At 71.6% G+C, this 56,097-nt stretch carries 47 protein-coding genes and 1 pseudogene (1 of these 48 only partly in view); 25 read left to right on the top strand and 23 right to left on the bottom strand.

Annotated features, from left to right (window positions below; all coding sequences use genetic code 11):
- Positions 1-1,148, top strand: partial view of a 3-hydroxyacyl-CoA dehydrogenase gene (locus ACZ7HQ_RS24480; protein WP_470993730.1) — the 3' portion only. The gene continues 370 nt to the left of window position 1, outside the view; 1,148 of the gene's 1,518 nt are visible here — the last part of the coding sequence; the start codon falls outside the window, past its left edge; it ends in the stop codon at positions 1,146-1,148.
- Entirely contained in the window at positions 1,145-1,732 is a 588-nt protein-coding gene (locus tag ACZ7HQ_RS24475) for a TetR/AcrR family transcriptional regulator (protein WP_470993728.1), read from the top strand. Before ACZ7HQ_RS24480 ends, ACZ7HQ_RS24475 begins: the two co-directional genes overlap by 4 nt.
- A 90-nt stretch (positions 1,733-1,822) precedes the next feature.
- On the opposite strand, the gene ACZ7HQ_RS24470 is transcribed toward ACZ7HQ_RS24475, so the two are convergent.
- Positions 1,823-2,365: an Lrp/AsnC family transcriptional regulator gene (locus tag ACZ7HQ_RS24470; protein ID WP_470993725.1), complete on the bottom strand. Its 543-nt coding sequence runs from the start codon at positions 2,363-2,365 to the stop codon at positions 1,823-1,825.
- Between the two features lie 175 nt (positions 2,366-2,540).
- On the opposite strand from ACZ7HQ_RS24470, the gene pdhA (ACZ7HQ_RS24465) reads away from it, so the two are divergent.
- The 6 genes from pdhA (ACZ7HQ_RS24465) (at position 2,541) to ACZ7HQ_RS24440 (ending at position 9,616) form a co-directional block, all read left to right on the top strand.
- The gene (gene pdhA / locus ACZ7HQ_RS24465; protein WP_470993721.1) at positions 2,541-3,695 is read left to right on the top strand and encodes a pyruvate dehydrogenase (acetyl-transferring) E1 component subunit alpha; all 1,155 of its coding nucleotides are present in this window, start codon (positions 2,541-2,543) and stop codon (positions 3,693-3,695) included.
- Complete coding sequence (locus tag ACZ7HQ_RS24460) at positions 3,692-4,696, top strand: alpha-ketoacid dehydrogenase subunit beta (RefSeq protein ID WP_470993717.1); 1,005 nt, start codon at positions 3,692-3,694, stop codon at positions 4,694-4,696. The genes pdhA (ACZ7HQ_RS24465) and ACZ7HQ_RS24460 overlap by 4 nt, the downstream gene beginning before the upstream one ends.
- On the top strand, positions 4,696-6,162 hold the full coding sequence (locus ACZ7HQ_RS24455) for a dihydrolipoamide acetyltransferase family protein (protein WP_470993714.1): 1,467 nt from the start codon (positions 4,696-4,698) through the stop codon (positions 6,160-6,162). The genes ACZ7HQ_RS24460 and ACZ7HQ_RS24455 overlap by 1 nt, the downstream gene beginning before the upstream one ends.
- Before the next feature lie 83 nt (positions 6,163-6,245).
- Positions 6,246-7,148 (top strand): NTP transferase domain-containing protein, encoded by a 903-nt coding sequence (locus ACZ7HQ_RS24450; protein ID WP_470993712.1) that lies wholly within the window; start codon positions 6,246-6,248, stop codon positions 7,146-7,148.
- Positions 7,145-8,500 carry a molybdopterin molybdotransferase MoeA gene (locus ACZ7HQ_RS24445; protein ID WP_470993709.1) on the top strand — a complete coding sequence of 452 codons (1,356 nt, stop codon included), beginning with the start codon at positions 7,145-7,147 and terminating at the stop codon, positions 8,498-8,500. The genes ACZ7HQ_RS24450 and ACZ7HQ_RS24445 overlap by 4 nt, the downstream gene beginning before the upstream one ends.
- Positions 8,501-8,635: 135 nt before the next feature.
- Entirely contained in the window at positions 8,636-9,616 is a 981-nt protein-coding gene (locus ACZ7HQ_RS24440; RefSeq protein ID WP_470993705.1) for an NAD(P)H-quinone oxidoreductase, read from the top strand.
- Positions 9,617-9,675: 59 nt separating this feature from the next.
- On the opposite strand, the gene ACZ7HQ_RS24435 is transcribed toward ACZ7HQ_RS24440, so the two are convergent.
- The gene (locus ACZ7HQ_RS24435; RefSeq protein ID WP_470993702.1) at positions 9,676-10,404 is read right to left on the bottom strand and encodes a hypothetical protein; all 729 of its coding nucleotides are present in this window, start codon (positions 10,402-10,404) and stop codon (positions 9,676-9,678) included.
- Positions 10,405-10,578: 174 nt separating this feature from the next.
- On the opposite strand from ACZ7HQ_RS24435, the gene ACZ7HQ_RS24430 reads away from it, so the two are divergent.
- Positions 10,579-11,124 (top strand): bacterial proteasome activator family protein, encoded by a 546-nt coding sequence (locus ACZ7HQ_RS24430; protein ID WP_470993698.1) that lies wholly within the window; start codon positions 10,579-10,581, stop codon positions 11,122-11,124.
- A 73-nt stretch (positions 11,125-11,197) separates the two neighbouring features.
- On the opposite strand, the gene ACZ7HQ_RS24425 is transcribed toward ACZ7HQ_RS24430, so the two are convergent.
- Positions 11,198-12,832: a Stk1 family PASTA domain-containing Ser/Thr kinase gene (locus tag ACZ7HQ_RS24425; RefSeq protein ID WP_470993695.1), complete on the bottom strand. Its 1,635-nt coding sequence runs from the start codon at positions 12,830-12,832 to the stop codon at positions 11,198-11,200.
- 343 nt (positions 12,833-13,175) lie between these two features.
- On the opposite strand from ACZ7HQ_RS24425, the gene ACZ7HQ_RS24420 reads away from it, so the two are divergent.
- Positions 13,176-14,825 (top strand): protein kinase domain-containing protein, encoded by a 1,650-nt coding sequence (locus tag ACZ7HQ_RS24420; RefSeq protein ID WP_470993692.1) that lies wholly within the window; start codon positions 13,176-13,178, stop codon positions 14,823-14,825.
- Between the two features lie 64 nt (positions 14,826-14,889).
- Here ACZ7HQ_RS24420 and ACZ7HQ_RS24415 read toward each other — a convergent pair whose 3' ends face one another.
- Positions 14,890-15,933 (bottom strand): phosphotransferase, encoded by a 1,044-nt coding sequence (locus ACZ7HQ_RS24415; RefSeq protein WP_470993690.1) that lies wholly within the window; start codon positions 15,931-15,933, stop codon positions 14,890-14,892.
- Between the two features lie 92 nt (positions 15,934-16,025).
- Positions 16,026-16,703, bottom strand: a complete 678-nt coding sequence (locus ACZ7HQ_RS24410) for a response regulator (RefSeq protein WP_470993687.1) — start codon at positions 16,701-16,703, stop codon at positions 16,026-16,028.
- Positions 16,704-17,026: 323 nt separating this feature from the next.
- Between ACZ7HQ_RS24410 and pdhA (ACZ7HQ_RS24405) the strand changes: the two genes are divergently transcribed.
- Genes pdhA (ACZ7HQ_RS24405) through ACZ7HQ_RS24395 form a run of 3 tightly spaced genes read left to right on the top strand, consistent with a single transcriptional unit; the run spans position 17,027 to position 20,643 of the window.
- Positions 17,027-18,271: a pyruvate dehydrogenase (acetyl-transferring) E1 component subunit alpha gene (gene pdhA / locus ACZ7HQ_RS24405; protein WP_470993685.1), complete on the top strand. Its 1,245-nt coding sequence runs from the start codon at positions 17,027-17,029 to the stop codon at positions 18,269-18,271.
- A gap of 1 nt (position 18,272) precedes the next feature.
- Positions 18,273-19,250: an alpha-ketoacid dehydrogenase subunit beta gene (locus ACZ7HQ_RS24400; RefSeq protein ID WP_470993683.1), complete on the top strand. Its 978-nt coding sequence runs from the start codon at positions 18,273-18,275 to the stop codon at positions 19,248-19,250.
- A 10-nt stretch (positions 19,251-19,260) separates the two neighbouring features.
- The gene (locus tag ACZ7HQ_RS24395) at positions 19,261-20,643 is read left to right on the top strand and encodes a dihydrolipoamide acetyltransferase family protein (RefSeq protein ID WP_470993679.1); all 1,383 of its coding nucleotides are present in this window, start codon (positions 19,261-19,263) and stop codon (positions 20,641-20,643) included.
- A gap of 82 nt (positions 20,644-20,725) precedes the next feature.
- On the opposite strand, the gene ACZ7HQ_RS24390 is transcribed toward ACZ7HQ_RS24395, so the two are convergent.
- Positions 20,726-21,724 carry a BRO-N domain-containing protein gene (locus tag ACZ7HQ_RS24390; protein WP_470994390.1) on the bottom strand — a complete coding sequence of 333 codons (999 nt, stop codon included), beginning with the start codon at positions 21,722-21,724 and terminating at the stop codon, positions 20,726-20,728.
- Between the two features lie 253 nt (positions 21,725-21,977).
- Here ACZ7HQ_RS24390 and murJ point away from each other — a divergent pair, with 253 nt between their 5' ends.
- Positions 21,978-23,546, top strand: coding sequence for a murein biosynthesis integral membrane protein MurJ (murJ, locus tag ACZ7HQ_RS24385; protein ID WP_470993676.1), 1,569 nt, complete (start codon positions 21,978-21,980; stop codon positions 23,544-23,546).
- Between the two features lie 113 nt (positions 23,547-23,659).
- Positions 23,660-24,445 (top strand): hypothetical protein, encoded by a 786-nt coding sequence (locus ACZ7HQ_RS24380; protein WP_470993673.1) that lies wholly within the window; start codon positions 23,660-23,662, stop codon positions 24,443-24,445.
- Positions 24,446-24,553: 108 nt separating this feature from the next.
- On the opposite strand, the gene ACZ7HQ_RS24375 is transcribed toward ACZ7HQ_RS24380, so the two are convergent.
- The 3 genes from ACZ7HQ_RS24375 to ACZ7HQ_RS24365 form a co-directional block, all read right to left on the bottom strand.
- A complete protein-coding gene (locus tag ACZ7HQ_RS24375; RefSeq protein WP_470993671.1) occupies positions 24,554-25,681 on the bottom strand; it encodes a DUF1648 domain-containing protein in 1,128 nt (375 codons plus the stop codon).
- Complete coding sequence (locus ACZ7HQ_RS24370) at positions 25,678-26,028, bottom strand: GntR family transcriptional regulator (RefSeq protein WP_470993668.1); 351 nt, start codon at positions 26,026-26,028, stop codon at positions 25,678-25,680. Before ACZ7HQ_RS24370 ends, ACZ7HQ_RS24375 begins: the two co-directional genes overlap by 4 nt.
- 116 nt (positions 26,029-26,144) lie before the next feature.
- Entirely contained in the window at positions 26,145-27,056 is a 912-nt protein-coding gene (locus ACZ7HQ_RS24365) for a D-alanyl-D-alanine carboxypeptidase family protein (protein ID WP_470993666.1), read from the bottom strand.
- Positions 27,057-27,243: 187 nt separating this feature from the next.
- Between ACZ7HQ_RS24365 and ACZ7HQ_RS24360 the strand changes: the two genes are divergently transcribed.
- Both ACZ7HQ_RS24360 and ACZ7HQ_RS24355 read left to right on the top strand, forming a co-directional pair.
- Positions 27,244-27,918 (top strand): GntR family transcriptional regulator, encoded by a 675-nt coding sequence (locus tag ACZ7HQ_RS24360; protein WP_470993663.1) that lies wholly within the window; start codon positions 27,244-27,246, stop codon positions 27,916-27,918.
- A complete protein-coding gene (locus ACZ7HQ_RS24355) occupies positions 27,915-29,222 on the top strand; it encodes an MFS transporter (protein ID WP_470993661.1) in 1,308 nt (435 codons plus the stop codon). The genes ACZ7HQ_RS24360 and ACZ7HQ_RS24355 overlap by 4 nt, the downstream gene beginning before the upstream one ends.
- A 44-nt stretch (positions 29,223-29,266) precedes the next feature.
- On the opposite strand, the gene ACZ7HQ_RS24350 is transcribed toward ACZ7HQ_RS24355, so the two are convergent.
- Positions 29,267-30,091, bottom strand: a complete 825-nt coding sequence (locus ACZ7HQ_RS24350) for a maleylpyruvate isomerase family mycothiol-dependent enzyme (protein WP_470993658.1) — start codon at positions 30,089-30,091, stop codon at positions 29,267-29,269.
- Positions 30,092-30,273: 182 nt separating this feature from the next.
- Between ACZ7HQ_RS24350 and ACZ7HQ_RS24345 the strand changes: the two genes are divergently transcribed.
- On the top strand, positions 30,274-31,068 hold the full coding sequence (locus ACZ7HQ_RS24345; protein ID WP_470993655.1) for a carbon-nitrogen family hydrolase: 795 nt from the start codon (positions 30,274-30,276) through the stop codon (positions 31,066-31,068).
- 13 nt (positions 31,069-31,081) lie between these two features.
- Here ACZ7HQ_RS24345 and ACZ7HQ_RS24340 read toward each other — a convergent pair whose 3' ends face one another.
- Both ACZ7HQ_RS24340 and ACZ7HQ_RS24335 read right to left on the bottom strand, forming a co-directional pair.
- Positions 31,082-31,576 carry an LURP-one-related/scramblase family protein gene (locus tag ACZ7HQ_RS24340; protein ID WP_470993652.1) on the bottom strand — a complete coding sequence of 165 codons (495 nt, stop codon included), beginning with the start codon at positions 31,574-31,576 and terminating at the stop codon, positions 31,082-31,084.
- 150 nt (positions 31,577-31,726) lie between these two features.
- Positions 31,727-32,716 (bottom strand): GlxA family transcriptional regulator, encoded by a 990-nt coding sequence (locus tag ACZ7HQ_RS24335; protein WP_470993649.1) that lies wholly within the window; start codon positions 32,714-32,716, stop codon positions 31,727-31,729.
- 52 nt (positions 32,717-32,768) lie between these two features.
- Here ACZ7HQ_RS24335 and ACZ7HQ_RS24330 point away from each other — a divergent pair, with 52 nt between their 5' ends.
- Together ACZ7HQ_RS24330 and ACZ7HQ_RS24325 are read left to right on the top strand one after the other, a co-directional pair.
- On the top strand, positions 32,769-33,155 hold the full coding sequence (locus tag ACZ7HQ_RS24330; protein ID WP_470993646.1) for a cupin domain-containing protein: 387 nt from the start codon (positions 32,769-32,771) through the stop codon (positions 33,153-33,155).
- Positions 33,156-33,236: 81 nt separating this feature from the next.
- Entirely contained in the window at positions 33,237-35,057 is a 1,821-nt protein-coding gene (locus ACZ7HQ_RS24325) for a thioredoxin-like domain-containing protein (RefSeq protein WP_470993643.1), read from the top strand.
- Between the two features lie 12 nt (positions 35,058-35,069).
- Here the strand turns inward: ACZ7HQ_RS24325 and ACZ7HQ_RS24320 are convergent, their stop codons facing one another.
- From ACZ7HQ_RS24320 to ACZ7HQ_RS24305, 4 genes are all read right to left on the bottom strand, one after another.
- The gene (locus tag ACZ7HQ_RS24320; protein ID WP_470993641.1) at positions 35,070-35,327 is read right to left on the bottom strand and encodes a DUF6458 family protein; all 258 of its coding nucleotides are present in this window, start codon (positions 35,325-35,327) and stop codon (positions 35,070-35,072) included.
- 66 nt (positions 35,328-35,393) lie between these two features.
- On the bottom strand, positions 35,394-36,692 hold the full coding sequence (locus ACZ7HQ_RS24315; protein WP_470993638.1) for a M18 family aminopeptidase: 1,299 nt from the start codon (positions 36,690-36,692) through the stop codon (positions 35,394-35,396).
- A 137-nt stretch (positions 36,693-36,829) separates the two neighbouring features.
- Positions 36,830-38,656, bottom strand: coding sequence for an acyl-CoA dehydrogenase (locus ACZ7HQ_RS24310; protein WP_470994387.1), 1,827 nt, complete (start codon positions 38,654-38,656; stop codon positions 36,830-36,832).
- Between the two features lie 131 nt (positions 38,657-38,787).
- A complete protein-coding gene (locus tag ACZ7HQ_RS24305) occupies positions 38,788-39,546 on the bottom strand; it encodes an alpha/beta fold hydrolase (RefSeq protein ID WP_470993636.1) in 759 nt (252 codons plus the stop codon).
- Positions 39,547-39,670: 124 nt separating this feature from the next.
- Between ACZ7HQ_RS24305 and ACZ7HQ_RS24300 the strand changes: the two genes are divergently transcribed.
- The 4 genes from ACZ7HQ_RS24300 to ACZ7HQ_RS24285 all read left to right on the top strand — a co-directional run bounded on the left by ACZ7HQ_RS24300 (position 39,671) and on the right by ACZ7HQ_RS24285 (position 43,322).
- Positions 39,671-40,135 carry an SseB family protein gene (locus tag ACZ7HQ_RS24300; protein ID WP_031172737.1) on the top strand — a complete coding sequence of 155 codons (465 nt, stop codon included), beginning with the start codon at positions 39,671-39,673 and terminating at the stop codon, positions 40,133-40,135.
- Positions 40,136-40,437: 302 nt separating this feature from the next.
- Positions 40,438-41,409, top strand: coding sequence for a pirin family protein (locus tag ACZ7HQ_RS24295; protein ID WP_470993634.1), 972 nt, complete (start codon positions 40,438-40,440; stop codon positions 41,407-41,409).
- Between the two features lie 265 nt (positions 41,410-41,674).
- Positions 41,675-41,977 carry a hypothetical protein gene (locus tag ACZ7HQ_RS24290; RefSeq protein ID WP_470993631.1) on the top strand — a complete coding sequence of 101 codons (303 nt, stop codon included), beginning with the start codon at positions 41,675-41,677 and terminating at the stop codon, positions 41,975-41,977.
- Positions 41,978-42,173: 196 nt separating this feature from the next.
- On the top strand, positions 42,174-43,322 hold the full coding sequence (locus tag ACZ7HQ_RS24285; protein WP_470993629.1) for an AI-2E family transporter: 1,149 nt from the start codon (positions 42,174-42,176) through the stop codon (positions 43,320-43,322).
- Here the strand turns inward: ACZ7HQ_RS24285 and ACZ7HQ_RS24280 are convergent.
- Positions 43,283-45,415 (bottom strand): annotated as a pseudogene (locus ACZ7HQ_RS24280) (SpoIIE family protein phosphatase); the annotation flags it as partial. The gene ACZ7HQ_RS24285 and the pseudogene ACZ7HQ_RS24280 overlap by 40 nt on opposite strands.
- 235 nt (positions 45,416-45,650) lie before the next feature.
- Between ACZ7HQ_RS24280 and aspS the strand changes: the two are divergent.
- Positions 45,651-47,414 (top strand): aspartate--tRNA ligase, encoded by a 1,764-nt coding sequence (aspS, locus tag ACZ7HQ_RS24275; protein WP_470993626.1) that lies wholly within the window; start codon positions 45,651-45,653, stop codon positions 47,412-47,414.
- A 115-nt stretch (positions 47,415-47,529) separates the two neighbouring features.
- On the opposite strand, the gene ACZ7HQ_RS24270 is transcribed toward aspS, so the two are convergent.
- The 6 genes from ACZ7HQ_RS24270 to ACZ7HQ_RS24245 form a co-directional block, all read right to left on the bottom strand.
- On the bottom strand, positions 47,530-48,219 hold the full coding sequence (locus ACZ7HQ_RS24270) for a nucleotidyl transferase AbiEii/AbiGii toxin family protein (RefSeq protein ID WP_470993623.1): 690 nt from the start codon (positions 48,217-48,219) through the stop codon (positions 47,530-47,532).
- Positions 48,220-48,345: 126 nt separating this feature from the next.
- On the bottom strand, positions 48,346-50,058 hold the full coding sequence (gene metG / locus ACZ7HQ_RS24265; protein ID WP_470993621.1) for a methionine--tRNA ligase: 1,713 nt from the start codon (positions 50,056-50,058) through the stop codon (positions 48,346-48,348).
- 140 nt (positions 50,059-50,198) lie between these two features.
- Positions 50,199-51,776 (bottom strand): VWA domain-containing protein, encoded by a 1,578-nt coding sequence (locus ACZ7HQ_RS24260; RefSeq protein WP_470993618.1) that lies wholly within the window; start codon positions 51,774-51,776, stop codon positions 50,199-50,201.
- A gap of 71 nt (positions 51,777-51,847) precedes the next feature.
- The gene (locus ACZ7HQ_RS24255) at positions 51,848-53,797 is read right to left on the bottom strand and encodes an FUSC family protein (RefSeq protein ID WP_470993615.1); all 1,950 of its coding nucleotides are present in this window, start codon (positions 53,795-53,797) and stop codon (positions 51,848-51,850) included.
- 38 nt (positions 53,798-53,835) lie between these two features.
- Positions 53,836-54,792, bottom strand: a complete 957-nt coding sequence (locus tag ACZ7HQ_RS24250; protein WP_470993612.1) for an endonuclease/exonuclease/phosphatase family protein — start codon at positions 54,790-54,792, stop codon at positions 53,836-53,838.
- A 75-nt stretch (positions 54,793-54,867) separates the two neighbouring features.
- Positions 54,868-55,806, bottom strand: coding sequence for a hypothetical protein (locus ACZ7HQ_RS24245; protein WP_470993609.1), 939 nt, complete (start codon positions 55,804-55,806; stop codon positions 54,868-54,870).
- Positions 55,807-56,097 lie beyond the last annotated feature (291 nt).

Below are 56,097 nucleotides of genomic sequence, written 5' to 3'. Positions count from 1 at the left end.
CGCTGTCGGTGACGGCCATCGGCGGCGCCCTGAGCCGTCCCGGCCGTTTCGTGGGCCTGCACTTCTTCAACCCGGCGCCGCTCCTGCCGCTGGTCGAGGTCGTCTCCGGGTTCGCCACCGACGTCACGTCGGCCACGCGCGCGTACGAGACCGCCCGCGCCTGGGGCAAGACGCCGGTGGCCTGCGCGGACACCCCGGGCTTCATCGTCAACCGGATCGCCCGGCCCTTCTACGCCGAGGCCTTCGCGGTCTACGAGGCCCAGGCCGCCGACCCGGCCACCATCGACGCGGTCCTGCGCGAGTCCGGCGGCTTCCGGATGGGTGCCTTCGAGCTGACCGACCTGATCGGGCAGGACGTCAACGAGTCCGTGACCCACTCCGTGTGGCAGGCCTTCTTCCAGGACGTGCGCTTCACCCCGTCCCTGGCCCAGCGCCGGCTGGTGGAGTCCGGCCGCCTCGGCCGCAAGAGCGGACACGGCTGGTACGACCACTCCGAAGGCGCCGAGCGGCCCGAGCCGCACACCGCGGACAAGGAGCAGCCGCCCGCGTACGTCGTCGCCGAGGGCGGACTCGGCCCCGCGGCCGAGCTGCTCACGCTGATCCGCGAGGCGGGCATCCAGGTCCGCGAGGAGGACGAGGACAACGGCTCCCGCCTGGTGCTGCCGAGCGGTGGCCAGCTGGTCCTCGCCGACGGTCAGACCTGCGTGGAGTTCCGGGACGTCGTCTACTTCGACCTCGCCCTGGACTACCGCACGGCCACCCGCGTCGCGCTGTCCGCCTGCCACGACACCGCGCCGCGGACCCTGGCCGAGGCCATCGGCCTCTTCCAGGCCCTCGGCAAGGACGTCAGCGTCATCGGCGACGTCCCCGGCCTGATCGTCGCGCGTACGGTCGCCCGGATCATCGACCTGGCCCATGACGCCGTCGCCAAGGGGGTGGCCACCGAGGAGGACATCGACACGGCCATGCGCCTCGGCGTGAACTACCCGCTGGGCCCGTTCGAGTGGGACCGCCGACTCGGGCGCGAGTTCGCCTTCGACGTGCTGGACGAGATGCACGAGCGCGACCCCTCCGGACGCTACGCGCCCTCCCTCGCGCTCTACCGCCACGCGTACGCCATCGACGACCAGCGGAAGGGCACCTCATGACCACGGCCAGGCGCGACACGTACACGCCCGAGACGCTGCTCTCCGTGGCCGTGCGGGTCTTCAACGACCGCGGCTACGACGGCACGTCCATGGAGCATCTGGCCAAGGCGGCCGGCATCTCCAAGTCGTCGATCTACCACCACGTCAGCGGCAAGGAGGAACTGCTGCGCCGGGCGGTCAGCCGCGCCCTGGACGGCCTGTTCGCGATCCTGGACGAGGAGCACGCGCGCGTGGGGCGGCCCGTCGACCGGCTGGAGCACGTCGTACGGCGCATGGTCGAGGTGCTCATAGGCGAGCTGCCGTACGTCACGCTGCTGCTGCGCGTGCGCGGCAACACCGCCACCGAGCGGTGGGCGCTGGACCGGCGGCGCGACTTCGACCACCGGGTCGCGGAACTGCTGAAGGCCGCGGCGGCCGACGGGGACGTACGCGGCGACGTCGAGGTCCGCCTGGCCACCCGGCTCGTCTTCGGAATGATCAACTCGATCGTGGAGTGGTACCGGCCGGACCCTCGGGGCGCCGACGACCGCGAGGTGGCCGACGCGGTGGTCCGGCTGGTCTTCGCCGGCCTGCGCAAGGACTGAGGGCGGCCCCCTTCCGGCCTCCCGCCGCCGGGTCCCCCTGGGCTCCCGCCACAGGCGCCCTCTTGGCCTCCCGCCGCCGGCCCGCCCCGGTCACGCCTCCGGCACGCCCTTCTTCACGTCGCCGGGACGCCCCTTCTGCGCCTCCGGCTCCAGGTCCTCCTCCTCGAACACCAGCAGTGTGCGCGTGCTGAGCACCTCGGGGATGGCCTGGAGCCGGGTGAGCACCAGCTCGCGCAGTGCCCGGTTGTCGGGAGTGTGCACGAGCAGCAGCACGTCGAAGTCGCCGCCTACCAGGGCGATGTGGGAGGCGCCGGGCAGCTGCCTGAGCTGCTCACGGACCGTGCGCCAGGTGTTCTGCACGATCTTCAACGTGATGTACGCCGACGTGCCGTGCCCCGCCCGCTCGTGGTCCACGCGCGCGCTGAACCCCCGGATGACACCGTCCTCGACCAGGCGGTTGATGCGCGCGTAGGCGTTGGCGCGCGAGACGTGGACACGTTCGGCGACGGACCGTATGGAGGCGCGGCCGTCCGCCTGGAGCATTTTCAGGATGTCCTGATCGATGGCGTCCAGCGGCCGCGGTGGCAGCGGCGCGCGGTCCTGCGGTCCGTCGGCCATTTGTTCAGCTGCCATTGCCCCCCGCTCCCTCGCCGTGGACGTCCTGCGTTCATTCCAGGCCGTGGAGAACCGTTTGTCCACAGCCTGGAGGTGCCTGTAGCCAAAATGTGCCAGCGACCGAACAATCGGTTGGTGAGGCGCCTCACAGCCGAGGCGCCTCCCGTAGCCGCTCCCACGAGGAGGTGCCGTCATGACGGTTCTGGAGCAGCGGGGCGCGTACCGGCCATCGCCGCCGCCCGCCTGGCAGCCCCGTATGGACCCCGCGCCGCTGCTGCCCGACGCCGAGCCCTACCGCGTCCTCGGCACCGAGGCGGCCGCCAAGGCCGACCCGGACCTGCTGCGCCGGCTGTACGCCCAGCTGGTGCGCGGCCGCCGCTACAACACGCAGGCCACCGCGCTCACCAAGCAGGGCCGCCTCGCCGTCTACCCCTCCAGCACCGGCCAGGAGGCCTGCGAGGTCGCTGCCGCCCTGGCCCTCGAAGACCGCGACTGGCTCTTCCCCAGCTACCGCGACACCCTCGCCGTCGTCGCCCGCGGCGTGGACCCCGTCGAGGCCCTCACCCTGCTGCGCGGCGACTGGCACAACGGCTACGACCCCCACACCCACCGCGTGGCCCCCCTCTCCACCCCGCTGGCCACCCAGCTGCCGCACGCCGTCGGCCTCGCGCACGCCGCCCGCCTCAAGGGCGACGACGTGGTCGCACTGGCCCTGGTCGGCGACGGAGGCACCAGCGAGGGCGACTTCCACGAGGCACTGAACTTCGCCGCCGTCTGGCAGGCACCGGTCGTCTTCCTCGTCCAGAACAACGGCTTCGCCATCTCCGTCCCGCTCGCCAAGCAGACCGCCGCACCCTCCCTGGCCCACAAGGCCGTCGGCTACGGCATGCCGGGCCGCCTGGTCGACGGCAACGACGCCGCGGCCGTGCACGAGGTCCTCAGCGACGCGGTACGGCACGCACGCGCGGGCGGCGGCCCGACCCTGGTGGAGGCGGTCACGTACCGGATCGACGCCCACACCAACGCCGACGACGCCACCCGCTACCGCGGCGACGCCGAGGTCGAGGCCTGGCGCGCCCACGACCCGATCGAGCTGCTGGAGGCGGAACTGACCGCGCGCGGACTGATCGACGAGGCCGGCATGGAGGCCGTCCGGCAGGACGCCGAGGTGATGGCCGCCTCCTTGCGCGAACGTATGAACCGCGACCCCGAACTGGACCCCATGGCCCTCTTCGACCACGTTTATGCCGAGACCACGGCCCAGCTGCGCGAACAGCGCGCCCTGCTCAGGGCCGAACTGGAAGCCGAGCAGGAGCAGCACGGCGCACAGGAAGGCGGCGCCCGATGACCACCGTCGCCGTCAAGCCCGCCACCATGGCGCAGGCCCTCACGCGCGCGATGCGCGACGCGATGGCCGCCGACCACGCCGTGCACGTCATGGGCGAGGACGTCGGCACCCTCGGCGGTGTCTTCCGGGTCACCGACGGCCTCGCCAAGGAGTTCGGCGAGGACCGCTGCACCGACACCCCGCTCGCCGAGGCCGGCATCCTCGGCGCCGCCGTCGGCATGGCCATGTACGGCCTCAGGCCGGTGGTGGAGATGCAGTTCGACGCCTTCGCCTACCCGGCGTTCGAGCAGCTCATCAGCCATGTCTCCCGGATGCGCAACCGCACCCGCGGGAAGATGCCCCTGCCGATCACCGTCCGCGTGCCCTACGGCGGCGGCATCGGCGGCGTCGAGCACCACAGCGACTCCTCCGAGGCGTACTACATGGCCACCCCGGGCCTGTACGTGGTCACGCCCGCGACCGTCGCCGACGCCTACGGCCTGCTGCGCCAGGCCATCGCCTGCGACGAACCGGTCGTCTTCCTGGAGCCCAAGCGGCTGTACTGGTCCAAGGACTCCTGGAACCCCGAGCACCCCACGGACGTCGAGCCCATCGGCCGCGCGGTGGTGCGCCGCCGGGGCAGCAGCGCCACGCTCATCACCTACGGCCCCTCCCTGCCCGTCTGCCTCGAGGCCGCCGAGGCCGCGCGGGCCGAGGGCTGGGACCTGGAGGTGATCGACCTGCGCTCGCTGGTGCCGTTCGACGACGAGACGGTCTGCGCGGCCGTCCGGCGCACCGGACGCGCGGTCGTCGTCCACGAGTCCACCGGGTTCGGCGGACCGGGCGGCGAGATCGCGGCCCGGATCACCGAGCGCTGCTTCCACCACCTGGAGGCGCCGGTGCTGCGGGTGGCCGGCTTCGACATCCCCTATCCGCCGCCCATGCTGGAGCGGCACCACCTGCCCGGCGTCGACCGCATCCTGGACGCCGTGGCCCGGCTGCAGTGGGAGGCAGAGGGCTGATGGCACAGGTGCTGGAGTTCAAACTTCCCGACCTCGGCGAGGGACTCACCGAGGCGGAGATCGTCCGCTGGCTGGTCCAGGTCGGCGACGTCGTCGCCGTCGACCAGCCGGTCGTCGAGGTCGAGACGGCCAAGGCGATGGTCGAGGTGCCCTGTCCCTACGGCGGTGTGGTCACCGCCCGCTTCGGCGAGGAGGGCGCCGAACTGCCCGTAGGGGCACCCCTGCTGACGGTGGCCGTGGGACCGCAGGCCCCGACGCAGGACGGCGCGGGATCGGGCAACGTCCTGGTCGGATACGGCACCTCGGAAGCACCGGCCCGGCGCCGGCGGGTGCGGCCGACGCCGACGGTGACGGGTACCGCGAACGGCAGCACCGGTGCGGACAGGGCCCGGACCCCGGGCGCGTCCTCCGGGACGCGCCTGGACGGGCGGCAGAGCCCGACGGCGGCCGCGGAAGCCCGGCGACCGGGCAAAACCGCCGCCCTGACCGGTACGACGCCCAACGGGACGGCCCACGCACGCGTGGACGCCCTCCACGTCGACGGCCCCGTGCCCGTGATCTCCCCCCTGGTCCGCAGGCTGGCCCGCGAGGGCGGTGTGGACCTGCGGCAGCTGGCGGGCTCCGGCCCGGACGGACTGATCCTGCGCGCGGATGTCGAGGACGCCCTGCGGACCAGGGCGGCCCTGGACGGCCGTACGGCCGAGGCACCCGCCACGACGGCGCACGGCACGGCCACGGCCCTGCCGGCATTCGCCGCCGCCTCGGGCACGCGCGCCGCAGGCACTCGCATCCCCCTCAAGGGAGTGCGCGGCGCCGTCGCCGACAAGCTGTCCCGCAGCCGCCGGGAGATCCCGGACGCCACCTGCTGGGTCGACGCCGACGCGACCGAACTCATGCGTGCGCGTGCCGCGATGAACGCCGCGGGCGGCCCGAAGATCTCCCTGCTCGCGCTGCTCGCCCGCATCTGCACGGCCGCGCTCGCCCGGTTCCCGGAACTGAACTCCTTCGTCGACATCGAGGCCCGCGAGGTGGTCCAGCTCGACCACGTCCACCTCGGATTCGCCGCGCAGACCGAGCGCGGGCTCGTCGTACCGGTCGTCCGGGACGCCCAAGCGCGCGACGCCGAGTCGCTGACCGCCGAGTTCGCCCGGCTGACGGAGGCCGCCCGCACCGGGACGCTGACACCCGGGGAACTCACCGGCGGGACCTTCACGCTGAACAACTACGGGGTCTTCGGTGTCGACGGCTCCACACCGATCATCAACCACCCCGAGGCGGCCATGCTCGGCGTCGGCCGGATCGTCCCCAAACCCTGGGTCCACGAGGGCGAGCTGGCGGTGCGTCAGGTCGTGCAGCTCTCGCTCACCTTCGACCACCGGGTGTGCGACGGCGGCACAGCGGGCGGCTTCCTGCGCTACGTGGCGGACTGCGTGGAACAGCCGGCGGTGCTCCTGCGCACGCTGTGACGCAGGCGGGGCCCTGAGGCGGGCCCGGGAGGAGTGCCCGGCGGGAGATACAAGCGGCGCGCCCCTCGGGACATACTCGGGGGGTGACCGACAACGCCCCCGCCGCCCCCGGGACGCCGGTGCCGTACGACGCCGTCGTCCTGGCCGGCGGCGCTGCCCGGCGGCTCGGCGGGGCCGACAAGCCCGGTCTGCGGGTCGGTGGCCGGGCGCTGCTCGACCGGGTCCTCACGGCCTGCGCGGGCGCCCGTACGACCGTGGTGGTGTCCGACCTGCGGTCGACCGCGCGGCCGGTGCGCTGGGCGCGCGAGGAGCCGCCCGGTGGCGGACCGGTCGCCGCGCTGGCGGCCGGCCTACGGCTCACCAGCGCCGAGCACGCCGTCGTCCTCTCCGCAGACCTGCCCTTTCTCCAGCCGGACACGCTGCGGCGCCTGCTGGCCGTCCTGTGCGACACCGGGGCCGACGGCGCGCTGCTCACCGACGCCGACGGCCGCGATCAGCCGCTCGTGGCCGCTTACCGCACCGCCGCGCTCCGCCGTGAGCTGACCGCCCTCGCCGCCGGCCCGGACGGCCTGACCGGACTGCCCCTGCGCCGGCTCACCGGCGCCCTCCGCCTCACCCGTGTCCCGGACCCGCTCGCGTCCTTCGACTGCGACACCTGGGACGACATCGCCCACGCCAGGGCACGCATCAGGGAGCATGGGCACGTGTTGGATGAATGGATCTCCGCAGTCAAGGACGAACTGGGCATCGACCTGGATGTCGACACCGGCGTCCTGCTCGACCTGGCCCGGGACGCCGCGCACGGCGTGGCCCGGCCCGCAGCCCCGCTGACCACCTTCCTCGTCGGCTATGCAGCGGCCCAGGGCAAGGGAGGCCCCGAGGCCGTCGCCGAGGCCGCGCGCAAGGCGGCCGCGCTCGCACTGCGCTGGGAAGAGGAGAACAACGGAGGCGACAGCGGGGGTCCGAGCGCCCCGGACGCCGGATGACCACTCCCGGGACGCGGGCCGGAGCGCCCGCCGAGGACACCGACGACCTCGATGTCGAGGAGGCCCTGGCCCTGGTGAGGGAAGCCAAGGACGACCATGGGGGCCCGGGTCAGGTGCCCGCCCCGGCGCCCGGAGCACACGGCGAACGGCACCGGGCCACCCCATGGCCCCAGGCCCGCGAGATCGCCGCCCGCGCCGCCCGCGCCTGTGTTCGCCGCTCCTTTGTTACCGTGCCGCTCGGCGACGCCCTCGGCCTCGCCCTGGCCGCCCCGCTCAACGCGCTGACCGACCTGCCCTCCTTCGACACCTCCGCGATGGACGGCTGGGCGGTCGCCGGGCCCGGCCCCTGGGACGTACGGGAGGACGGTGTGCTCGCCGGGCATGCGCAGCCCGAGCCGCTCATCGACGGCGAGGCGGTCCGTATCGCGACCGGCGCCCGCATCCCCGCCGACACCACCGCCGTCCTGCGCAGCGAGCACGGCTGTATCGACGCGCAGGGCCGCCTCCACGCCACCCGGGAGGTCGCGCACGGCCAGGACATCCGCCCGCGCGCCCAGGAATGCCGCAGCGGTGACCAGTTGCTGCCCGTCGGCACCGTGGTCACGCCCGCCGTCCTGGGCCTCGCCGCGGCGGCCGGATACGACGCCGTCACGGCCGTGCCGCGTCCGCGCGCCGAAGTTCTCGTGCTCGGCGACGAGTTGCTGACCGAGGGCCTGCCGCGCGACGGGCTGATCCGGGACGCACTCGGTCCCATGCTGCCGCCCTGGCTGCGCGCGCTCGGCGCCGAGGTCGTCGCGGTGCGCCGGATCGGCGACGACGCCAAGGCCCTGGAGCGGGCCGTCACCGGCTCCGAAGCCGACCTCATCGTCACCACCGGCGGCACGGCGGGCGGCCCCGTGGACCACGTCCATCCCATCCTGGAACGCGTCGGCGCCGAACTCCTCGTCGACGGCGTCAAGGTGCGGCCCGGTCACCCCATGCTGCTGGCCCGCACCAAGGAGGACCAGCACCTCGTCGGCCTGCCCGGCAACCCCCTCGCCGCCATCTCCGGCCTGCTCACGCTCGCCGAGCCGCTGCTGCGCACCCTCGCCGCCCACCCGGCCCCCGAGCCGTACACGCTGCCGCTCAGGGAGGCGGTCCAGGGGCACCCCTACGACACCCGGCTCATTCCCGTGGTGCTCCGCGGCGACCTTGCCGTACCGCTGCACTACAACGGTCCGGCCATGCTCCGCGGCATCGCCGCCGCCGACGCGCTGGCCGTCGTGGCGCCGGGCGGTGCTCGGCAGGGTGAGGAGGCCGAGCTGCTGGATCTGCCGTGGGCGGCCGCCGGAATCGAGGTGTGTTTCACGTGAAACGTCCCGCGCGGCCCTCGGTGCTCCCCTCACCCCGCACCACCGGCCGCTGCCCCGTGACCGAGGGGGCCCGGACATCAGGGAGCGAGCGGGTCTGCCCCGAAGACGCCTGCCGCGGAGAGTAGCGTCACGCGCATGCATGCGATCACGATTCCCGAACCTGGTGGTCCCGAGGCGCTGGTGTGGGCGGAGGTCCCCGACCCGGAGCCCGGCGAGGGCGAGGTGCTGGTCGAGGTGGTGGCCAGCGCCGTCAACCGTGCCGACATCCTGCAGCGGCAGGGCTTCTACAACCCGCCGCCCGGCGCCTCCCCCTACCCCGGCCTGGAGTGCTCCGGAAGGATCGCCGCGCTCGGCCCCGGCGTGTCCGGCTGGGCCGTCGGTGACGAGATGTGCGCGCTGCTCGCGGGCGGCGGCTACGCCGAGAAGGTCGTCGTGCCGGCCGGGCAGCTGCTGCCCGTGCCCGAGGGCGTCGACCTCAGGCAGGCGGCCGCGCTGCCCGAGGTGGTCTGCACGGTCTGGTCCAACGTGTTCATGATCTCCCACCTGCTGCCCGGTGAGACGCTGCTCGTGCACGGGGGGTCCAGCGGCATCGGCACCATGGCCATCCAGCTCGCCAAGGCCGTCGGCGCCAAGGTCGCCGTGACAGCCGGCACCAAGGAAAAGCTGGAGCGCTGTGCCGAGCTGGGTGCGGACATCCTCATCAACTACCGCGAGCAGGACTTCGTCGCCGAGATCAAGCAGGCCACCGGCGGCGCGGGCGCCGATGTGATCCTCGACAACATGGGGGCGAAGTACCTGGACCGCAATGTCCAGGCACTCGCCGTCAGCGGACGTCTCGCGATCATCGGTATGCAGGGCGGGATCAAGGGAGAGCTGAACATCGGCACGCTGCTCGGCAAGCGGGCCGCGATCAGCGCGACCTCGCTGCGGGCGCGGCCGCTCACCGAGAAGGCGGCGATCGTGGCGGCGGTGCGGGAGCACGTGTGGCCGTTGCTCTCCGGGGGCCACGTCCGGCCGGTCGTGGACCGGGAGGTGTCGATGGCCGACGCGGCCGAGGGGCATCGGGTGGTGGAGGAGAGCGGGCACATCGGCAAGGTGCTGCTGGTGACGCCGTGACGCCGGACGTCTCCCCGGGGGGTCTCGCAGGCCCTTGAGACCCGTGAGGCGCCGGTGTCTCAGCTCCTGCGGAGTCTGAGAGCCACGAAGGCGAGGCCCAGCCCCAGGCCTATCAGGACCAGGCCGCTGCCCAGCGGGAGGATCTGCAGGACCGGCTCGGTGGCGTTCTCGTTCTGCTGGGCGGCGTTCCGGCCCGGGGCCCTGGCGGGGTCGAAACCGGCCTCGTCGGGGGCGCCCGAGGCCGACGGCGTCGCGGCCGGGAGGTCGGCGGTCTCCGGCTCCTCGGGCCGGCCGGTGTCCGGGGTCCGGGCGGGCACGGGGTCGTCGTCGCCCTCCACCTCGGCCGCGGGCCCGTCCGGCCGGCCCGGCCGCAGCCGCCCCTCGCCCGCGCGGCTGCCCGCACGGGTCGGCTCGACCGCTGTGGGGCGGTACGAGGCGGAGGCGGAATCGGAGGGCATGGGCAAGAGCGAGGGACCGGCGGAGGCACGCTGGGGGTCGTGACCGGGCCCGGGCGGGGCCGGGCGATCGACGGCGGCGCCGCCCACGTGGCCGTGGACCGAGGGCTCCGAAGGCCTTGCGGGTGCCGGGTGCTCCCCGGGGCCCGAGTGGTCCGCGCCCGCGCCGGCGGGCCGGTGCGGGTGTCCCGGCGGGGCGACGTTCCCGGGGCCGAGCTCGGCGGCGTACGCCACCGTGGCGTACCTGGTGACGATGCCGTAGGCGGGAAGGGCCGCCGCGAGGACGAGCAGCAGCCGTACGCAGGGGAACGTGATGCGCAGCCATGGAGTCACGTCGGTGACCTCCCGGAGCCCGGATGGCGTGATCGATGGATAACCGACAGAGATAAGCCTCACATCCGATGGCAAACAGGGCATTTCAGAATGCTCCGTCGGGTCGAAACGGTGGATCAGCCCCATGAGGGGGCACCACGGTGATGAGGTGTACGGGTGCGAGAGAATGGCGGCATGGAGATGCCGAGGAACGAACGGTCGCCGGAGAACCCCCAGATCCTCGTCGTGGGCCAGGACGGGATGGCGCTCGGCGGCGGCAACGGGGGAGACGACTCCCGAGAGACTCCGCTGACGGAGCAGGTCGAGCAGCCTGCCAAGGTCATGCGGATCGGTAGCATGATCAAGCAGCTCCTGGAGGAGGTGCGCGTGGCTCCTCTGGACGAAGCGAGCCGGGTGCGGCTGAAGGAGATCCACGCCAGCTCGGTGAAGGAGCTGGAGGACGGCCTTGCGCCGGAGCTGGTCGAGGAACTGGAGCGGCTCTCCCTGCCGTTCACCGACGACGCGACTCCGAGCGACGCGGAACTGCGGATCGCTCAGGCACAGTTGGTGGGCTGGCTGGAAGGCCTCTTCCACGGCATCCAGACGACGCTGTTCGCCCAGCAGATGGCCGCGCGGGCCCAGTTGGAACAGATGCGCCGCGCGCTTCCGCCGGGCATGACCGGACACGAGGGCGGCGACGAGCACCGCGCCGCGGGCCGCTCGGGCGGGCCGTACCTGTAAGGCTGTTCACAGCAAGGGCCCGGCGCGTGACGCCGGGCCCTTCTCGTCGCGTCCTACGCCGCGCTGCGTGGCGTCACTGCGGCGGATTGCCCGTGGAGACGGTCAGTTCGATGGTGCCCGGGTCCTTCTTGTCGACGTCCGTGCTCTGGGAGGGGAACTGGTTCAGGACGGTGCCCTGGCCCCAGGTGTTGTCGTCCTGGGGGACGACCTTGGCCTTCCAGCCGGCGGCCTGGATGCACGCCTTCACCGAGTCGATGTCCTTGTAGCGGAAGTCGGGCAGCTCGATCTTGGCGGGGTCGTTCCACGACTCCGTCGGATCCGTGCACTTCTCCTTGTCGATCACCCGGCTCGTGTCCGGCCCGCGATAGCCCGGCCGGTGGGAGCTGGACGCGGAGGCACTTGCCCCGCCCTTGCCGCCCGTGTCGTCACTGCCGTCGGTGTTCAGTGTCAGCGCGACGACCAGGGCGACGACCGCGACGAGCGACACCGCGACCGACCCGATGATCACCGGCTTGTTGCTCTTGCCCCCGCCGGAGCCCGGAGCGGACGGCTGCGGCGAGATCGTGTACGGCGGCGGGGTCGGCGCGGCCTGGGGGGCCTGCGGGCCGTAGCCCATCGGAGGCGGCGTCTGGTAGCCGGCCTGCTGCGGGTAGCCGTAGGACGGGGCGGCCGTCTGCGGCGCGCCGTAAGGGCCTGCCGGGTACGGCGTCTGGACCGGCCCGGGGGCCGCCTGTGCGGTCTGGTCGACCGGTGGGAACACCGCGGAGCCCACGCCCGCGCCGCTCTGCGTCGGCGCGGCGCCCGGCACGATGCTCGGCGCGGCCGCCTGGAAGGATGCGGCGACGCGCAGGCACTCGTCCCGCATGGCCTCGGCGGTCGGGAAGCGCTCGTTCGGGTTCTTCTTCAGGGCGCGGGCGACCAGGGCGTCCACCGCCGGCGGCAGGGACCGGTTGATCGACGAAGGAGCCACCGGCTCCTCCTGGACGTGCGCGTAGGCGATCGCCAGCGGCGAGTCCGCGTCGAACGGCAGCCGCCCGGTGACCAGCTGGAACAGCATGATGCCGACGGAGTACAGGTCGGAGCGGGCGTCCACGCCGCGGCCGAGGGCCTGCTCGGGCGAGAGGTACTGCGGGGTGCCGACGACCATGCCGGTCTGGGTCATCGACGTCACACCGGACTGCATGGCGCGGGCGATGCCGAAGTCCATGACCTTGACCACGCCGCGCTTGGTCATCATCACGTTGCCCGGCTTGATGTCGCGGTGGACCAGCCCCATCTCATGGCTGATCTCCAGCGCCGCCAGCACGTCCGCGGTGACCTTCAGCGCCTTGTCGGCGGGCATCGCGCCGTACTGCCGGGTGTCCTCATCGAGGATCGAGCCCAGCGGGCGGCCCTCGACGTACTCCATGACGATGTACGGCGTCGTCAGACCACCGAGATCGTCCTCGCCGGTGTCGAAGACCGACACGATATTGGTGTGCGTGAGCTTGGCCACGGCCTGGGCCTCGCGGCGAAAGCGCTCACGGAAGGCCTGTTCTCGGCCGAGTTCCGTGTGCAGCGTCTTGATCGCGACCTGGCGGTCGAGAACGGCGTCGTACGCCAGGTGCACCGAGGCCATACCGCCCTCGCCGAGCAAGTCGCGCAGTTGGTAGCGCCCGCCGGCCAGGGACTGCCCCGAGTACCGCCCGTGTGCGCCGTCCTGGCTCATCTCTCCGCGTCCCCCACTGGCCGTCCGGCGCCTTCGCTGATCGCACGGGCCTTGATCGAATGTGTCATTCCCGGCCAAGTCTGCCCCAGGGCACTGACACGTCAAGCGCGGTGCCCGTTCCGTGACCGTACGCGAAAGAAGCGTCGTGCAAGCGTTACAGGGGGCGTACGACCGGCACACAGAATTTGCACGACAGCGCGTGCTACGGGTTTCATGGCCGGTCATGCTCCGGCCGGTCCGGCTTCCGGTTCCGAACCGGTGGCTCGCGCGGAGGCTGTAGCGTGGCCGACGGAGACCGTAACAACACCGCGCGCACCGCGGGCAGAAACGACGGCGAGGACCGATGGACCAGACGCAGCGCGCCCAGGGCCCGTCCGACCCCGAGGCGAGTGGCGGCGGTATGTCGGACGCGCCGGAGATGTGGGGCAACGGCGGGCTCGTCGGCGACGGCCGGTACCGGCTGACGCACCGGCTGGGCCGGGGCGGCATGGCCGAGGTGTTCGCGGCCGAGGACGTCCGTCTGGGCCGTACCGTCGCGGTGAAGCTGCTGCGCGCCGACCTCGCCGAGGACCCGGTCTCCAAGGCGCGCTTCACGCGTGAGGCACAGTCGGTCGCCGGCCTCAACCACCATGCGATCGTCGCCGTGTACGACTCCGGCGAGGACTCCGTGGGCGGCCAGTCCGTGCCGTACATCGTGATGGAGCTGGTCGAGGGCCGCACCATCCGCGATCTGCTGCTGAACGCGGAGGCGCCGGGCCCCGAGCAGGCGCTGATCATCGTGTCCGGGGTGCTGGAGGCGCTCGCCTACTCGCATCAGCACGGCATCGTGCACCGCGACATCAAGCCCGCCAACGTGATCATCACCCACAGCGGTGCCGTCAAGGTGATGGACTTCGGCATCGCGCGCGCCCTGCACGGTGCCTCGACAACGATGACGCAGACCGGCATGGTCATGGGCACGCCGCAGTACCTCTCCCCGGAGCAGGCGCTCGGCAAGGCCGTGGACCACCGGTCCGACCTGTACGCGACCGGCTGCCTGCTGTACGAACTGCTCGCCCTCAGGCCGCCGTTCACCGGTGAGACCCCGCTGTCGGTGGTCTACCAGCACGTCCAGGACATCCCGACCCCGCCGTCCGAGTTCGCCGACGCCTGCCCGCCGGAGCTGGACGGCCTGGTCATGCGCTCGCTCGCCAAGGAACCGGACGACCGCTTCCAGACGGCCGAGGAGATGCGCGGCCTGGTCCAGTACGGCCTGCAGATGCTGTACGAGCAGGGCGGTCACACCGGCACCTGGAACACCGGCCCGGTGGAGGCGCACGACGGCCGGCACACCCCGGCGGGCGGCTTCGCGGGGACGACCGCGATGCAGCACCCGGGCGACTTCGGCGCCGGAACCGCGCAGATCCCGCAGCCGATCCTGCCGCAGGGCTACGGCAGCGGCGACGACGGCGGCTTCGAGGGGCACGGCAACAAGGGCAGCGGCCGCGGCAAGCTGTGGATCCTCGCCGTCCTCGCGATCATCGCGATCGCGGCGGGCGTCGCGATCGCGCTCAAGAGTGCGGGCCACGGCTCCGGCACGGGTTCCGACACCAAGCCGACGACGACGCACTCGAAGTCCACGAAGGACCACTCGGACTCCCCGACCCCGTCGGACGACAGCACCGACCAGCCCACGGACACCACCACCGACAACGGTTCGGACACGAGCTCCGGCGACTCCGGCTACACGCCGTCGGACCCGCAGACCTCGCAGTCGCAGTCCACGGGACCCACCGACCAGCCGTCGGATCCGCAGACCTCCCCGTCGCAGTCCACGGACCCCACGAGCGGCGGCGCCCTCGGGGGCACGGACACCGGCGGCACGGACGCGGGTACCAGCGACGGCGGCACGGACACCGGCGCCACCAACGGCGGCACGGACACCGGCGCCACCAACGGGGGCACGGACACCGGCGCCACCGCGGACGGCGGGGCCGGCGACCCCACCGGTTGAAGGACACCCACGGCGCCTGTGACGGCGTCCCGCTGAGGTGACCCGGCCCGTCGGCCGCGGGCGCTCACCGCACGAACGCGTCGCACACCGCGTCGTACTCGCGGGTCCACCACACCGCGAGCGCCGACGCTGCCGGGAACTGGCAGTCCGCGCGCGTGTCACCGCGTTCGTAGTGCCAGCGCAGCATCCAGAAGTCGTTCAGCCGTTCCCACCACACCCGGTGCACGGCCGCTGTCAGCTCCGAGGGCGTGGCGCCGGCCGCTCGCCGGTAGGCGCGCGCGTAGGCGCGCACTTTCGGCAGGTCCAGGGCGCCCGCGGGCCGTACGAAGAAGATCGCCGCGGCGCGTACGGCCTCCTCGGCGCGGGGCTGCACGCCGAGCCGGTCCCAGTCGACGATGGCCGCCGGGGCGTCGCCCTTGTAGAGCACGTTGAACGGGTGGAAGTCGCCGTGCACCCAGCCCACCGAGCCGCCGGGCGGCGGGCGCCGGTCCGCGTGCTGCTCCAGCAGCGCGCGGCGCTCCAGCAGGCGGTGCCGGGCGAGTTCGTCGAAGGCGTCGGCGGGGCGGTGCCGGCGCACGTGGGCGAGCAGGTCGTCGATGAGGGCGACGGTGTCGTCCGGGTCGGCGCTCTCCACGGGGTGGGGGCTCGTGGCCGGACGTGTGCGCCCCTTGGGTGGCATCACACGCTCCAGACAGGCGTGTACGGCGCCCAGGAGCGCCCCGAGGCGTGCGCTCTCCGCGCGCGTGAGCTGGCCGCCGTGGCGGTGCCTTCCGTCGATCCAGGGATGCAGGGCGTAGGCGTGGCCGCCGACGACGGCGACCGTACGGCCCTCGCGGTGCGCGAGCGGTACGGAGACCGGGACGCCGAGGTCGGCCAGGCGCTGGGTGGCGCGGTGGCGGCGCTCGATGGCGGTCGGGTCGGCGGTGTCGGGGTCGAAGTGGTGCTTGAGGAAATAGCGGCCGCGGGTGGTGCACAGCCGGTAGCCGCGGTTGAGCAGGCCCTGGTCGACCGGCTCACAGGTGAGGGGGCTACCGGCGGCGTACAGGCGGAGCAGGGCGCTGAGAGGGGGCGCGTGGGGTACGAGGGGTGGTACACAAGAGCGCGGCACGCCGCAGATGCTAGGGCACGAAAAGCCGCTGTGAGCTGGGGGTTGTCACAGCTAGTCGCCGATGATCGCTTTCGGTCACACGGCAGGCTTTATCAGAGAGTTCCGTCGCTTCCGCTCTTTTCCACCTGCATGCGGGCGACATAAGCGGCGGCCTGCGAGCGGCGCTGCATACCGAGTTTGGAAAGCAGACTCGACACGTAATTCTTGATCGTTTTCTCGGCCAGATGCAAACGCTCACCGATCTGCCGGTTGGTGAGTCCTTCGCCGATCAGTTCGAGGATTTTCCGTTCCTGCTCGGTGAGCCGCGCGAACCGGTCGTCCGTGCGCGCGGCGCCGCCGTCGCGCAGCCGCTCCAGCACGCGCGCGGTGGCCACCGGATCCAGCAGGGACCTCCCGGCGGCGACGTCCCGAACCGCCTGGAGCAGTTCGTTGCCGCGGATCGCCTTCAGGACGTATCCCGAGGCGCCCGCCATGATCGCGTCGAAGAGAGCCTCGTCGTCCGCGAACGAGGTCAGCATCAGGCACCGCACCGTCTCGTCCCGGGCGCGGATCTCCCGGCACACCCCGACCCCGCTGCCGTCCGGCAGCCGCACGTCCAGCACCGCGACGTCGGGCCGGGTGGCCGGAATGCGCACCAGCGCGTCGGCCGCCGTGCCGGCCTCGCCGACCACCTCGATGTCCGGCTCGACGGAGAGCATCTCGTGGACGCCCCGGCGGACCACTTCGTGGTCATCGAGCAGAAAAACCGTGATTTTTCCGTCTTCACGCACGGAGTCAGTCTCACACACAAACTCTTCCCGTGAGCTGGGTGCGCGGGATAACGTGCCGCTTGCTCCGGCCTTTCGCAAGGCTGTGACCAGCGCGCTTCCAGCCTTCTCCGATTTACTTGGAAATCCAAGCAAAATCGCAGGTCAGGTGGGGTTTCACAGAAATGTGGAGCACTGGGTAACGTGATGGTTGCAGGGCGCTCGCCGGGGCACCTGTCACGCCTGTTCCCGGCCGAGTGGCACCCACCCCGTGCCCGGTGGTCGAAACAGGTGAGCCGCACTGGCCTACCGGCAACCCCGGGGGCCGGAACGACGGAGGAGCACACGTGACCGTGGACAGCAGTGCCGCGCGCAAGCCGCGACGCAGCGCCCCAGGCAAGGCCGGCACCACCGGCAGCAAGACCGGCACCACCGGGGCGAAGACCGGCAAGGCCGGAACCGCGTCCGGCACCAGGCGCACCCCCCGCGCCGCCGCGAAGCAGAACACCGAGCCGGAGCTCGTGCAGCTGCTGACGCCCGAGGGCAAGCGGGTCAAGAACGCCGAGTACGACGCCTACGTCGCCGGCATCACCCCTGAAGACCTGCGCGGTCTGTACCGCGACATGGTGCTCACCCGCCGCTTCGACGCCGAGGCCACCGCCCTGCAGCGCCAGGGCGAGCTGGGCCTGTGGGCGTCCCTGCTGGGTCAGGAGGCCGCCCAGATCGGCTCCGGCCGCGCCCTGCGCGCCGACGACTACGTCTTCCCGACCTACCGCGAGCACGGCGTCGCCTGGTGCCGCGACGTCGACCCGACCAACCTGCTCGGCATGTTCCGGGGTGTGAACAACGGCGGCTGGGACCCGAACGGCAACAACTTCCACCTGTACACGATCGTCATCGGCTCCCAGACCCTGCACGCCACCGGCTACGCGATGGGCATCGCCAAGGACGGCGCGGACAGCGCGGTGATCGCCTACTTCGGCGACGGCGCGAGCAGCCAGGGTGACGTCGCCGAATCGTTCACCTTCTCCGCGGTCTACAACGCGCCGGTGGTGTTCTTCTGCCAGAACAACCAGTGGGCGATCTCCGAGCCGACCGAGAAGCAGACCCGCGTGCCGCTCTACCAGCGCGCCCAGGGCTTCGGCTTCCCCGGCGTGCGCGTGGACGGCAACGACGTCCTGGCCTGCCTGGCGGTCACCAAGTGGGCGCTGGAGCGCGCCCGTGAGGGCGACGGCCCCACCCTGGTCGAGGCGTACACCTACCGCATGGGTGCCCACACCACCTCCGACGACCCCAGCCGCTACCGGGGCGACGAGGAGCGGCTGGCCTGGGAGGCGAAGGACCCGATCCTGCGCCTTCGCCGGTACCTGGAGGCCTCAAACCACGCGGACGAGGGATTCTTCGCGGAACTCGAGACCGAGTCCGAGGCGTTGGGCAAACGAGTGCGCGAAGCGGTCCGCGCCATGCCCGACCCGGACCACTTCGCCATCTTCGAGAACGTGTACGCGGACGGGCACGCGCTCGTCGACGAGGAGCGGGCCCAGTTCGCCGCCTACCAGGCGTCGTTCGCGGACGCAGAAGGGGGTCACTGAGATGGCCGAGAAGATGGCGATGGCCAAGGCCATCAACGAGTCGCTGCGCCGCGCTCTGGAGGAGGACCCCAAGGTCCTGGTCATGGGTGAGGACGTCGGCAAGCTCGGCGGTGTCTTCCGGGTGACCGACGGTCTGCAGAAGGACTTCGGCGAGAGCCGGGTCATCGACACCCCGCTCGCCGAGTCCGGCATCGTAGGCACCGCGATCGGCCTCGCCCTGCGCGGCTACCGCCCGGTGGTGGAGATCCAGTTCGACGGCTTCGTCTTCCCGGCCTACGACCAGATCGTCACCCAGCTCGCGAAGATGCACGCGCGATCGCTGGGCAAGGTCAAGATGCCGGTCGTCATCCGCATCCCCTACGGCGGCGGCATCGGCGCGGTCGAGCACCACTCCGAGTCCCCCGAGGCCCTGTTCGCGCACGTCGCCGGCCTGAAGGTCGTGTCGCCGTCCAACGCCTCCGACGCGTACTGGATGATGCAGCAGGCCATCCAGAGCGACGACCCGGTGATCTACTTCGAGCCCAAGCGGCGCTACTGGGACAAGTCAGAGGTGGACGCCGAGGCGATCCCGGCGCCCCTGCACAAGGCGCAGGTCGTCCGCGAGGGCACCGACCTGACCCTGGCCGCCTACGGCCCGATGGTGAAGCTCTGCCAGGAGGTGGCGGCCGCCGCGGCCGAGGAGGGCAAGTCCCTGGAGGTCCTGGACCTGCGTTCGGTCTCCCCCCTCGACTTCGACGCCGTCCAGACTTCGGTGGAGAAGACCCGCCGCCTGGTCGTGGTGCACGAGGCACCGGTGTTCTTCGGCTCCGGCGCGGAGATCGCCGCCAGGATCACCGAGCGCTGCTTCTACCACCTCGAAGCCCCCGTGCTCCGGGTCGGCGGGTACCACGCCCCGTACCCCCCGGCGCGTCTGGAGGAGGAGTACCTGCCGGACCTGGACCGCGTGCTCGACGCCGTCGACCGCTCGCTGGCGTACTGAGGAGAGGTTCGTGACGACGATGACGGAAGCGTCCGTACGCGAGTTCAAGATGCCGGACGTCGGCGAGGGACTCACCGAGGCCGAGATCCTCAAGTGGTACGTCCAGCCGGGGGACACGGTCACCGACGGCCAGGTGGTGTGCGAGGTCGAGACGGCCAAGGCTGCCGTCGAGCTCCCCATCCCCTATGACGGCGTGGTCCGTTCCCTGCACTTCCCCGAGGGCACCACGGTCGACGTGGGCACGGCCATCATCGCGGTGGACGTGGCGGGCGGCGCGGCGGCACCGGAGGCGGAACAGCCCAAGGCCGAGCCCGCCCCGCCGGCCGAGGAGGAGCCGAAGCCGGCGGGCCGCCAGCCGGTCCTCGTCGGCTACGGCGTGTCGACCTCCTCCACCAAGCGCCGCCCCCGCAAGGGTCCGGAGGTCACCGTGCCCGCCCCGGCGCAGGCGATCCAGGCCGAGCTGAACGGCCACGCGCCGGTCACCGACAAGCCCCGCCCGCTGGCCAAGCCGCCGGTGCGCAAGCTGGCCAAGGACCTCGGTGTCGACCTGGAGTCGGTCATCCCGTCCGGGCCCGACGGCATCATCACCCGCGAGGACGTCCACGCGGCGGCCACGCCGAAGTCCGCCGAGCCGACGGCCCCTGTCGCCGCCGCCCCGGTGACGCAGGCGCCGGTCGCGTCCTACGACGGCACGCGCGAGACCCGCATCCCGGTGAAGGGCGTCCGCAAGGCCACGGCGGCGGCGATGGTCGGCTCGGCGTTCACGGCGCCGCATGTCACGGAGTTCGTGACGGTCGACGTGACCCGCACGATGAAGCTGGTCGAGGAGCTGAAGCAGGACAAGGAGATGCAGGGCCTGCGGGTCAACCCGCTGCTGCTGATCGCCAAGGCCCTGCTGGTCGCCATCAAGCGCAACCCTGAGATCAACGCTTCCTGGGACGAGGCGAACCAGGAGATCGTGCTCAAGCACTACGTCAACCTGGGCATCGCGGCGGCCACTCCGCGGGGTCTGATCGTGCCGAACATCAAGGACGCGCACGACAAGACGCTGCCGCAGCTGGCTTCCGCTCTCGGTGAGCTGGTGTCGACGGCGAGGGAGGGCAAGACCTCCCCCGCGGCCATGCAGGGCGGCACGGTGACGATCACCAATGTGGGCGTCTTCGGCGTCGACACCGGCACGCCGATCCTCAACCCCGGCGAGTCGGCGATCCTCGCGATCGGTGCGATCAAGCTCCAGCCGTGGGTCCACAAGGGCAAGGTGAAGCCGCGTCAGGTGACGACCCTGGCGCTGAGCTTCGACCACCGTCTGGTGGACGGCGAGCTGGGCTCGAAGGTGCTGGCGGATGTGGCGGCGATTCTGGAGCAGCCGAAGAGGCTGATCACCTGGGCGTGACGGCTCCGGGCGGGTAGCCTCGAAGCGTGGAGGGGACGGCCGCAACTTGTGTTTGCGACCGCCCCCTCTTCTTCGGGCTCTTTCAGGACTGGTTCAGCACATACACAGGCGCCCCGTCTTCCGCCCCGCCTCGGGAACGGATGCAGGCGTGCTTGCTCAGCAGCCGCAGACATTCGTTGACGCGGTGCACCGAGAGTCCGGTACGGGCCGCAAGGGCTTCCAGCGGCTCGCGCAGCTCACCCTTCTCGACGATAACGGGGGCGACGACCACGGCCACGGCCCACACATCGGCCGTGACGGAAAGACGCTGCCGCCAGTCGGCCAGCACGGAGGCCGTGGTGGACAGCGCGGTGACCTGCCCGTCCGGCGTCCGAGGAGCCGGTACCAGGGCGTCCAGCCGGTCCGCGATCCGTTCCATCGCCCGGACCATGGCCTGCTGCACGGCCAGCGTGGCCTTCTGCGTGGCCAGCATCTCCCGCTGCAGGACCAGCGTCTCGTGCTGCAGAGCCAGTGTTTCCTGTTGCAGCTCGATCGATTTGCGCTGTCCGTGCGCCAGTTCCTCGTCCAGCTGAAGGTTGTGCGCCTCCAGCCGGACGATGGCTTCGGCGACCTGCTCGGGCATGGCATACGCGATCGGAGCGCCCGGTCCGGCGGGCTGCACCTCGGCCTCTTCCAGGGTGTAGGAACCCTCCCGCTGCACGGTCTCGATCACCTCGGCTGCCCACTGTTTGAAGGGGGCGCAGGCGGGCTTGGTGCAGGCGTTGACGAGGAGGATGAGACCCTGCAGAGAGAGCACGTTCAGGTCTCGACGCCACTCTCTGCCTGCAGGAACGCTGAGACCGTAACCTCCAGTTAGGGTCTCGAGGGACTCTCGGTGGTCCGCCGGCACATGGTCGGAGAGTGCCTTTTGCGGGTTGGTGTGCCCGAGCTCCTTGCACACGTCCACCGCCGGAAACCAGTGACTCCCGTCCGGCATGGTCAGCCTCCGCACACGGGCTCCGGTCGCCGCGTAGACGAAGTCGCTGATGTCGATGGCCTCGTGTCGTTCGGCCGAGTGCGGCCGCTTGCTGGGTTCGCTCATGTGAACCACCTCCGCCCGGGAACGTAGAGCGGAGAAATTCGAATATGCCAGCTGCAAGGATGATGTTCACGATTGGGGGTGAAGTTTGCCGAAAACGCCAGACACCGCCGCTTGGCGCCGTTTCGCCAGTCACCTTGCTTGCGGTCGATGAGCCCAACTGCCGTAGATTTACCGCATGGTAACGGGGGAGAAGACCGCAGCCCGGCATGCGAAACCCAAGGCAACGGCGGGGGTCGGGCGGGCGTCTGTGCTCATGGCGTCCGGCACCGTCGTCTCGCGGGCCAGTGGGCTGATCCGGCAGGTGCTGCAGGGGGCCGCGCTCGGGACCGGGCTGCTCGCCACCACGTACAACACGGCCAACACCGTGCCGACCAGCCTGTACACCCTGTTGATCGGCGGGGCGCTGAACGCCGTGCTGGTGCCGCAGCTGGTGCGGGCCCGGGCGATGCATGCCGATGGCGGGCGGGCGTACGAGCAGCGGCTCGTGACCCTCGTCGTCAGCGTGCTGGCCGTCGGGACCCTGCTCGCCGTATGGGCCGCGCCGGAGATCGCGAGCCTGTACATAAGGGACACGCCCAAGGAGCATGCGGCGTTCCGGCTGACCGTCGTCTTCGCGCGGTTCCTGCTTCCGCAGATCTTCTTCTACGGGTTGTTCGCCATCCTCGGTCAAGTTCTGAACGCCCGCGAGAAGTTCGGGGCGATGATGTGGACACCGGTGCTCAACAACGTCGTCCTCGTGACGATGTTCGGCGTCTATCTCGGGATGATGGCCCTCCCCCACTCCGTCGCCGACGTCACCGACGCCCAGGTCCGCTGGCTCGGTATCGGTACGACCCTCGGGATCGCCGTACAGGCCCTCGCCCTCATCCCCTTCACCCGTGCCGCCGGCTTCCGGTTCCGGCCCCGTTTCGACTGGCGCGGCGCGGGACTCGGCTCCGGCATCCACGCGGCCAAGTGGACGCTGCTGTTCGTGCTGACCAACCTGGTCGCGCTCACCGTCGTCACCAACTACGCCAACGCCGCCGACACGCAGCTGCCGAACGCCGGTGTCGGCTACACGGCGTACAGCTACGCGCAGACCATCTGGATGCTGCCCCAGTCCATCGTCACGGTCTCCCTGGTCACAGCTCTGCTGCCACGCATGAGCAAGGCGGCGGCCGAGGGACGGATCGGCGATCTGCGCGCCGATCTGTCCCGGGCACTGCGGGTCAGCGGGGTGGTGATCGTTCCGGCTGCCTTCCTGTTCGCCGCGCTCGGGCCGGACATCGCCGTCCTTCTCTTCGCCCACGGCGCCGCGGACGCGGCCGCGGCGCAGCCCCTCGGTCACATGCTGCAGGCCTTCGGTCTCGGGCTGATCCCGTTCTCCGCGCAGTACCTGCTGCTGCGCGGCTTCTACGCCTTCGAGGACACCCGTACGCCGTTCTTCATGGCCGTGTGGATCGGGATCGTCAACATCTCGCTGGCCACCGCCTGCCATCTGCTGCTGCCCGCGCGATGGGCGGTCACGGGCATGGCCGGCGCCTACACCGTCTCCTACCTCGCCGGACTCGTCCTCACCGCCCGCCTGCTGTCCCGTCGTACGGGCGGGCGACTGGACGACGGCACCCTGCGCGGCACCTACGCCAGGCTGCTGTGCGCCGGCGGCGTGGCGGCGGTGGCGGGCTGGGCTGCTGCGCGGGGCTGTACCGGTGTGCTGGGACACGGCACGGCGGGGTCGGTCCTGACGACCGTCGCGGGCTCGCTCGCCCTTGGTCTCGTCTATCTGGTGGTGGGCAGGGCGCTGAGGATCGGCGAGCTGCGACGGATTCCCGGGTTCCGCTGAAGTCGGCGCCCTGCCCCGGACGACCGACCCTGACGCCGTATCAGGGATGGGTCGGGGTGCTACCGGGGATGTCACGGATGGTGGGGGAGTGGCTACGGCGGCACGCTGGTGACATGACGAAATCCGCTGCCGCTCGCCCGGTTTCCTCTCCCGCCCGCCGTGTCGCGACCGTCCTCGCCGGTACGGCCGCGGTGTGCGCGCCCGGTGTCGCCTACGCGGCGCCGAGCGCCACCACCGCTACGGCCACCGATTTCGGTGACTGCCCATCCCTGCCCGACGGTGTCGACCCGTCCCGATGGAGATGTGAAGTGCACACGGCCGCCCCGCGGTTGACCATCGGAACGGTCAGCGTGAGCCTCGCCCCGATCACCATGACCCACGCCGAGGGCCCGATGCCGGACGGCGGCAACGGGCAGGTGTGGGGCGCGATGCACACCTCTCCCACCGCGATACCGGGGGGACTGACCGGCACGCCGGCGGGCGACCACGCGACTGTCCTGGGCCTGGCGATACAGCCGGAGTACGGGGGCCGGTCCGACTTCTACACCGGCCGGTTCAGCCTCCGCTTCCGGCTCCTCGGCCCGCTGGTGCCGCGTGGCTGCGCCCTGGGGGCGGGCGACCCCGTCGACTTCCAGCTGAAGCGCTCCGGCCCCTCCAGGTGGGTGTCCCAGGACCCCCCGGTGATCGAGTTCTCGGCATACGACGACACCTTCAGCGCCCCTGCCGCCGCACACTGCGGGCCGCTCACCGGCGCGCTCAACCAACGGCTCGGCCTGCCGGCCACCACAGGGAACCTGCTGTCGTACGACGCCTCGTACACCTTCAAGACCTACGACCAGCTCCCGGCGAGGCACGAGGACAAGGGACAGAACGGCAAGGGACAGGACGGCAAGAGATAGGACGACAGGAAACAGGACGACAAGGAACAGGACGACAAGGAGCAGGACGACAGGGAACAGAAAAGGAGGGAACCTTTCGCGGCGACCCACAGTTCTGTCGGTGCCCGGTCAGCCCCGCAGCCGGAGCGCGTTCAGCAGGGCCGCGCCCCGCTCGGCGTCGTCCACGCTGACCGCGAAGTCCGTACGGCGGCCCCGGGGGCGTACGACCAGGCAGTCGCCGCCGCGGAGCATGACGGTCGTGCCGAGGCCACTGAGGCGATAGCCCCAGCCGCCGACCTGGGACGGGAGCCGGTGCTCGGCGCGGGCCGACTCGATGGCGGCCGGGGACCAGCGGCGGGCGGGCCAGCCGAACGGGCCGAACGACACCTCCAGGCCCGCTTCCGACACCTTGGCCTGGACCGAGGAGAAGAGCATGCCGGTGAGCGCGGTGACGGCGCAGACCGCGCACACGAGCCATAGCCAGGCGGGGTTCGCCAGACCGACGCACGGCACCACGAGCGCGGCTGCGGCGATCGCGCCCGCCACGGCCGTCAGCAGTTGCAGCCAGGGGTTGGCCGCGCGGGAGAACCACGCCAGCCGCTCGCCCTCGGGCAGGTTCAGCGCGGGGGTGGCGGTGTGCGCAGCGGAGGTGGTCCGGGTGCTCAGCCGCCAGGCCACCACGCCGGCGACCGCCGTCAGGACCAGGGTCAGCACGATCCCGAGGGCCGGTTCGCGGGTCTCGTGCCAGTCGGCGCGGTCGAGGTTCGCGCGGACGACGGACGCCTGGGCGCCGACGAGCGCCGCCCCCGTGGGCGCCAGTGTCATCGCCCGCCAGGGGCGCACGGCCGGCCAGGACCGGTGCCGGCGGATGCTCACGGCGAGAACGACCAGCAGCCAGAAGCCGGCCGGGAACAGGGAGGCCGCCCACAGCGGCATCGAGTCATCGGGGACGCTGCCGCCGCTCCAGTGGGTCGCCAGTCGGCCGGGCAGCCGGTCGTGCGCGGCCCAGGGCAGGCCCGTGAGCAGCGCCGCGACGGCGGCCGTGCACCCCGCGAGCCCCCAGCGCGCGGCGCGGCTCCGGTCGTGTTGGCCGGCGTTCCCGTCCGCCCTGCCGTTCGCGTCCGCCCTGCCGTTCCCGCGTGCCGCGCTGCCGTCATCCGGCGCGCCGTCCTCGCGGTCCCGGCCGCCTTCCGGATCGTCTCCGTCGGGCACGTCCCTGTCGGGTATGTCCCTGTCGGGTATGTCCCCGTCCGTCATGTCGTCGTCCCCCGGATCATGTCGATGAGGTCGGTGCGGCTGTAGCCGAGGCGGGACGCCTCCGCGATCAGTTCCCGCACCCTGATCTGCAGTCCGGACCGCCGGGCCGCGCCCTCGGCGACGGTGATTCCCCGGCCGCGGCGGAACTCCAGCACACCCTCGTCCCGCAGGACGCGCAGGCCGCGCAGGACGGTGTTGACGTTGATGTCCAGCGCCGTGGAGAGATCGCGCGCCGAGGGCAGCCGGTCGCCGGCGCGGCACTCGCCCTCGGCGACGGCCCGCCGGATCGCCGCGGCGACCTGCTCGTGCAGGGGGCGGGTGTCGGACTGGTCCAGATGCAACAGCATGGTGCTAATAAAACTAGCACCATCGGTTTCATTTCGCGCCGGGCAACAGAACGGGCCCGCCGCGCAGAGCGGCGAGCCCGTGTGTGTCCGGTGACTGCGTCAGCCGGGGGACTGCGTCAGCCGAGCTTGGCGAAGCCGTAGTCGAGGAGCTTCTTCGCGTCCGCCTCGCGCTGCGGGATGGACGTGGAGGCGAGGACGGTGCCGATGACCGTCCTGCCGTTCCGGGTGGCGGCGAAGACCAGGCAGTACTTGGCCTCCGGGCCGGAGCCGGTCTTCACACCGATGGCGCCGCTGTAGCTGCTGAGCAGACCGTTGGTGTTGGTCCACGTGCCCATGGTGCGGGTGCCACCCGACTTGGTGATCGTCTTGGCGGTGTACGCCTTCGTCTTGACGACCGTGCGGAACGTGGAGTTCTGCATCGCGCTGCTGGCAATCAGCGTCAGGTCGCGCGGCGTCGAGTAGTTGTCGCCGTTGCCGATGCCGTCGAAGGAGTCGAAGTGCGTGTACTTCAGGCCCAGGCTCTTGGCGGCGGCGTTCATCTTGCCGATGAAGTTGCTCACGCGCGCGGCGCGGGTGGTGCCGGAGCCGTACGTGTCGGCGAGCGCGTAGGCGGCGTCGCACCCGGACGGCAGCATCAGGCCGTACAGGAGCTGGCGGACGGTGACCTTGTCTCCGACGATCAGGTGCGCCTGGGAGGCGTTGTTCTTGACGACGTAGTCGCTGTACGCCTTCTGGATCGTCACCTTGCGGTCGAGGTTCAGGTTCGACTGCGCGAGCACGACCTTGGCGGTCATGATCTTGGTTGTGGATCCGGTGGAAAGTGAGGTGTCCATCTTCTTGTTGAACAACGTCGAGTGGTTCGCGTTGTTCATCACGTAGCCGCCCTGGGCCACGATCGAAGGCGTCGTGACGGCCTGAGCGGGCGCCGCGGTGAGGGCGCCTGTCGCGAGCAGCGCGCCGGAGGTGACGGCGACGGCGGCGGCTCTGCGGAAGCGTGAGCTGTGGGTGCCCTTAATGCCGGTAATCAAAGTAAATTACCCCGATTGTCGTGAATGCCCCTGGAGTGCGGCCGAGTTGAGGTGGCAAGAGCAAGGGGCCGCACGTGTGAGACACGTAAGTAGCACAGAAAGTTGTGTCGTTGCTGCGTGGGTTTTTCGCCGTCCGGATGCTGGACGCCGCTGCCGCTTGCGTACGTGTTGTATCTATCCTGTGGGCATGAAGACGGCCGTACAGCAGCCCGCCCGCCGGCACGACAAGCCCCCGCCCGCCGCCGACCGCGTGTACGCCCACGTCAAACAGGGCGTCCTCGACCGTCGCTACGAGGGCGGGACCCTGCTCACCGAGGGCGAGCTGGCCGAGGCCGTCGGGGTCTCGCGCACGCCGGTGCGGGAGGCGCTGCTGCGGCTGGAGGTCGAGGGTCTGATCCGGCTCTACCCGAAGAAGGGCGCCCTGGTGCTGCCCGTCTCCGCGCAGGAGATCGCCGACGTGGTGGAGACCCGCCAGCTGGTCGAGGAGCACGCCGCCCGCAAGGCCGTACCGGCCGCGCCCGGTCTGCTGCTGCGGTTGACCGAGCTGCTGGAGCTGCAGAAGACGCAGGCCGCCGCCGGTGACCTGTCCGCGGCCGCGGTGACCGACCGGTGCTTCCACGCCGAGATCGTGCGCAGCGGCGGCAACGAGATCCTGTCCCGCCTCTACGACCAGCTGCGCGACCGGCAGCTGCGGATGGGCGTCGCCGTCATGCACTCCCACCCCGACCGGATCGCCAAGACGCTCGCCGAGCACGAGGAGATCCTGGAGGCGCTGCGCGCCGGGGACGCGGAGGCGGCCGTCGACGTGGTGCATCGGCATGTGAGCTGGTTCGAGCATCTCGCCCGGGGTGAGGTGCGATGAGCAGTCCGTCGAGCAACGTCACTCTTCCGGGTGATCCTCCGGGTGGCCGGCGCGCCGTCACCGTGTGGTCCATAGGCGTCGCCGTTTACTTCGTCGCCGTCATCTTCCGTACGTCACTGGGCGTGGCCGGCCTCGACGCCGCCGACCGCTTCCACGTGGGCGCCTCCGCCCTGTCGACGTTCTCCATCCTGCAGCTGCTGGTCTACGCCGGCATGCAGATACCCGTCGGCCTGCTGGTCGACCGGCTCGGCACCAAGAAGGTGCTCAGCATCGGCGCCGTGCTGTTCACGGCCGGACAGCTCGGTTTCGCCTTCTCCCCGTCGTACGGCACCGCCCTCGCCTCGCGCGCCCTGCTGGGCTGCGGTGACGCGATGACCTTCATCAGTGTGCTGCGGCTCGGCAGCCGCTGGTTCCCGGCCCGGCGCGGGCCGCTGGTCGCGCAGCTCGCCGGGCTGGTCGGCATGGCGGGCAACCTGGTCTCCACGCTGGTCCTCGCCCGGCTGCTGCACGGCATCGGCTGGACCCCGGCGTTCGCCGGCAGCGCGCTCGCGGGTGCCGTCGTCCTCGTCCTGACTCTGCTGTTCCTCAAGGACCACCCCGAGGGGCACGAGTCCGAACCGTCGCCGCACCAGGGCGCGGCCTACGTCCGCCGGCAGATCGCCGCGGCCTGGCGGGAGCCCGGCACGCGCCTCGGGCTGTGGGTGCACTTCACCACCCAGTTCCCGGCGATGGTCTTCCTGCTGCTGTGGGGCCTGCCGTTCCTGGTCCAGGCGCAGGGGCTCAGCCGTGCCACGGCCGGTGAGCTGCTCACCCTGGTCGTGCTGTCCAACATGGTGATCGGCCTCGTCTACGGCCAGGTCGTCGCCCGGCACCACACGGCGCGACTGCCGCTGGCGCTGGGCACGGTCGGGGCGACCGCGCTGCTGTGGGCGACGACGCTGCTGTACCCCGGCGAGCACGCGCCCATGTGGCTGCTGGTGGTGCTGTGCGCGGTGCTGGGTGCCTGCGGGCCGGCCTCGATGATCGGGTTCGACTTCGCGCGGCCGGCCAACCCGCCCGAGCGACAGGGCACGGCGTCGGGCATCACCAACATGGGTGGGTTCATCGCCTCGATGACGACGCTGTTCGCGGTCGGGGTGCTGCTGGACGCCACCGGGGACGACTACGCGGTGGCGTTCTCCGCGGTGTTCGTGCTGCAGGCGCTCGGGATTTCGCAGATTCTGCGGCTGCGGGGGCGGGCGGCCCGCCGGGAGCGGGAGCGGTTGGTTGCCAGCCGCGTGGAGACGGTTCACGTTCCCGCGTAGGCGCCCTGTGCTGGTGCCCTGGGCCGGTGCGGGCCTCACCGGTCCTACGGAGTGACCGTGAAGTTGCGCAGGATCGCCGCGGCCAGGTCCGGGTCGCCCTCTGTCTTCACCCGGTCCGCCACCGCCTCCGGGGTGACGCGGCCGCAGGCGAGACGGACGTACGTCTCCCAGTCGAGGGTGAGGGTGGCGGCGGGGCCGAGCGCCGGGGCGGTTTCCAGGCTGCCGCGGCCCTGGATGTCGACGCGGATCGTGCGCAGGAACTCCACCGGGCCGTGCACGTCGAACACGACCGCCGAGCTGCGCGGCGCGTCCGCGTCCTTCGCGACGACCTTGGGCAGCGCCTCCAGCAGGACGTCCCGCACGATGTGCGCGCCGGGCGAGTCCAGGTTGCCGGGCCGGCCGAGGGCCGTGCGCAGGTCCTGCTCGTGCACCCACACGTCGAACGCGCGGGTGCGGTAGGCCTGTTCCAGCGTGACCTCCGCGCCCAGCGGGCCGCGTACCGTGGTGCCGGGGTCGCGGGACTCGGTGCGCAACTGGCGGTTGCGGCGGATGACCGTGTACTCCAGTTCGGCCGTCATCTCCGGCGCCGTGTGGTGGCGGCGGACGTCGACCTGCATCTCCGTGTACCGCTGGTGCTCGGTGGTGACGTGGAAGAGGTCACGGGGGAGCGAGTGGATCGGGCGCGGGTCGCCGAGCATCTCGCAGTCCCCGCCGATCACATGGGACACGATGTCCCGCACCGACCAACCCGGGCACGGGGTCCGCCGGTTCCACTCGCCTTCCGCGAGCGACTGGACCATCTCGGATATCGCGTCGATGGAGTGCGTCCAGGCGTCGGCGTAGGGCTGGAGGGTGGGATGGAGACTCACGGAACGGGACCCCTCGGCGGTCGGTACACGGGCAGGTTGTGGCGGCGTTGCCAGCGGGCGGCGGCGGCACGGCGGCGGGTGTCTGAGTGGCTAAGTTACGCTGCCTTCAGCCACCCCGGCAGTGCTTTCGTGTGACGATCGTAGGCCTGTGTGGACGACTCGAATGCCAGGACGGTGGTACTGTGCGCGCCTCCCTGATCCAGATCGACGTGAACGAGGACGAATCGGTCGACTCCCGGCGGCAGCGAGCGGCCGCACTGGTCCGGCAGCAGGCCGGGGCCGATCTCGTCGTCCTGCCCGAGCTGTGGACCACCGGCGCCTTCGCCTACGAGGAGTTCGGCCGCGAGGCCGAGCCGCTCGAAGGTCCGACGTACGAGACGATGGCCAAGGCCGCGAGCGACGCGGGTGTGTGGCTGCACGCCGGGTCGATTCCGGAGCGGGACCCGGACGGGCCGCTCTACAACACCTCGCTCGTCTTCTCCCCCTCCGGTGAGCTGGCCGCCGCCTACCGCAAGATCCATCGCTTCGGCTTCGACAAGGGTGAGGCCGTGCTGATGGGCGCCGGGCGGGACCTGGTGACGGTCCGGCTGCCCGGGACCACGCTCGGCGTGGCCACCTGCTACGACCTCCGTTTCCCCGAACTCTTCCGCTCACTGGTCGACGCCGGCGCCGAGACCCTCGTGATCCCGGCGGGCTGGCCCGAGCGGCGACGCGCGCACTGGACGCTGCTGGCTCAGGCGCGGGCGGTGGAGAACCAGGCGTACGTGCTCGCCTGTGGAACGGCCGGGAGCCATGCGGGAGTTCCCCAGGCGGGTCACTCGATCGTGGTGGACCCGTGGGGCGAGGTGCTCGCCGAGGCGGGCCCGGACGAGGAGATCCTCACCGTCGACTTCGACCCGGCGAAGGTGGCGACGACGCGCGAGCAGTTCCCGGCGCTGAAGGACCGGGTGCTGGGCCTGGAGCCGCCGCGCCGCTGAACGAAGGCGGCGCCTAGTCGTCCTCCCGTTCCTTCTGCGCCAGGTGGATCACGCACACCGCCACCGCGACGAGCAGCGCCGGGTCGGCGTCCTCGCGCACGATGTCCACGCCGTAGGTGTCCCGGAGGGAGAGCCGGCGGCGGGAGACGACAGCGAGGAGTTCGCCGTCGTACTCGATGGCGAACTCGTGGTCGAGGATCTTGCCGCTCACGTCCAGATCGGTGCCGTCGACCAGGGACACCCGGTAGTGGTGGCGCAACAGGGACAGCCGTTTGCGCCGGATGGTGGCCAGGCCTTCGCCGTCCCGCTCGATCACCATGGTGTCGCGCAGGGCGAACATCTTCTGGTGGATGTCGATCAGCACGCGCCCGTGGGCGTCCTTCAGCTGGAAGGTGTCCCGCAGCCGCATGGCCTTGCCGTCGACGAGGAAGACCTTGCGGCCGTGCTCGTCCTCGATCCAGTAGTCGTCACCGATGCCGAGCAGCCGGTCGTGTACGAGGAGTCTCATGCGGGTACCGTTCCCCGCCGCGCGTTGATCATCACGGCCCGGCCGGCCGAAGCGGCTGCGGCTCTTGTCCATCGGGGTCCGCTGGTCCGAAGCGTCTGCCGGGTTCGGTCATCGGGCCTGCGGGTCCGAACCGCCTGCCGGCTCTGCCCATCAGAGCTGGCCGGTCCGCTCAACGGGACTCGTCGGTCCGAACCGCCTGCGGTAGTCCGATGGGCTCAGGCCCGTCTCGCGGCGCAGCCGGGCGCGCAGATTGGCTGCCGTGCCCAGGCCGCTGCGGGCCGCGACGACGTCCAGGCGCTCCTCGCCCCGCTCGATCAACCGGCAGGCCAGGGCCACCCGCTCCCCGGTGAGCCAGGCCAGCGGGGTCGTGCCCAGCTGGGCGCGGAAGCGGCGGTGCAGTGTGGCGGGGCTGACGGCCGCTCGGGTGGCGAGGTCCGCCACGGTCAGCGGCTCGGCCAGCCGTTCCTGCGCCCAGGCGAGCAACGGGCCGAGCGACTCGTCGGGCACGTCGGGCACGGGGCGCTCCACGAACTGCCGCTGGCCGCCGTCCCGGTGGGCGGCGAAGACGAGGCGCCGGGAGACATGGTTGGCGATCTCCGCGCCGTGGTCCCGGCGCACGATGTGCAGGGCCAGGTCGAGCGCCGAGGCGCTGCCGGAGGCGGTCAGGATGTCGCCGTCGTCCACGAAGAGCACGTCCGGTTCCAGGCGTACGCGGGGAAAGCGGCTGCGGAAGGCCTTCGCCCACATCCAGTGGCAGGCCGCCCGGCGCCCGTCCAGCAGCCCCGCTTCCGCGAGGGTGAACGCGCCCGAGCAGAAGCCGACGAGCCGGGCGCCACGCGCGTGCGCCCGGCGCACGGCGTCCAGGACGCGCTCCGTGCGCGGGACCTCGGTGTCGGGCCGGTTCGGCACGATCAGCGTGTCGGCCTCCTCGGCGGCCTCCAGCCCGGCGACCCCGGTGAGCGTGAAGAAACCGTCCCGCATCCGGGTCTCGGACCCGGCGGCGCACAACCGGAAGTCGTACAGGTCCCGCCCCAGTTCGGGCCGCGGCAGACCGAAGACCTCGATGGCGCAGCTCATTTCGAAGGGGTTGGAGTTCTCGTCGACCACCAGCACGACGCGGTGAGAGGATCCTTGCGGCATATGCGATTCCTAGCACTCGTCCGCCGGCTCCGGCCACCCGCACGATGAACCCATGGAACCGATCTCCCTCGCGCAGGCCCTCGCCTCCTTCTCCGAGCAGTGGAGCCCCCGCATCGTCACCACCGTCAACGACTACGACGTACGCGTGGCGAAGGTGGAGGGCGAGCACCTCTGGCACGTCCACGAGCACACCGACGAGTTCTTCCTGGTCCTCGACGGCGAACTGCACATCGGTCTGCGCGAGCCGGCCGGAGAGCGCACGGTCGTCCTGTCCAGGGGCTCGGTGTTCACCGTCCCGCGCGGCACCGAGCACAAGCCGTACGCGCGCGTGCCCACCTCGATCCTCGTCATCGAGCCCACCGGCACCCTCTCGGTCGGCGACCGGCACGAGGAGGTCCCGGACCACGTGGACGCGACCACCGGTCACGCGCTGACCTGACCGGCACGGAGGTGATCCACCAGGACGGGGTTGTCCACAGGCGCCCGAACGGCTGTCGGAGCCGGGTGGCACCCTTGGGTCATGACCGACTCCGCACCCCGACGCGCCCGCGTCCGCGCCCCCGAGCTGATCGGCAAGGGCGGCTGGCTGAACACGGGAGACAAGCAGTACACCCTCGCCGACCTGCGCGGACTAATCGTCGTCCTGGACTTCTGGACCTTCTGCTGCATCAACTGCCTGCACGTCCTGGACGAGCTGCGCGACCTGGAGGAGAAGCACCGGGACACGGTGGTGGTCATCGGTGTGCACTCCCCGAAGTTCGTGCACGAGGCCGAGCACCAGGCGGTCGTCGACGCGGTCGAGCGGTACGGCGTCGAGCACCCGGTGCTGGACGATCCGGAGCTGGCCACCTGGAAGCAGTACGCGGTCCGTGCCTGGCCGACGCTGGTCGTCATCGACCCGGAGGGGTACGTCGTCGCCCAGCACGCGGGCGAGGGGCATGCACACGCCATCGAGCGACTGGTCGAGGAGCTGGAGGCCGAGCACGAGGCGAAGGGCACCCTGCGCCGCGGCGACGGCCCCTACGTGCCGCCGGAGCCCGAGCCGACGACGCTCCGCTTCCCCGGCAAGGTGCTGCGGCTGCCGTCGGGCACCTTCCTGGTCAGCGACACCACCCGGCACCAGCTGGTGGAGCTGGCCGAGGACGCCGAAACCGTCGTACGGCGCATCGGCTCCGGCACGCGCGGCCTGGTGGACGGCGGCCCGGAGCGGGCGTCGTTCAACGAGCCGCAGGGCCTGGCGCTGCTGGAGGACGGCTCGGTGGTCGTGGCCGACACCGTCAACCACGCCCTGCGCCGCCTCGACCTGGCCACCGGCGCGGTGACCACTCTGGCCGGCACCGGCAGGCAGTGGTGGCAGGGGTCCGCCACCTCGGGTCCGGCCCGCGAGGTCGACCTCTCCTCCCCCTGGGACGTGGCGGTCTTCGGTGGCGCGGTGTGGATCGCCATGGCGGGCGTCCACCAGCTGTGGACGTACGACCCCGAGGCGGGCACGGTCGCCGTCGCGGCCGGCACCACCAACGAGGGCCTGGTCGACGGTCCCGCTGCCGAGGCGTGGTTCGCCCAGCCGTCCGGCCTCGCGGCCACCGCCGACCGGCTGTGGCTCGCGGACTCCGAGACCAGCGCCCTGCGCTGGGTGGACCTCGACGGACACGTCCACACGGCGGTCGGCACCGGCCTGTTCGACTTCGGGCACCGCGACGGCACCGCGGACAAGGCGCTGCTCCAGCACCCGCTGGGCGTCACCGCCCTGCCGGACGGCTCGGTGGCGGTCGCCGACACCTACAACCACGCCCTGCGCCGCTACGACCCGGCGACCGGTGAGGTCACGACCCTGGCCACGGACCTGCGCGAGCCCAGCGACGCCGTGCTCGACGGCGAGGACATCGTGGTCGTGGAGTCGGCCCGGCACCGCCTGACCCGGCTGCGGCTGCCCGAGGAGGCGGTACGGGTGGATGCGGTCGCCCACCGCACCCAGCGTGCGGCGACCGAAGTCGCCCCGGGCAGAGTCCGGTTGGACGTCATCTTCCAGGCGCCCGCGGGCCAGAAGCTGGACACCCGCTATGGTCCCTCGACCCGTCTGCTGGTCTCCTCGACCCCGCCCGAGCTGCTGCTCAAGGGCGAGGGCGCGGACACGGACCTGTCCCGCGAGCTGGAGCTGGACCCGGCCGTCACGGAAGGCGTCCTGCACGTCTCGGCGATGGCCGCGAGCTGCGACGACGACCCGGCCAACGAATATCCCGCCTGCCACGTCCACCAGCAGGACTGGGGCGTCCCGGTCCGCCTCACCGAGGGCGGGGCGGACCGCCTGCCGCTCGTCCTGGCGGGGATGGACGAGCAGTAGGCAGGCGTCGGGTCAGACGCCGTAGCCGTCGCTGTAGCCGTCGACGCGGTGGTGATGGTGGTGTGGTTCCTCCTCCACCACCGGCGTCGTCGGCGGGACCACGACCCGCCGGCGCCGGGCGATGCCGCTGAACGTCGCCACGCCGATCAGTCCGACGGCCATCAGGATCAGGCCGACGACGGTGAGGTTGACGCCGTGCATGTGCCAGTCGGTCGCGAACGTGAGGATGGCCCCCACGGCGATGAGGATGATGCATCCTCCGAGCCCCATGAGAAGTCGCCTCCCCTTTCGGTGCCGGAATCTCCGGTGCCGTCCGGGTACCCGCGGCGGGCCCGGCTAGCCCTCCAGGAAGGCCGTGAGGGCGTTCGCGAGCAGGAAGGGGTCGTCGGCACCGCACAGTTCGCGCACACTGTGCATGGAGAGGATCGCGACGCCGATGTCGACGGTCCGGATGCCGTGCCGGGCCGCGGTGATCGGGCCGATGGTGGTGCCGCAGGGCATGGAGTTGTTGGAGACGAACGACTGGAAGGGCACGTTCGCCTTCTCGCAGGCGGCGGCGAACACCGCGCGGCCCGAACCGTCCGTCGCATAGCGGTTGTTGACGTTGACCTTGAGGATCGGGCCGCCGTTGATCCGCGGGTGGTGCGTCGGGTCGTGCCGTTCCGCGTAGTTGGGGTGGACGGCGTGACCGGTGTCGGAGGACAGGCACACCGTGCCGGCGAAGGCGCGGGCCCGGTCCTCGTACGAGCCGCCGCGCGCGAACACCGAGCGCTCCAGGACGGATCCGAGCAGCGGGCCGTCCGCGCCGGTGTCCGACTGCGAGCCATTCTCCTCGTGGTCGAAGGCGGCCAGCACGGGGATACGGGTGAGCGGTGCGCCGGAGGTGGCGACGGCGGCCAGCGAGGCCGTCCCCGCGTGCACCGACAGCAGGTTGTCCATCCGCGGACCGGCGAGCAGCTCCCGGTCCCGGCCGAGGTAGGCCGGGGCCTCCACCGGGTGCGTCATCAGGTCCCAGCCGGTGACCGAGCCGGCCGCGAGCCCCGCCTCCTGCGCCAGGAAGTCGATCAGGTCGCCGTCCCGGACGTCGTCACCGAGGCCCCACACGGGCTGCAGATGACGCTGCTTGTCGAGCTTGAGCCCCTCGGTGCTGACCGAACGGTCCAGGTGGATGGCGAGCTGCGGCACCCGCAGCAGCGGACGGTCGACGTTGACCAGGACCGTGGAGCCGTCGCGCAGGCTCAGCCGGCCGGCCAGGCCCAGGTCGCGGTCCAGCCAGGAGTTCATCAGCGGTCCGCCGTAGATCTCGACGGCGACCTGGCGCCAGCCGTGCGCCCCGCTGTCCGGGCGCGGCTTGATCCGCAGGTTCGGGGAGTCGGTGTGCGCGCCGATGATGTGGAACGGCGTGTGCGCCTCGGCGCCCTCGGGGACGTACCAGGCGACGATCGCGCCGCCGCGCAGCACGTACTTGCCGCCGCTCGACGCGTCCCATGCGTCCGTCTCCGCGACCTGCCGGAAGCCTGCCTTCTCCAGCCGCTCGGCGGCAGTGGCCACCGCGTGGTAGGGCGACGGGCCGGCCGCCAGGAAGGACATCAGGTCGTCGGTGTGGCCGCGGTCGAAGCGGGCTGCTGCGCTCATGGGATTCACCTTAACGACGTGCGCGGGCCCGCTCCCGGAAAGGGAGCGGGCCCGCACAGTATCTACAGGGACGGATCCGCCGGAATCCACGGCACGTGTCTGTGACGCGTCCGCTGACGCCCCCGTGGGGTGGTCTGCTAGAACGCGGCCTCGTCCAGCTCCATCAGGTCCAGCTCGACACCCGAGGCGACCTTGCGGGCCAGCGTGACGCCGGGCAGGACGTTCGCCGCGAAGAACTTCGCCGCGGCGATCTTGCCGGTGTAGAAGGCCTTGTCCTTGGCGGAGGCCGAGGCCAGCTTCTCGGCGGCGATCGCGGCGCCCTTGAGCAGCAGGTAGCCGACGACGACGTCACCGGAGGCCATGAGCAGGCGGGTGGTGTTCAGGCCGACCTTGTAGATGTTCTTGGTGTCCTGCTCGGTGGCGGCGAGGTCGGTCAGCATCAGGCCGACGATCGCCTCCAGCTCCACGGCCGCCTTGGCCAGGTGCTCACGGGCGCCGGCCAGCTCTTCGCCGCCGGTGCCGAGCGCCAGGAACTTCTTGATGTCCTCCGCGAGGGAGTTCAGCGCGGCGCCCTGGTTGCGGACGATCTTCCGGAAGAAGAAGTCCTGGCCCTGGATCGCCGTGGTGCCCTCGTACAGGGTGTCGATCTTGGAGTCCCGGATGTACTGCTCGATCGGGTACTCCTGCAGGAAGCCGGACCCGCCGAAGGTCTGCAGCGACTGGGCCAGCTGCTCGTAGCCCTTCTCGGAGCCGTAGCCCTTGACGATCGGCAGCAGCAGGTCGTTCAGCGCCTCCTCGGCCGAGGCGTCCTCGCCGTTCGCCTCCTTGATCTGGATGGCGTCCTGGATCGAGGCGGTGTACAGCACCAGGGCGCGCATGCCCTCCGCGTACGCCTTCTGCGTCATCAGGGAGCGACGCACGTCGGGGTGGTGGGTGATGGTGACCTTGGGGGCGGTCTTGTCCATGAAGTTGGCCAGGTCCGGGCCCTGGACGCGCTCCTTGGCGTACTCCAGCGCGTTCAGGTAGCCGGTGGACAGCGTGGAGATCGCCTTCGTGCCGACCATCATGCGGGCGAACTCGATGATGCGGAACATCTGGCGGATGCCGTCGTGCTTGTCACCGATCAGCCAGCCCTTGGCGGGGTGCTGGTCGCCGAAGGTCATCTCGCACGTGTTGGAGGCCTTCAGGCCCATCTTGTGCTCGACGTTGGTGGCGTACACGCCGTTGCGCTCGCCCAGCTCGCCGGTCTCGAAGTCGAAGAGGTACTTCGGGACGAGGAAGAGGGACAGGCCCTTGGTGCCGGGGCCGGCGCCCTCGGGACGCGCGAGCACGTAGTGGAGGATGTTCTCCGACATGTCGTGCTCACCGGACGTGATGAAGCGCTTCACGCCCTCGATGTGCCAGGAGCCGTCCTCCTGCTGGATCGCCTTGGTGCGGCCGGCACCCACGTCGGAGCCCGCGTCGGGCTCGGTGAGCACCATCGTGGAGCCCCACTGCTTCTCGGTGGCGACCTTGGCGATGTGCTTCTGGACCTCGTTGCCCTCCTCGAAGAGGATGCCGGCGAACGCCGGGCCCGAGGAGTACATCCACACGGCGGGGTTGGCGCCCAGGATCAGCTCGGCGTAGGCCCAGATCAGGGAGCGGGGCGAGGTGGTGCCGCCGATCTCCTCGGGCAGGCCGAGGCGCCAGTACTCGGAGTCCATGAAGGCCTGGTAGCTCTTCTTGAAGGACTCGGGGACCGGTGCGGTGTTGGTCTCGGGGTCGAAGACCGGCGGGTTGCGGTCGGCGTCGGCGAAGGACTCGGCCAGCTCGTTCTCGGAGAGGCGGGTCAGCTCCTCCAGGACGCTCTTGGCGGTATCGACGTCCATCTCCTCGAACGGGCCGGTGCCGTACACCTTGTCGCGCCCCAGTACTTCGAAGAGGTTGAACTCGATGTCGCGGAGATTCGACTTGTAGTGCCCCATGGCGACGGCTCCGTAGAGGGATCGGCGAGGCACTGACTCCTCGCACCTAGTTCACGTACCAACAAGTAGCTACGATGATGCTACCCGTCGGTAATAAGAAGCAACCCCTGCCGGTCCAATGTGAGAAGGGTCTACTCCTCGCTGCCCGGGAACGGGGACGTGAGCAGTGCTGCCCAGCGGTCCGGGTGCTCGGCGAAAGTCAGGTGACCGCCCGGTATCTCCATCAGCCGGGCCCCGGGGATGCCCGCCGCCACCGCGCGGTGCAGCCGGGGCGGGATCAGGTGGTCGTCGACCGGCGAGACGACCAGGGTGGGCGCGGTGATCCGGGCCAGGTCCGCGGTCACGTCCAGCCGCTCCACCAGTTCCACGTGCTCCGGCGTGCCCTCCGGTACGGCTGCTCCCGTCTCCTTCGCCGCCGCCTCCAGTTCCTCCGGGGGCATCGCCTCCAGTGCGGCCGGGCTCAGGGCATGGGCGAACAGGAACCGGCCGAGCGTGTCGGGGTCCCCCGACTCGACGAGCGTCCGCCACACGCGCGCGGTGAGCCGTACCTGCGCGTCGGCGCGGGCGAAGGGTGCGGTCAGCACGAGCCCCGTCACCCGCTCCGGATGCCGCGCGGCCAGCCGTATCGCCACCGGTCCGCCCAGTGAGTAGCCGGACACGGTGAACCGCTCGATGCCCGCCGCGTCGGCGACGGCCAGCAACTGGTCGGCCAGTCCGTCCAGCTCGAGTGGCCGGGTGGCGCGCGGGGTGCTGCCCGTGCCCGGATAGTCGGCGCCGATCACCGTGTACCGCGCGGTCAGCCGGTCCATCACCGGGCCGTAGTTGCGGTCCAGGGATCCGCCGGCGCCGTGCGCGAGGAGCAGGGCGGGGCGGGACGTGCTGCCGGACATGGGAAACCCCCGTGGTTGCCGTCTGTAGCGGTCGATACAAAAACCGTAGCAGAATTGCCTAGCGGTCGCTACATAAATTCTCCCGGCCGCCGCCGCGCCGCCCCCGCTCGGTACGCTTGCGCCCATGTACGGCTACGACCAGAACGTCGGTGCTCAGCAGCAGTACGCCGCACCCCAGCAGCCGATGGCCGGCGGCTACGGGCAGCAGCCGCCGCTGTATCCCGAGCCGTCCCCGCCCTCGCTCGCGGACGCGGTGCGCGCCTTCACCACCGGGCAGATGTCCGCCGAGGACTTCCAGCAGATCTTCGCCACGTCGAAGGTGTACTGCCCACGTGGCGACACCCCCGGCTTCCTCGCCCTGCACAACACCCAGCAGCCGGTGATCCCGATGTTCACCTCGCTCAAGGAGCTGCGCCGGTACGCGGGCAAGGAGTCCAAGTACTTCGTGATCACCGGCGCCGAGGTGATCGACCTCCTGCCGACCGGCTACGGCTTCGTCCTGGACATGGAGGGCGAGCACCGGATGGTGTTCGACGCGAAGGCGGTCGAGCAGATGGTCGACTTCGCGATGCGCCGGATGTACGGCTAGCCGCCGTTGCCGCGCAGTCGGCTGTGGTGGGCCGGCGGTGGCGTCTTCGCGCTGACGGCGCGTGCTGCCGGGGGTCGCCGGACGGGTCGCGGGGTGTGGCGCACGTGCGTGGGTACCGACACGGGCGGGGCCGCCTGGGCGCGGATCCTGTACGCGCGGGAGCGGCCGCGGGTGCCGTGTTCCTCGCGTTCGTGTGACGCCTGTCTCTGGAGCCCGGAGGGAATTCCCTCCGGGCTCGATCTGTTGTGGGTGGCAGGAAGTTCAACGCTCAACTAAAGTGGACGCACAAGGAGGTACCGACCATGCCTGCAGTGACCGTCGAGAACCCGTTGACGCTGCCCCGTGTGACCGCTCCCGCCGACGCGGTGGCGCGTCCGGTGCTGGCCGTCAGCACCGCCCCGAGCGGCTTCGAGGGCGAGGGCTTCCCGGTCCGCCGGGCGTTCGCGGGGATCAACTACCGCCACCTCGACCCGTTCATCATGATGGACCAGATGGGCGAGGTGGAGTACGCGCCGGGCGAGCCCAAGGGCACCCCCTGGCACCCGCACCGCGGCTTCGAGACCGTCACCTACATCATCGACGGGATCTTCGACCACCAGGACTCCAACGGCGGTGGCGGCACCATCACCAACGGCGACACCCAGTGGATGACCGCGGGCTCCGGTCTGCTGCACATCGAGGCGCCGCCGGAGTCCCTCGTCGTGTCCGGCGGCCTTTTCCACGGCCTGCAGCTGTGGGTGAACCTCCCCGCCAGGGACAAGATGATGGCCCCCCGCTACCAGGACATCCGTGGCGGCAGCGTGCAGCTGCTGGCGACTGCGGACGGCGGTGCGCTGCTGCGTGTCATCGCGGGCGAACTGGACGGCCACCAGGGCCCCGGCATCACCCACACCCCGATCACCATGATCCACGCGACCCTCGCTCCGGGCGCCGAGATCACCCTGCCCTGGCGCGAGGACTTCAACGGCCTGGCCTACGTCCTGGCGGGCCGGGGCGCCGTCGGTACGGACCGCCGGCCGATCCACACCGGCCAGACCGCGGTGTTCGGCACCGGCTCCTCGCTGACCGTCCGCGCGGACGAGAAGCAGGACGGCCACACCCCGGACCTCGAGGTCGTCCTCCTCGGCGGACAGCCCATCCGTGAGCCCATGGCCCACTACGGCCCGTTCGTCATGAACACCAAGGAAGAGCTGATGCAGGCCTTCGAGGACTTCCAGAAGGGCCGCCTGGGGACCATCCCGGCGGTGCACGGCATGACCGAGGGCGGGCTGTAAGCCCTCGGCCACCCGCTGGGAGAAGCCCCGTCCGGGTGCCGGACGGGGCTTTTCGTGTGCACGGAGGGGCCCCTTCACAGGAGAGCGGGGGCGTTTGGCGGGTCCGGCGCAAGGAGGCGCGCCGACCCGGATGGACTAGTTCCGGAAGGCGTCCTGCCGAGCGGGCCCCTAGCGTCGCAACTGCGCGCCCCGTTCCACAGCGCGCACGAGTGGTCGCTCCTGGTGGCCGACTCCACGCACACACACCCCAGTTCAGGAGTCACATATGAGCAGCATCCGCAGCGCCATGGCGTGCACCGCGGCAAGCGTCCTCCTCACCGTCGGCGGCGTCGCGCTGGCCGCCCCCGCCCAGGCCCAGACGAGCGTCGCCCCGCAGGGCACGGCGGTCACGGTCCGCGCCGACGACGGCACCGGCACCGCCAGCAGCGACACCGCCACGGACACCGGTACCAGCAGCAGCACCAGCACGGGCACCGACAACGGGAACGGCAACGGCAACGGGAACAACTGCGGGCTCCTCGGCCTCGGTTGCATCCTCCACGGTCTCCTCGGTGGCCTCCTCGGCTGAGGACGCCCCCGCAGTGACCGGCCGGACACCGGGTGAGCGGCCGCCCCGAAAGAGGCGGCCGCTCACGCCGTTCGGGACGCCGGTCCCGCCCGGTACTCCACGGGCACCGAGCCTGATGTGACAGCGCCGCCGCGCCCCTCACCCACTCGGACCCGCGCGGCAGGACACCCACCGGCGGTCATGATCCGCTGGAGGGGTGCCGCTGTTGCCCGACCCCGTGCGCCGCCTCGCCGCCTGGTGCGCCGTGCTGCTGCTCGTCGCCGGGGTCGGCTGGGTGGGGGTGCGGCTGTGCGGGGAGTTCCGTACGGCCGTCACACCGGTGCTGCTCGCCCTGCTCGGCACCGCGCTGCTCGGCCCGATGTACCGGCGGCTCGTGCGGGTCGGGGTGCCGGTGTCGGTGGCGGCCGGGCTCACCTGTGTCGCCGTGGTGGCCGTCGTCGGCGGTGCCGTGTACATCGTCGTCGCCGCGCTCATCGACACCGGTGACCAGATCATCGCCTCGCTGCGGGACGCCGCCAAGGGGGTCTCGCAGCACTTCGGCGCCGCCGGCACCGGGCTCGACGACCTCGCCGCCAACGCGCGCACACTGCTGGGCAAGTTCGGCGGCACGGCCGCCTCCAACGTGATCAGCGGGGTGAGCGTCGTCGGCGAGAGCATCGCGATGGCCGTGCTCGCGCTGCTGCTGGTCTTCTTCTTCCTGCGCGACTCGCACCGGGCCGTGCTGACCCTCCGGTCCATCGCGCCCGGCGGCACCGCCGGCACCCTGGAGGCCATCGCCCGGCGCGCCTTCGAGGCCGTGGAGGGGTTCATGCGCGGGACGACCGTCATCGCGCTCATCGATGCCCTGTGCATCACCGTCGGCCTGCTGGTCCTCCAGGTGCCCGGCGCGATCGGGCTCGGCGCGCTCGTCTTCGTCGGTGCCTACATCCCCTACCTCGGCGCCTTCATCTCCGGCACGGTCGCCGTCCTGGTCGCCCTCGCCGACCGGGGCTTCGTCATCGCGCTGTGGGCGCTCGCGGTCGTACTCGCCGTGCAGGTGCTGGAGGGGCATGTGCTCCAGCCGGTCATCCAGAGCCGGACGGTGCAGATGCATCCGGCCGTGGTGATGCTCGCCATCACCGCCGGGGCGTCCGTCGCGGGGATCCTGGGGATGCTGCTCGCGGTCCCGCTGACCGCGGCCGCCTTCGGGGTCGTGCAGGAGCTGCGGACGCGCTACGCGGCGCCCTCCGACGCCTCGTCCGCCAACTCGCCGTCCTCCGGCACGTCCCCCTCCAGCGGACCGTCCACCGGCGCTCCGCCCGGGCACTCCGCCGACACCTCCCCCGACGCCTCGCCCGACTCGTAGAGCTCGAACCAGATGCTCTTGCCCTCGCCCCGCGGAGCGACTCCCCAGGTGTCCGCGAGCAGCTCGATCAGCATCAGGCCGCGCCCGGAGGAGGCCAGTTCGCCGGGCCGGCGCCGGTGCGGCAGGTCGTCGCCCGCGTCGGTGACCTCCACCCGCAGCCGCCGCGCCTCCGCCTCGCCGGTCACCTCGGCGAGCAGCAGCGCGTCGGTGTCGGTGTGGACGAGCACGTTGGTGACCATCTCCGAGACCAGCAGCACCGCCGAGTCGACCTGCTCGGCGCCCGCCCAGTCGTGCAGCAGCTCGCGCAGGTGCCGGCGGGCCTCGGCGATCCGGGCCGGCTCGTCCTGCGCCACCGACAGCAGCGTCCGCCGGATCGTGGGCCGTGCCGTGCCCTCCAGCGGACGGCCCAGCAGCACCAGCGCGATGTCGTCCTCGCGGCGGTCGGCGAGGGGGCCGGTGGTGTGGTGCGAGGACGGCCCGTGCACGCCCTGCACCAGGGCGTCGGCCAGCGACTCCAGATCGGCTGCATCGTCCCCCCGGTAGGCCTCCAGGATCGTGCGCAGCCGGTGCCAGCCGCTCTCCATGTCGTGCCCGCCGGTCTCGATCAGCCCGTCGGTGCAGAGCACCAGCGTCTCGGCGGGTTCCAGGACGAACCGGGTCGTCGGATAGTCCGCGTCCGGGTCGATGCCCAGCGGCCGCCCGCCCGCCGTCGGCCGCATCATCACCGTGCCGTCGGCCATGCGGATGGCCGGGTCCAGGTGCCCGGCACGGGCGATCTCCAGCGCCCCGGTCACCGGGTCGGCCTCCACGTACACGCAGGTCGCGAAGCGGAGGTCGGTCAGATGGTCGTCATGGTCGTTGTGCGTGACGCCGTGCAGGAAGCGGGACGCCCGGGAGAGTACGGCGTCGGGGCGGTGGCCCTCGGAGGCGTAGGCGCGCAGCGCGATGCGCAGCTGGCCCATGAGGCCCGCGGCCCGTACGTCGTGGCCCTGTACGTCCCCCATGACCAGCGCGAAGCGGCCGGAGGGCAGCGGGATCATGTCGTACCAGTCACCGCCGACCTGGAGTCCGCCGCCGGTCGGGATGTACCGGGCGGCCACCTGCATGCCGGGGATCTCCGGGCCGAGCGAGGGCAGCATGGAGCGCTGCAGGCCCTCGGTCAGCTCCCGCTCCGACTCGGCGGCGCCGGCCTGGGACAGCGCCTGGGCGAGCATCCGGGCCACCGTCGTCAGCACCGCCCGCTCGTCGGGGGTGAACGCCACCGGATAGGTGAAGCCCGCCATCCAGGCGCCCATCGTGCGCCCGGCCACCGTCAGCGGCAGGAAGGCCCAGGAGCGGCGGCCGAAGGGCTGGGCGAGCGGCCAGGTCGCCGGGTAGCGCTCCTTGTACTCCTCGGGTGAGGACAGGTAGACCGCGCGGCCCGTGCGGACGACCTCGGCCGCCGGATAGTCGGTCGTCAGCGGCATGTGGGAGAAGGGGCCCATGTCGCCGGGCTGGTGCCCGTGCTGGCCGGTGATCGTCAGCCGGTCGCCCTCCACCCCGAACACTACGAGCCCGTCCGGGGAGAAGCCGGGCATCGACAGGCCGCCGGCCACCCGCAGCACCTCCGCCGTGGACCGGGCCTCGGCCAGCGCCCGGCCCGCGTCCAGCAGGAACGCCTCGCGCGAGCGCCGCCAGTCGCCGGTGACCGCGCTGCGGGCGGCCGCCGTGCCCGGCGTCGGCTCGGTGACCTCCTGGAGGGTGCCGATCAGCTCGTACGCCTGCCGCCCGGGGTCGAAGGAGGGTTTCGACCGGCTGCGGACGACCCGCAGGACGGTCCCGTGCTCGTCCATGATCCGGATGCGCACCTCCGCGAGGGTGCCCTCGTCGACGGCCAGCGGCACGACCCCGGTGATCTCGTTCCAGTCCTCCGGGTGCAGCCGGGCCCGGGTCTGCGCCTCGGTGAGGGTGGTCGGCTCCGCGGGCAGCCCGAGCAGCCGCGCCGCCTCCGCGTCTACGGTGACCAGCCCGGCAGCCGTGTCCCAGCGCCACAGTCCGGTCGCGAGGGCGGCGAGGACATCCCCGACGGACGGGAGGGGCTCGCCAGTACGCATTGCCCCACTTTAGGGAGATCTGATCGGCGGCTGCCACTGTAAGAAGACCCGATCAGCGGGCGTCGCCGTTGGAGGTGTCACCGAGAACCCGGAGCTGTCGGCGGGTGGGCGCCCGGTATTGGTGGGGAGCCGATCTTGGGGTGGCCGGTACCCTTGATGGGTCCGGGCCCCGTGCCCGTTCACGCCGGGGAGAGCACGCCCGGCAGACCTCACACACGAAGGACGATGAACGACGATGCATCGGTACAGGTCCCACACCTGCGGCCAGCTCCGCGCCTCTGACGTCGGCGCCGACGTCCGGCTGAGTGGCTGGCTGCACAATCGGCGCGACCTGGGCGGCATCCTCTTCATCGATCTGCGCGATCACTACGGCATCACGCAGCTGGTCGCCCGACCCGGCACCCCCGCGTACGAGGCCCTGGACAAGATCTCCAAGGAGTCCACGGTCCGCGTCGACGGCCGCGTTGTTTCACGTGGAACAGAGAACGTGAACCCCGATCTGCCGACCGGTGAGATCGAGGTCGAGGTGGCCGAGGTCGAGCTGCTCGGCGCCGCCGCGCCGCTGCCGTTCACGATCAACGCCGAGGACGGGGTCAACGAGGAGCGGCGCCTGGAGTACCGCTTCCTGGACCTGCGCCGCGAGCGCATGCACCGCAACATCATGCTGCGCACCCAGGTCATCTCGGCGATCCGGCACAAGATGGTCGCGATGGGCTTCAACGAGATGGCGACGCCGATCCTGTCCGCCACCTCCCCCGAGGGCGCGCGTGACTTCGTGGTCCCCTCGCGCCTCAACCCCGGCAAGTTCTACGCGCTGCCGCAGGCCCCGCAGCAGTTCAAGCAGCTGCTGATGATCTCCGGCTTCGACCGCTACTTCCAGATCGCGCCCTGCTTCCGCGACGAGGACGCCCGCGCGGACCGCTCGCCGGGCGAGTTCTACCAGCTCGACGTCGAGATGAGCTTCGTCGAGCAGGAGGACGTCTTCCAGCCGATCGAGAAGCTGATGACGGAACTCTTCGAGGAGTTCGGCGGCGGCCGCCACGTCACCTCCCCCTTCCCCCGCATCCCGTTCCGCGAGGCGATGCTGAAGTACGGCTCCGACAAGCCGGACCTGCGCGCCAAGCTGGAGCTGGTGGACATCACCGATGTCTTCGAGGGCTCGGAGTTCAAGGCGTTCGCCGGCAAGCACGTGCGCGCGCTGCCGGTGCCGGACGTCTCCGCCCAGCCGCGCAAGTTCTTCGACCAGCTCGGTGAGTTCGCCATCTCGCTGGGCGCGAAGGGCCTGGCCTGGGTCCGTGTCGCCGAGGACGGTTCCCTCTCCGGCCCGATCGCGAAGTTCCTCACCGAGGAGAACGTCGCGGAGCTGACCAAGCGCCTGTCGCTGGCCCCCGGCCACGCGGTCTTCTTCGGCGCGGGCGAGTTCGACGAGGTCTCGAAGATCATGGGCGCGGTGCGGGTGGAGGCCGCCCGTCGCGCCGGCCACTTCGAGGAGGGCGTCTTCCGCTTCTGCTGGATCGTCGACTTCCCGATGTACGAGAAGGACGAGGAGACCGGCGCGATCGACTTCTCGCACAACCCCTTCTCCATGCCGCAGGGCGGCCTGGAGGCCCTGGAGACCCAGGACCCCCTGGACATCCTGGGCTGGCAGTACGACATCGTCTGCAACGGCGTCGAGCTGTCCTCCGGCGCCATCCGGAACCACGAGCCGGAGATCATGCTCAAGGCCTTCGAGATCGCGGGCTATGACCGCGAGACCGTCGAGGAGAAGTTCGCGGGCATGCTCCGCGCCTTCCGCTTCGGCGCCCCGCCGCACGGCGGCATCGCCCCCGGCGTGGACCGCATCGTCATGCTCCTCGCGGACGAGCCCAACATCCGCGAGACGATCGCCTTCCCGCTCAACGGCAACGCCCAGGACCTGATGATGGGCGCCCCCACCGAGCTGGAGGAGGCGCGCCTGCGCGAGCTGCACCTGAACGTCAGGAAGCCGCAGCCGAAGTAGCAACGACCGCCCTGCGCGCCGATCTGTCCTGACTCGTTCTTGACGGTCGGCGCGCACAGCTGGCCGGTCTGACGCTGGGCGTGGCGCCGGACGAGACGCACAGCGGCAGCTGACCTCAGTCCCCCTGATCCTCCTCGCTGTCGGGGGACGCGCCGTCCTCCAGCAGTCGTTCGGCGATGTCGTCGGACCACTGCTGGGCCCACGCGCGCAGCGCGCCGACCTGGGCCTCGTCCAGGCCGTAGCGGATGAAGTCCAGGTCGGAGTAGAAGTCGGTGCCGGTCAGCCGGGACTGCAGGGTCGTCAGGTCGAACGGGTCGTGGGCGTGCCTGCGGCCCAGTTCCTCCAGGCCGGGCAGGGAGAACCGGCCCGCGGCGGCCCGCGCGTCGATCAGGTCGACGGCCGCGCCCCGGTCGTACAGCGCCCGGATCTTCGTACCGACGGCGTCCTCCAGGGAGAGCGCCGGGCCGTACCCGGTCAGCTCCGGAGGCTGCCAGAAGGCCTCCTTGTGCAGGTTGAGGGCGCAGGCTTCGCCGGTCGGCGGGTCGGTGACCGTCAGCTGGGCGGTGAGGCCGGTGCCGGTGCCGGTCCGGACCTGCCGGCCGCGGGCCTCCAAGGTGGCGCCGAGGGTGCCGGCGATTCGCTCCATGGGCTCGGGGCTCTCGGTGGCGAAGTCGAGGTTCGCGTGCGGGCGCCGCAGCAGACCGTGTGCCTGGAGGGCGTAACCGCCAGCGAGGACCAGCCCGTGCGGGCCGCCCGCCGTGACGACGTCCGCGAGGAGCCGCCGGTGGGGTTCGGGGAGGTTCACGACATCGGTACTTTGCCAGAGATTCCTTCCGGGTCGCTGTCACGGGGCCGCGCGCGGCGGCCCCCTGACACGTGAGGGCGCCGAGCCCGGTGGCTCGGCGCCCTCACGCGGACCAGTCCTGAGCGATCAGCCTTCCTCGCCGCCGAAGCGCTCCTTGTACGCCGCCAGGTCCTCGTCCGTCAGCTTGGCGAAGAGGACCGGCGGGACGGTGAAGGGGGTGCCGGCGGGGACGGTGGTGAGCGACTGGGCCTCGGCCGGGGTGACCCAGGCCGCGGTGTCATCAGCCAGGGAGAACGCCTCGCGCATCACCTTGGCCGTGGCCGGGATCAGCGGTTCCGAGACCACCGCGTACAGGTGGATGAGGTTCATCGCCGTACGCAGTGTGAGGGCCGCGGCTTCCTGGTCCGTCTTGATCTGCAGCCAGGGGGCCTTCTCCTCCAGGTAGGAGTTGCCGGCCGACCACAGGGCGCGCAGGGCCGCGGCGGCCTTGCGGAACTGCAGGGTCTCCATGTGGCCTTCGTACTCGGCGAGGAGTTCGGCGATCTGCTCGCCGAGCTTCGCCTCCGCCTCGCCCGGCGTGCCGCCCGCGGGGACCTCCTCGCCGAAGCGCTTCTTCGAGAAGGACAGCACGCGGTTGACGAAGTTGCCGAGGGTGTCGGCGAGGTCCTTGTTGACCGTGGCGGTGAAGTGCTCCCAGGTGAAGGACGAGTCGTCCGACTCCGGGGCGTTGGCGATCAGGAAGTAGCGCCAGTAGTCGGCGGGCAGGATGTCCAGGGCCTGGTCGGTGAAGACGCCGCGCTTTTGCGAGGTGGAGAACTTGCCACCGTAGTACGTCAGCCAGTTGAAGGCCTTGACGTAGTCGACCATCTTCCAGGGTTCGCGGACGCCGAGTTCCGTGGCCGGGAACATCACCGTGTGGAAGGGGACGTTGTCCTTGGCCATGAACTCGGTGTACCGGACGTCGTCCGCCTCGTACCACCAGGACTTCCAGTCCCGGTTCTCCGGGTCCTGGTCCGCCCACTCCTTCGTCGCGCCGATGTACTCGATCGGGGCGTCGAACCAGACGTAGAAGACCTTGCCCTCGGCGGCCAGCTCCGGCCAGGTGTCGGCCGGTACCGGGACGCCCCAGTCCAGGTCACGCGTGATCGCTCGGTCGTGCAGGCCCTCGGTCAGCCACTTGTGGGCGATGGAGGAGGCCAGCTGCGGCCAGTCCTTGTCGTGCCGGGCGACCCACTCGCGGACCTCGTTCTCCAGCTTCGACTGGAGGAGGAAGAGGTGCTTGGTCTCGCGCACCTCGAGGTCCGTGCTGCCCGAGATCGCCGATCGGGGGTTGATCAGGTCCGTCGGGTCCAGGACGCGGGTGCAGTTCTCGCACTGGTCGCCGCGGGCCTTGTCGTAGCCGCAGTGCGGGCAGGTGCCCTCGACGTAGCGGTCCGGGAGGAAGCGGCCGTCGGCCGGGGAGTACACCTGGCGGATCGCCCGCTCCTCGATGAAGCCGTTCTCGTTCAGCTTGCGGGCGAAGTGCTGGGTGATCTCGCGGTTCTCCGGGGAGGAGCTGCGGCCGAAGTAGTCGAAGGCCAGCGCGAAGCCGTCGTAGACCGCCTTCTGCGCGTCGTGCGCCTGGGCGCAGAACGCGTCGACCGGCAGGCCCTGCTCCTTGGCGGCCAGCTCGGCCGGGGTGCCGTGCTCGTCGGTGGCGCAGATGTACAGGACGTCGTGGCCGCGCTGGCGGAGGTACCGGGAGTACACGTCCGCCGGGAGCATGGACCCCACCATGTTGCCCAGGTGCTTGATCCCGTTGATGTACGGAAGGGCGCTGGTGATGAGGTGTCGAGCCATCGTGGCTGCTCCCAGGTCGCGTTTTCTGCGGTTTCGAACCTTGAAATCGTAGCCGACAGGGGTGGGCCGCCCGCTTCCCGTTTTGCAGGGTGGGAAGGGGCGGCCCGGGCTCACTGAGGGTGACCGTCCGTCGTGGTCCGTTACGGGCGCCAGGCGGCGAGTACGCCCTCGTAGAGCTCGGTGTCCGTCAGCTCGCGCGGGGTGGGGCCCGCGTGGAAGAAGGACGCGTTGCCGGTCTTCAGCTTGCGGAGGTAGTCGAAGGCCTTGTTGTCGTGGTCTCCGAAGGCGACGAAGGAGAAGAAGACGGCGGGGTGCGAGGTCGCTGCCGCGGTGAGGGACTGGGTCGCGGGGGTCTTCGCGTCCGGGGCGCCGTCGGTCTGGAAGACGACGAGGGCGGGGGTGCCGCTCTCGTGGTTCTTCTCGTGGTGGGTGAGTACGGCTTCCACGGCGGCGTGGTAGCTGGTACGGCCCATGCGGCCGAGCCCTGCGTGCACGTCGTCGATCTTCGTCTCGTGGTCCGGGGAGAGGGTGAGGTCGGTGGTGCCGTCGACCTCCGTGGAGAAGAAGACGACGTGGACCGTGGCCTCGGGGTCGAGGTGGGCGGCGAGGGCGAGGGTCTGGTCGGCGAGGGCCTGGGCGGAGCCGTCCTTGTAGTACGGGCGCATGCTCGCGGAGCGGTCCAGGACGAGGTAGAGCTTCGCTCGGGTGCCGGTGAGGTCGGTCTTCTTGAGGGCGGCTGTGGCGGCCTTGTAGGCGGTGGCGAGGGAGGGGGTGCGGGACTTGACCTTGGTCAGGGGGGTGGCGGGGGTCTTCTTGACCGGGTCCGTGTCCGCGTCCGCGTCCGCCTCCGGCGTGGGGGCCGGTTCGTCATGCGCCTCGGCTTCGCCTTCGGCGTCGGTCTCGTTCCCACCCGCACCACCCATGCGGGTCTCGTCGTCGACTGCGAGTGGCTCCTGTGGGGCGTCCTCGCCGTCGGCGGCATGCGGCTGTGCCGGGAGCGGCTCCGGCTCGGCCTCGCCTTCGGCGTCGCTTTCGCCCGCAACATCCGTGCGGGTGGCGTCGTCCTCGCCGTCGGCGGCCTGCGGCGCGCTCGCTGCCTCGGGCTCAGGCTCGGCCGGCTCCTCGACCAGTTCCTCGGCCTGCTCAGGCTCGGCCCGTTCCTCAGCCCGCTCCTCTGCCTGCTCAAGCTCGGCCGGTTCCTCGGCCTGCTCCTCAGCCAGTTGCTCTGCCTGCTCAGGCGCGGCCGGCTCCCCAGCCCGTTCCTCGGCCTGCTCAAGCTCGGCCCGTTCCTCGGCCGGTTCCTCGGCCAGTTGCTCGGTCTGCTCAGGCTCGGCCGGCTCCCCAGCCCGTTCCTCGGCCTGCTCAAGCTCGGCCCGTTCCTCGGCCGGTTCCTCGGCCAGTTGCTCTGCCTGCTCAGGCGCGGCCGGCTCCCCAGCCCGCTCCTCTGCCTGCTCAGGCTCGGCCCGTTCCTCGGTCAGTGGCTCGGTCTGCTCGGGTTCCGCGGCCGGGTCGGTCGGGTGGGGGACCTTGATGTTGTCGAAGGCCGCCGACACCAGGTCGTGTTCGTCGGGGGTCGAGCGGCGGGGCTCGGGGACGGTGGGGGTCTGCGAGGTGGGTGCGGGCGGTTGCGCCGGCAGGCGGTCCGCACCCTCTGCCTCGGCGGCGCGTGACTTGCGTGAGCGGCCGAATGCGTTCCGCAGGAGAGTGAGAATGCCCATGTGCGCAACCCTTCGTGAGGTGATGCCCGTCGATCCCTGGCCAGGACGGACACGTAAGGTTAGCGAAGCGCTCAGCGGGGGGAAGCGATCGACCGGGCCGCGGCGACTTCCTGGCGCAGGGGCTCCAGGACGCTGCCGGCCGGGCCCGTGAGGTCCGTGCGGACCGGGAACAGGGTCTCCGCGTCCCGAACGCCCTGCGACAGCTCCCGGAGCTGGAGGGCGATCTGGGTGATCTCGGCCGTGGACGGCGGCGGCGCCCCGTGCCGGACGCGGACGCGGGCCGCCGTGGTCGCGTCGACGATCCGCTCCACCGCCACGACCAGCGGCCACCACGCGGCGGCACGCCGGCCGGTCGGCGGCGGTTCGGTCAGGGCCCGCTGGAACTCCGTTCGGATGACCGACAGGTCGCGGTAGAGGCGGCGGCGCATACGGGCCCTGGCCAAGGGGTCGTCGGCGGGTGCGAAGGCCGTCTCCACGTACGTCGCCGTGTCCGCCACCGCGTCGGCCAGGCGGTCGCCGACCCGCGTGCGCCAGCTCTCCGGCCACAGCAGGTAGCCGGCGGTCAGGGCGATGGCACAGCCCAGCAACGAGTCCGTCAGGCGGGGCAGCAGCAGCGCCGTGCCCTGGTGGTTCAGGATGTCGGACAGGAGGAGGATCACCGGGGTGATCGCCATCGTCTGGTGGCCGTAGCCCCGGGGGGTCAGGGCGGGGATCAGGGGGGCCAGGACCAGCATCGCCGGGACGTCCCACCAGCCCAGCGGCACCTCCGCCAGGACCACCGCCGCGATCACCAGGCCCGCCACCGTGCCGAGGGCGCGCAGCAGGGCGCGGGAGAAGACCGAGCCGAAGTCGGGCTTGAGGACGAAGGTGATCGTCAGCGCCACCCAGTAGGAGCGGGGCACGGGGATCAACGACACCAGGGCCTGGGCGATGCCGATGCAGACGGCGAGGCGCAGGCCGTAGCGCCAGGAGTTGGCCGACAGTACGACGTTGCGGGCTGCTCTCGCCGTGCGGATGCCCAGCGCCGCGGGGCGGCCCAGGCGGTCGTCGATGCCACGGGGGTCGACGTCGGGGGCCGTGACGACCTCGGCGGTGTGGCGCAGGGCGTGGTCCACCGCGCGGGCCGTCTCCGTCACCGGCACCGGGAGGTCGAGGTCGTGGGCCGTCGGGTCCGTGCGGCCGGTTTCGACGGCCTGCGCCAGGTCGTGGAGCGCCTCCGGGATCCGCGGCGGGAGGGGGCGGCCGGCCAGGTGGGCGGCGGGGGCCGCCTCCACCACGGGCGTGATGGCGTTCAACTGGGCGAGCAGCCGGGTGAGTTCGCGGCTGCGGCCGTGCTGGCGGGCGCGCCGGCCCAGGATCAGGTCGTAGGACTGGTTGAGGGACTGGGTGACGCTGCGCCGGGTGTCGTCGTACTCCTCGGTGCGGTCCGTGCCGGCCACCGTGAGGAGGGCGGCGACCGTGCGGTAGGTGGCCGCCACCGCCGCGCGTTCGGGCACGCCGGAGCGCAACGGCCAGGCCAGCAGGGCCAGCAGGAGGACCAGCAGGCCGCCGCCGGTCATCAGGGCCGGGGCCAGCCACCAGGGCTGGGGCAGCGGGAGACCCGCGCCGACCACGCAGTTCAGCAGCAGGAGCAGACCGGAGACCGAGGCCACCGCGCCGATCGTCGAGATCATGCCGGACAGCAGCGCGACGCCGGTGACGGCCGCGACCGCGTACCAGCCGTGGCCGTACACCAGCGTGCCCAGCGTCACGCCGGCCGCGCCGAAGAGCTGCGGGACGGCGATGTTGAGGATGCGCATCCGGTAGGCGTCGGCGGTGTCGCCGATGACGCCGGACAGGGCGCCCATGGAGGCGAGGGCGCCGTACGCCGGGTATCCGGCGGCCAGGCCGGTCGCCAGCGGGAGGGCCATGGCGAGGGCGGCACGGGCCATGGCGGCCCTGTTCAGCGGAGCCTGCTGGGGGCGGAGGTTCCGGACCAGCCAGTCGGGAGGGGTGAGGCTGATGGGGAACTCGCGCGACATGTCGCCATTATCGCCGGTCCGCTCCCCCGCGTCCGGAGTCATCCGCGCTGGTGGAGGGTTAGATCCACGACGAGGGCGCGGTGGTCCGAGCCGGCCACGGGAAGGAAGCGGGCGCCGGTCGCGGTGAAGTCCGGGGAGAGCAGGACGTGGTCGATCTGGGCGCCGATGACGGAGGCGGTGCGCGCGGGCCAGCTGGCGGCGCGGTCGTGTCCGGCGAGGCGGGTGGCGTCGGTGAGGCCGGTGTCGAGGATGCGGCGGAAGGCCGCGTGGTCCTGGGTGGCGTTGAAGTCACCGGCGAGGACGGTGGGCGTGCGGGTGTCGGCGGCGGCGAAGGTGCGGAGCCTGCCGAGCTCGCGCCGCCACAGGCCGACCTGGCGGGGCAGCGGGGGCATGGGGTGGGCGAGTTGGAGGCGTACGGCGTGCCCGCGTACGTCGGCGACGGCGCCGGGCATGCCCATCGTGCCGGGGACGCCCGCGGTGGGCCGCAGCGGGAAGCGGCTGAGGATGAGGGAGCCGTGGGAGCCGGCTGCGCGGACCGCCTGCCGGTAGGGGTAGTCGGCCCGGAAGTCGCCTTCCAGCGTGGCCTGGCAGGTGAGTTCGCACTCCTCGACGAAGACGACGTCCGGACGGCGGTCCCGGATCCGCGGGACCAGGGCGGGGGTGCCGCGCCCGAACTGGAGGTTGGAGGTCAGCACGCGCAGGGTGGCGAGCGGTGGGCCGGCGTGCTGGGGGACCTTGCCGTACGGCTGCAGGTACCAGGCGAGCAGGCCGAGTACGGCGACACCGCACACCAGGCCCGGCCACCAGCGGGCGAGCAGCGCGCACAGCAGGGCGAGGCCGGTCGGCACGAGCAGCCAGGGCAGGAAGGCGAGCAGCTGGGGTACGGGGGTGACGCCGTCGGTGCCGGCGACCCGGCAGCCGACGACCACGCCGACTCCGGCGAGCAGCAGTCCGGCACACCAGGCGGCGAGCCTGCGTCCGGGGCGGCGGTTCACGGGCCGAGCCTACGGCGGGCTGTCCGCCCGCGTCAGGACTTCCCCGACAGTGTGCCTGTGGGCAACGTGCCGACGTCATCTACAGGTTGTGGACACCGGCGGCACCGGTGCCGGGGCGGGCGGGTCCGGTTCCGGGCCGGGGGCGCGTCGCGTCGGGCGGGCCGGGCGGAGGCAGTGGGTCAGCCAGGTGGTGAGGGCCACCGCGAGGCCCAGGCCGAGCAGGAGCCAGGAGATCGTGCGCAGGGTGTGGGTGAGGGCGTCGTAGACGGCGCCGACGGCCGGGTGGGACACGCCCTCGGGCAGGCCGGCGAGGGTGAGGCTGCGGCCGGCGGCCAGGGCCAGGGCGAGCAGCCCGCCGCCCAGGGCCGTGCCCAGCGCGGTCGCGGCGATGGCGCGGCGGCGGTGCACGGCCAGGGTGATGCCGGTGGCCGCGAAGGCGAGGGCCGCCACCGGGAGCCAGAATCCGGCGACTTCGAGCACGTGGAACCCCTTCCGGAGGGAGGCCAGCCGTTCCGCCGGGAGCACGGAGACCGCGGTGTGCTCCACCGGGATGCGTGCGGCGAGCGGCACATGGTCCCGGGTCAGCTGACGCTTGACCTGGTCGGTGACGGGGGCGAGGTCGACGGTGACCGGACGCCCGGCCCCCTCGCCGCCGTCGCGCAGCGCGCGCAGCACCGCGTCGTGGGTGACCCGGTTGCCGGTGTCCCAGGCCATCTGGAAGGCCTCGGTCTGGGTGAAGGAGCGCACCGCGTCGTGCACGAACGGGCGGACGGAGCCGCGTACCGTCCGGACGTCCAGGTACTGGTCGACCGCGCGCAGGATGTCGTCACCGACCGTCTCCGCGACGGCCTCGCGCACGTCCGGGTCGGTGGCGAGCGGCGCCATCGTGGTGACGTACCGGCCCGTGTCGGTGAGCCCGTACGCAGCCCAGGCCGCCAGGGCGCCGAACGGCACGAGGAGGCAGGACAGGGTGAGCAGCACGGCCGACAGGGCGCTCCTGAGACGTGGGGGCACGCTTCCAGACAACGGCCCGCAGGGCGCGGCCGCGAGCGGAGCGCGTGCGTTCGGGCGACGGGCGTGCCGAACGGGTGCCCGCGCTCTCCGGTGGAGGGTTCATCCGAACGGGTGTTTCCTGGGGGGGAGACGCGGGCGCGTCCGGCTGGGGGGAGCCGGAAGGTGACGGGGGGTGAGGGATGAGGGGAACAGGGGAGTGGGGGGGGGGGGGGGGGGGGGGGGGGGGGGGGGGGGGGGGGGGGGGGGGGGGGGGGGGGGGGGGGGGGGGGGGGGGGGGGGGGGGGGGGGGGG

It is taken from the genome of Streptomyces sp. NPDC037290, from assembly GCF_055603245.1.
This window is presented reverse-complemented; position numbering and strand designations above follow the sequence as displayed.

Excerpts from the sequence above, each read along its gene's own strand:
- ACZ7HQ_RS24295 (WP_470993634.1), top strand. The coding sequence starts at position 40,438 with ATGCCTGCAGTGACCGTCGAGAACCCGTTGACGCTGCCCCGTGTGACC.
- aspS (WP_470993626.1), top strand. The coding sequence starts at position 45,651 with ATGCATCGGTACAGGTCCCACACCTGCGGCCAGCTCCGCGCCTCTGAC.
- ACZ7HQ_RS24335 (WP_470993649.1), bottom strand. The coding sequence starts at position 32,716 with ATGCCGCAAGGATCCTCTCACCGCGTCGTGCTGGTGGTCGACGAGAAC.
- ACZ7HQ_RS24305 (WP_470993636.1), bottom strand. The coding sequence starts at position 39,546 with ATGTCCGGCAGCACGTCCCGCCCCGCCCTGCTCCTCGCGCACGGCGCC.
- ACZ7HQ_RS24420 (WP_470993692.1), top strand. The coding sequence starts at position 13,176 with ATGGACCAGACGCAGCGCGCCCAGGGCCCGTCCGACCCCGAGGCGAGT.
- metG (WP_470993621.1), bottom strand. The coding sequence starts at position 50,058 with ATGGCTCGACACCTCATCACCAGCGCCCTTCCGTACATCAACGGGATC.
- ACZ7HQ_RS24320 (WP_470993641.1), bottom strand. The coding sequence starts at position 35,327 with ATGGGGCTCGGAGGATGCATCATCCTCATCGCCGTGGGGGCCATCCTC.
- ACZ7HQ_RS24440 (WP_470993705.1), top strand. The coding sequence starts at position 8,636 with ATGCATGCGATCACGATTCCCGAACCTGGTGGTCCCGAGGCGCTGGTG.
- ACZ7HQ_RS24300 (WP_031172737.1), top strand. The coding sequence starts at position 39,671 with ATGTACGGCTACGACCAGAACGTCGGTGCTCAGCAGCAGTACGCCGCA.
- ACZ7HQ_RS24470 (WP_470993725.1), bottom strand. The coding sequence starts at position 2,365 with ATGGCAGCTGAACAAATGGCCGACGGACCGCAGGACCGCGCGCCGCTG.
- ACZ7HQ_RS24360 (WP_470993663.1), top strand. The coding sequence starts at position 27,244 with ATGAAGACGGCCGTACAGCAGCCCGCCCGCCGGCACGACAAGCCCCCG.
- ACZ7HQ_RS24475 (WP_470993728.1), top strand. The coding sequence starts at position 1,145 with ATGACCACGGCCAGGCGCGACACGTACACGCCCGAGACGCTGCTCTCC.
- ACZ7HQ_RS24290 (WP_470993631.1), top strand. The coding sequence starts at position 41,675 with ATGAGCAGCATCCGCAGCGCCATGGCGTGCACCGCGGCAAGCGTCCTC.
- ACZ7HQ_RS24400 (WP_470993683.1), top strand. The coding sequence starts at position 18,273 with ATGGCCGAGAAGATGGCGATGGCCAAGGCCATCAACGAGTCGCTGCGC.
- ACZ7HQ_RS24340 (WP_470993652.1), bottom strand. The coding sequence starts at position 31,576 with ATGAGACTCCTCGTACACGACCGGCTGCTCGGCATCGGTGACGACTAC.
- ACZ7HQ_RS24380 (WP_470993673.1), top strand. The coding sequence starts at position 23,660 with ATGACGAAATCCGCTGCCGCTCGCCCGGTTTCCTCTCCCGCCCGCCGT.
- ACZ7HQ_RS24370 (WP_470993668.1), bottom strand. The coding sequence starts at position 26,028 with ATGCTGTTGCATCTGGACCAGTCCGACACCCGCCCCCTGCACGAGCAG.
- ACZ7HQ_RS24260 (WP_470993618.1), bottom strand. The coding sequence starts at position 51,776 with ATGGGCATTCTCACTCTCCTGCGGAACGCATTCGGCCGCTCACGCAAG.
- ACZ7HQ_RS24325 (WP_470993643.1), top strand. The coding sequence starts at position 33,237 with ATGACCGACTCCGCACCCCGACGCGCCCGCGTCCGCGCCCCCGAGCTG.
- ACZ7HQ_RS24255 (WP_470993615.1), bottom strand. The coding sequence starts at position 53,797 with ATGTCGCGCGAGTTCCCCATCAGCCTCACCCCTCCCGACTGGCTGGTC.
- ACZ7HQ_RS24455 (WP_470993714.1), top strand. The coding sequence starts at position 4,696 with ATGGCACAGGTGCTGGAGTTCAAACTTCCCGACCTCGGCGAGGGACTC.
- ACZ7HQ_RS24310 (WP_470994387.1), bottom strand. The coding sequence starts at position 38,656 with ATGGGGCACTACAAGTCGAATCTCCGCGACATCGAGTTCAACCTCTTC.
- ACZ7HQ_RS24390 (WP_470994390.1), bottom strand. The coding sequence starts at position 21,724 with ATGAGCGAACCCAGCAAGCGGCCGCACTCGGCCGAACGACACGAGGCC.
- ACZ7HQ_RS24460 (WP_470993717.1), top strand. The coding sequence starts at position 3,692 with ATGACCACCGTCGCCGTCAAGCCCGCCACCATGGCGCAGGCCCTCACG.
- ACZ7HQ_RS24330 (WP_470993646.1), top strand. The coding sequence starts at position 32,769 with ATGGAACCGATCTCCCTCGCGCAGGCCCTCGCCTCCTTCTCCGAGCAG.
- ACZ7HQ_RS24375 (WP_470993671.1), bottom strand. The coding sequence starts at position 25,681 with ATGACGGACGGGGACATACCCGACAGGGACATACCCGACAGGGACGTG.
- pdhA (WP_470993721.1), top strand. The coding sequence starts at position 2,541 with ATGACGGTTCTGGAGCAGCGGGGCGCGTACCGGCCATCGCCGCCGCCC.
- ACZ7HQ_RS24425 (WP_470993695.1), bottom strand. The coding sequence starts at position 12,832 with ATGAGCCAGGACGGCGCACACGGGCGGTACTCGGGGCAGTCCCTGGCC.
- murJ (WP_470993676.1), top strand. The coding sequence starts at position 21,978 with ATGGCGTCCGGCACCGTCGTCTCGCGGGCCAGTGGGCTGATCCGGCAG.
- ACZ7HQ_RS24430 (WP_470993698.1), top strand. The coding sequence starts at position 10,579 with ATGGAGATGCCGAGGAACGAACGGTCGCCGGAGAACCCCCAGATCCTC.
- ACZ7HQ_RS24355 (WP_470993661.1), top strand. The coding sequence starts at position 27,915 with ATGAGCAGTCCGTCGAGCAACGTCACTCTTCCGGGTGATCCTCCGGGT.
- ACZ7HQ_RS24315 (WP_470993638.1), bottom strand. The coding sequence starts at position 36,692 with ATGAGCGCAGCAGCCCGCTTCGACCGCGGCCACACCGACGACCTGATG.
- ACZ7HQ_RS24445 (WP_470993709.1), top strand. The coding sequence starts at position 7,145 with ATGACCACTCCCGGGACGCGGGCCGGAGCGCCCGCCGAGGACACCGAC.